Annotated in this window: 48 protein-coding genes and 1 tRNA gene (2 of these 49 running past the window's edge); 15 read left to right on the top strand and 34 right to left on the bottom strand. The window is 38.8% G+C overall.

Translation table 11 applies throughout. The features are described 5' to 3' along the window. The 5 genes from KRODI_RS05545 to KRODI_RS05565 form a co-directional block, all read left to right on the top strand. On the top strand, positions 1-2,625 hold the 3' portion of the coding sequence (locus tag KRODI_RS05545) for a UvrD-helicase domain-containing protein (RefSeq protein WP_013750601.1). Its footprint begins 516 nt before the window's first position; 2,625 of the gene's 3,141 nt are visible here — the last part of the coding sequence; its start codon lies off the left edge, out of view; the stop codon is at positions 2,623-2,625. Positions 2,626-2,648: 23 nt separating this feature from the next. Continuing rightward, positions 2,649-3,842 carry a glycine C-acetyltransferase gene (gene kbl, locus KRODI_RS05550; protein ID WP_013750602.1) on the top strand — a complete coding sequence of 398 codons (1,194 nt, stop codon included), beginning with the start codon at positions 2,649-2,651 and terminating at the stop codon, positions 3,840-3,842. A gap of 118 nt (positions 3,843-3,960) precedes the next feature. Continuing rightward, a complete protein-coding gene (locus KRODI_RS05555) occupies positions 3,961-5,376 on the top strand; it encodes an OmpA family protein (protein WP_013750603.1) in 1,416 nt (471 codons plus the stop codon). A gap of 63 nt (positions 5,377-5,439) precedes the next feature. Then, a complete protein-coding gene (locus KRODI_RS05560) occupies positions 5,440-8,136 on the top strand; it encodes a PD-(D/E)XK nuclease family protein (RefSeq protein ID WP_013750604.1) in 2,697 nt (898 codons plus the stop codon). A 283-nt stretch (positions 8,137-8,419) separates the two neighbouring features. Next, positions 8,420-9,643 (top strand): site-specific integrase, encoded by a 1,224-nt coding sequence (locus tag KRODI_RS05565; protein ID WP_013750605.1) that lies wholly within the window; start codon positions 8,420-8,422, stop codon positions 9,641-9,643. Between the two features lie 163 nt (positions 9,644-9,806). On the opposite strand, the gene KRODI_RS05570 is transcribed toward KRODI_RS05565, so the two are convergent. The 6 genes from KRODI_RS05570 to KRODI_RS05595 form a co-directional block, all read right to left on the bottom strand. Beyond that, positions 9,807-10,124 carry a DUF6730 family protein gene (locus tag KRODI_RS05570; RefSeq protein WP_013750606.1) on the bottom strand — a complete coding sequence of 106 codons (318 nt, stop codon included), beginning with the start codon at positions 10,122-10,124 and terminating at the stop codon, positions 9,807-9,809. Then, positions 10,121-10,990 carry a relaxase/mobilization nuclease domain-containing protein gene (locus tag KRODI_RS05575; RefSeq protein WP_013750607.1) on the bottom strand — a complete coding sequence of 290 codons (870 nt, stop codon included), beginning with the start codon at positions 10,988-10,990 and terminating at the stop codon, positions 10,121-10,123. Before KRODI_RS05575 ends, KRODI_RS05570 begins: the two co-directional genes overlap by 4 nt. Next, positions 10,987-11,283 carry a mobilization protein MbpA gene (gene mbpA / locus KRODI_RS05580; RefSeq protein ID WP_013750608.1) on the bottom strand — a complete coding sequence of 99 codons (297 nt, stop codon included), beginning with the start codon at positions 11,281-11,283 and terminating at the stop codon, positions 10,987-10,989. The genes KRODI_RS05575 and mbpA overlap by 4 nt, the downstream gene beginning before the upstream one ends. Positions 11,284-11,363: 80 nt before the next feature. Continuing rightward, positions 11,364-12,221 carry a toprim domain-containing protein gene (locus tag KRODI_RS05585; RefSeq protein ID WP_013750609.1) on the bottom strand — a complete coding sequence of 286 codons (858 nt, stop codon included), beginning with the start codon at positions 12,219-12,221 and terminating at the stop codon, positions 11,364-11,366. A gap of 240 nt (positions 12,222-12,461) precedes the next feature. Next, positions 12,462-13,646: a VapE domain-containing protein gene (locus KRODI_RS05590; RefSeq protein ID WP_013750610.1), complete on the bottom strand. Its 1,185-nt coding sequence runs from the start codon at positions 13,644-13,646 to the stop codon at positions 12,462-12,464. Positions 13,647-13,657: 11 nt separating this feature from the next. Continuing rightward, positions 13,658-13,906, bottom strand: coding sequence for a helix-turn-helix domain-containing protein (locus tag KRODI_RS05595; protein ID WP_013750611.1), 249 nt, complete (start codon positions 13,904-13,906; stop codon positions 13,658-13,660). A gap of 182 nt (positions 13,907-14,088) precedes the next feature. Between KRODI_RS05595 and KRODI_RS05600 the strand changes: the two genes are divergently transcribed. Beyond that, positions 14,089-14,292, top strand: coding sequence for a hypothetical protein (locus KRODI_RS05600; RefSeq protein ID WP_013750612.1), 204 nt, complete (start codon positions 14,089-14,091; stop codon positions 14,290-14,292). 195 nt (positions 14,293-14,487) lie between these two features. On the opposite strand, the gene KRODI_RS05605 is transcribed toward KRODI_RS05600, so the two are convergent. From KRODI_RS05605 to KRODI_RS05710, 22 genes are all read right to left on the bottom strand, one after another. After that, positions 14,488-16,452 (bottom strand): heavy metal translocating P-type ATPase, encoded by a 1,965-nt coding sequence (locus KRODI_RS05605; RefSeq protein WP_041295630.1) that lies wholly within the window; start codon positions 16,450-16,452, stop codon positions 14,488-14,490. 11 nt (positions 16,453-16,463) lie between these two features. Next, on the bottom strand, positions 16,464-16,670 hold the full coding sequence (locus KRODI_RS15720) for a GDCCVxC domain-containing (seleno)protein (protein WP_013750614.1): 207 nt from the start codon (positions 16,668-16,670) through the stop codon (positions 16,464-16,466). Then, positions 16,654-17,262, bottom strand: a complete 609-nt coding sequence (gene merTP, locus KRODI_RS05610) for a mercuric transport protein MerTP (protein WP_013750615.1) — start codon at positions 17,260-17,262, stop codon at positions 16,654-16,656. The genes KRODI_RS15720 and merTP overlap by 17 nt, the downstream gene beginning before the upstream one ends. Positions 17,263-17,321: 59 nt before the next feature. Further along, positions 17,322-17,735: a Fur family transcriptional regulator gene (locus KRODI_RS05615; RefSeq protein ID WP_013750616.1), complete on the bottom strand. Its 414-nt coding sequence runs from the start codon at positions 17,733-17,735 to the stop codon at positions 17,322-17,324. Continuing rightward, the gene (locus tag KRODI_RS05620; protein WP_013750617.1) at positions 17,728-18,369 is read right to left on the bottom strand and encodes a cation diffusion facilitator family transporter; all 642 of its coding nucleotides are present in this window, start codon (positions 18,367-18,369) and stop codon (positions 17,728-17,730) included. The genes KRODI_RS05615 and KRODI_RS05620 overlap by 8 nt, the downstream gene beginning before the upstream one ends. A 5-nt stretch (positions 18,370-18,374) precedes the next feature. After that, positions 18,375-19,601, bottom strand: coding sequence for an efflux RND transporter periplasmic adaptor subunit (locus tag KRODI_RS05625; protein WP_013750618.1), 1,227 nt, complete (start codon positions 19,599-19,601; stop codon positions 18,375-18,377). A gap of 5 nt (positions 19,602-19,606) precedes the next feature. Continuing rightward, positions 19,607-24,052, bottom strand: a complete 4,446-nt coding sequence (locus KRODI_RS05630) for a CusA/CzcA family heavy metal efflux RND transporter (protein ID WP_013750619.1) — start codon at positions 24,050-24,052, stop codon at positions 19,607-19,609. A 568-nt stretch (positions 24,053-24,620) separates the two neighbouring features. Then, a complete protein-coding gene (locus KRODI_RS05640; RefSeq protein ID WP_013750621.1) occupies positions 24,621-26,351 on the bottom strand; it encodes an efflux RND transporter periplasmic adaptor subunit in 1,731 nt (576 codons plus the stop codon). Positions 26,352-26,355: 4 nt separating this feature from the next. After that, positions 26,356-26,847, bottom strand: coding sequence for a DUF305 domain-containing protein (locus KRODI_RS05645; RefSeq protein ID WP_013750622.1), 492 nt, complete (start codon positions 26,845-26,847; stop codon positions 26,356-26,358). 24 nt (positions 26,848-26,871) lie between these two features. Then, complete coding sequence (locus tag KRODI_RS05650) at positions 26,872-27,579, bottom strand: PepSY domain-containing protein (protein ID WP_013750623.1); 708 nt, start codon at positions 27,577-27,579, stop codon at positions 26,872-26,874. Position 27,580: 1 nt separating this feature from the next. Next, positions 27,581-28,165, bottom strand: a complete 585-nt coding sequence (locus tag KRODI_RS05655) for a DUF2911 domain-containing protein (protein ID WP_013750624.1) — start codon at positions 28,163-28,165, stop codon at positions 27,581-27,583. A gap of 19 nt (positions 28,166-28,184) precedes the next feature. Further along, positions 28,185-30,911 (bottom strand): heavy metal translocating P-type ATPase, encoded by a 2,727-nt coding sequence (locus KRODI_RS05660; protein WP_013750625.1) that lies wholly within the window; start codon positions 30,909-30,911, stop codon positions 28,185-28,187. Beyond that, complete coding sequence (locus tag KRODI_RS05665; protein WP_013750626.1) at positions 30,908-31,447, bottom strand: ion channel; 540 nt, start codon at positions 31,445-31,447, stop codon at positions 30,908-30,910. Before KRODI_RS05665 ends, KRODI_RS05660 begins: the two co-directional genes overlap by 4 nt. An 82-nt stretch (positions 31,448-31,529) precedes the next feature. After that, positions 31,530-31,979, bottom strand: a complete 450-nt coding sequence (locus tag KRODI_RS05670; protein ID WP_013750627.1) for a heme-binding domain-containing protein — start codon at positions 31,977-31,979, stop codon at positions 31,530-31,532. Further along, positions 31,980-32,570, bottom strand: coding sequence for a DUF3347 domain-containing protein (locus KRODI_RS05675; RefSeq protein ID WP_013750628.1), 591 nt, complete (start codon positions 32,568-32,570; stop codon positions 31,980-31,982). A gap of 25 nt (positions 32,571-32,595) precedes the next feature. Continuing rightward, positions 32,596-34,968, bottom strand: a complete 2,373-nt coding sequence (locus KRODI_RS05680) for a multicopper oxidase domain-containing protein (RefSeq protein WP_041295818.1) — start codon at positions 34,966-34,968, stop codon at positions 32,596-32,598. 74 nt (positions 34,969-35,042) lie between these two features. Further along, positions 35,043-35,609, bottom strand: a complete 567-nt coding sequence (locus KRODI_RS05685) for a helix-turn-helix domain-containing protein (RefSeq protein ID WP_013750630.1) — start codon at positions 35,607-35,609, stop codon at positions 35,043-35,045. Positions 35,610-35,611: 2 nt separating this feature from the next. Continuing rightward, positions 35,612-36,829 carry a TolC family protein gene (locus tag KRODI_RS05690; RefSeq protein WP_013750631.1) on the bottom strand — a complete coding sequence of 406 codons (1,218 nt, stop codon included), beginning with the start codon at positions 36,827-36,829 and terminating at the stop codon, positions 35,612-35,614. Next, positions 36,826-40,578, bottom strand: a complete 3,753-nt coding sequence (locus tag KRODI_RS05695) for an efflux RND transporter permease subunit (protein WP_013750632.1) — start codon at positions 40,576-40,578, stop codon at positions 36,826-36,828. Before KRODI_RS05695 ends, KRODI_RS05690 begins: the two co-directional genes overlap by 4 nt. A 108-nt stretch (positions 40,579-40,686) precedes the next feature. Next, a complete protein-coding gene (locus KRODI_RS05700) occupies positions 40,687-41,106 on the bottom strand; it encodes an HYC_CC_PP family protein (protein WP_013750633.1) in 420 nt (139 codons plus the stop codon). 262 nt (positions 41,107-41,368) lie between these two features. After that, positions 41,369-41,445 (bottom strand) — tRNA-Ala (locus KRODI_RS05705). A gap of 13 nt (positions 41,446-41,458) precedes the next feature. After that, entirely contained in the window at positions 41,459-42,250 is a 792-nt protein-coding gene (locus KRODI_RS05710; protein ID WP_041295633.1) for a universal stress protein, read from the bottom strand. A gap of 48 nt (positions 42,251-42,298) precedes the next feature. Between KRODI_RS05710 and KRODI_RS05715 the strand changes: the two genes are divergently transcribed. Continuing rightward, a complete protein-coding gene (locus tag KRODI_RS05715) occupies positions 42,299-42,799 on the top strand; it encodes a GNAT family N-acetyltransferase (RefSeq protein WP_013750635.1) in 501 nt (166 codons plus the stop codon). A 69-nt stretch (positions 42,800-42,868) separates the two neighbouring features. Beyond that, positions 42,869-44,215: an MATE family efflux transporter gene (locus KRODI_RS05720; RefSeq protein WP_013750636.1), complete on the top strand. Its 1,347-nt coding sequence runs from the start codon at positions 42,869-42,871 to the stop codon at positions 44,213-44,215. Positions 44,216-44,221: 6 nt separating this feature from the next. Here KRODI_RS05720 and KRODI_RS05725 read toward each other — a convergent pair whose 3' ends face one another. Continuing rightward, on the bottom strand, positions 44,222-46,126 hold the full coding sequence (locus tag KRODI_RS05725) for a cation:proton antiporter (protein ID WP_013750637.1): 1,905 nt from the start codon (positions 46,124-46,126) through the stop codon (positions 44,222-44,224). A gap of 219 nt (positions 46,127-46,345) precedes the next feature. On the opposite strand from KRODI_RS05725, the gene KRODI_RS05730 reads away from it, so the two are divergent. The 3 genes from KRODI_RS05730 (at position 46,346) to KRODI_RS05740 (ending at position 50,804) form a co-directional block, all read left to right on the top strand. Then, a complete protein-coding gene (locus KRODI_RS05730) occupies positions 46,346-47,206 on the top strand; it encodes an MBL fold metallo-hydrolase (RefSeq protein WP_013750638.1) in 861 nt (286 codons plus the stop codon). Between the two features lie 4 nt (positions 47,207-47,210). After that, positions 47,211-48,884 (top strand): S8 family peptidase, encoded by a 1,674-nt coding sequence (locus KRODI_RS05735; protein WP_041295820.1) that lies wholly within the window; start codon positions 47,211-47,213, stop codon positions 48,882-48,884. Between the two features lie 72 nt (positions 48,885-48,956). Continuing rightward, on the top strand, positions 48,957-50,804 hold the full coding sequence (locus tag KRODI_RS05740; protein WP_013750640.1) for a M1 family metallopeptidase: 1,848 nt from the start codon (positions 48,957-48,959) through the stop codon (positions 50,802-50,804). A 54-nt stretch (positions 50,805-50,858) separates the two neighbouring features. Here KRODI_RS05740 and KRODI_RS05745 read toward each other — a convergent pair whose 3' ends face one another. Both KRODI_RS05745 and KRODI_RS05750 read right to left on the bottom strand, forming a co-directional pair. Next, a complete protein-coding gene (locus KRODI_RS05745; protein ID WP_013750641.1) occupies positions 50,859-52,130 on the bottom strand; it encodes a Y-family DNA polymerase in 1,272 nt (423 codons plus the stop codon). Beyond that, entirely contained in the window at positions 52,127-52,486 is a 360-nt protein-coding gene (locus KRODI_RS05750; protein WP_013750642.1) for a S24 family peptidase, read from the bottom strand. The genes KRODI_RS05745 and KRODI_RS05750 overlap by 4 nt, the downstream gene beginning before the upstream one ends. A gap of 124 nt (positions 52,487-52,610) precedes the next feature. Between KRODI_RS05750 and rnpA the strand changes: the two genes are divergently transcribed. The 4 genes from rnpA (at position 52,611) to KRODI_RS05770 (ending at position 56,351) form a co-directional block, all read left to right on the top strand. Further along, entirely contained in the window at positions 52,611-52,994 is a 384-nt protein-coding gene (gene rnpA / locus KRODI_RS05755) for a ribonuclease P protein component (protein WP_013750643.1), read from the top strand. Continuing rightward, entirely contained in the window at positions 52,969-53,790 is an 822-nt protein-coding gene (locus KRODI_RS05760; protein ID WP_013750644.1) for a DUF4349 domain-containing protein, read from the top strand. The genes rnpA and KRODI_RS05760 overlap by 26 nt, the downstream gene beginning before the upstream one ends. 64 nt (positions 53,791-53,854) lie before the next feature. After that, on the top strand, positions 53,855-55,480 hold the full coding sequence (locus KRODI_RS05765) for a S41 family peptidase (protein WP_013750645.1): 1,626 nt from the start codon (positions 53,855-53,857) through the stop codon (positions 55,478-55,480). 16 nt (positions 55,481-55,496) lie between these two features. Beyond that, positions 55,497-56,351 (top strand): OmpA family protein, encoded by an 855-nt coding sequence (locus KRODI_RS05770; protein WP_041295635.1) that lies wholly within the window; start codon positions 55,497-55,499, stop codon positions 56,349-56,351. A gap of 3 nt (positions 56,352-56,354) precedes the next feature. Here the strand turns inward: KRODI_RS05770 and KRODI_RS05775 are convergent, their stop codons facing one another. The 3 genes from KRODI_RS05775 to rpiB form a co-directional block, all read right to left on the bottom strand. Further along, a complete protein-coding gene (locus tag KRODI_RS05775; protein ID WP_013750647.1) occupies positions 56,355-56,876 on the bottom strand; it encodes a GNAT family N-acetyltransferase in 522 nt (173 codons plus the stop codon). A gap of 80 nt (positions 56,877-56,956) precedes the next feature. Then, on the bottom strand, positions 56,957-57,412 hold the full coding sequence (locus KRODI_RS05780; protein WP_013750648.1) for a GNAT family N-acetyltransferase: 456 nt from the start codon (positions 57,410-57,412) through the stop codon (positions 56,957-56,959). A 29-nt stretch (positions 57,413-57,441) separates the two neighbouring features. Next, positions 57,442-57,671, bottom strand: partial view of a ribose 5-phosphate isomerase B gene (gene rpiB / locus KRODI_RS05785; protein ID WP_013750649.1) — the 3' portion only. The gene runs 202 nt beyond the window's last position; only the last 230 of its 432 coding nucleotides appear in the window; its start codon lies beyond the right edge, outside the window; the stop codon is at positions 57,442-57,444.

Here is a 57,671-nt window from a genome sequence, read left to right on the forward strand (position 1 = left end):
TTGGAAAAAGCAGATGATGATAAGAGCTGGGACGTTGCTCGAGATTTACTCGAAATAGCAAATTTATTACACAATGAAAACGATCTTAAGGCGCTAGAGCTTATAAAAGACAAGTCTCTTACAGATTTTGACACATTAACGAGCTATTTGCAAGCTCAGATTAAGTCACTTTCCTCTGCACAAAAACAGCTAGGAGAGGATCTTATAGCATTGATTCATGAACTCGGATTAGATCAAAAAAGCTTTGCAAGTGGATATTTTTATAAATTCATGCTCCAAGTTGCAAACGGGGTACAGGGACTTCCATATACAGGATCAGCTTATAAAGATAATATTACGTCTTACACCTTTTATACAAAGACTCAAAAAGACCATATCAAAGCTACCATAGATGGTCATCGGGATCATTTTATAGCAACGTTTTTGAAGCTTAAGGAGCTTGCTTCTAAGCAGAATATGTTAGAATCTTTTAGATCTAAGATTATCCCACTTTCTGTATTACACTTGATTAAAAAAGAGCTAGAGCTTATCAAAGAAGATGAAAATGTGTTACTCATCTCAGATTTTAATGCGCTTATAGCGCAGTCGCTCAAAGATCAGCCTGCAGCTTTTTTATATGAAAGACTTGGTGAGCGGTACACAAATTATTTTATAGATGAGTTTCAAGATACATCGGTAATGCAATGGGACAATTTAATCCCGCTTATAGATAACACCATAAGTAGCCAGGCAGAAGATACTGTGGCAAATTCTTTGTTACTTGTAGGAGATCCCAAACAAGCAATCTATAGGTGGAGGGGTGGAGAAGCAGAGCAATTTATAGCGTTGAGTAATCAAATAAACCCCTTTTCAACCCCAGCAACTATAGACCGCCTAGAGACTAACTATAGAAGTAGCGCCGAAATTATAGACTTTAATAATCAGTTTTTTACACATCTCTCGAATCATTTTAACAACGAGTTATATCGCGAAATTTATTATAAAGACAACTCACAACAAACTAATAGCAACACAGGCGGCTTTGTCTCTCTTGAGTTTTTAGAATATGATAATAAAGAAGAAGCAAATGAAATATATCCTGCGCGCATTATTGAAATTATAAATGAAGCTACTAGCCAAGGCTACTTACATAGTGACATTTGTATACTTACGAGAAATAATATAGATGGCTCATTAATAGCAACTGCCTTACAAGAGGCAAATGTAGAAGTTGTGTCTTCTGAGAGCTTGCTAATCTCAAACTCTAGCACAGTACAATTTATTCATGCATTTGCAACAATGCTCTCCTACCCTAGTCAAATAGAAAATAGATTGCCTGTACTTTACTTTTTGACGACTTACTTTAATGTGGAAGACACGCACTCATTTTATAGTATTAATACCTCATGTACATTTTTAGAATTCATTGAGCATTTACAGCGATTTGATGTTTTTGTGCACATTGACTACATGCAAACGCTACCTCTCTATGAATATCTGGAATCGATAATAAGATCTTTTAACCTCACAGCAATTTCTGATGCTTACGTAGTGGCTTATCTTGATCTTGCTTATAGTTACTCACAAAGTAAAAGCGGTGGCATCCTTGGTTTTATCGACTATTGGGAAGAAAAAAAGGAGAAATCTAGTATTGTTGCTCCAGAACAGGACAGTGCGGTACAGACTATGACCATCCATAAGTCTAAAGGATTAGAATTTCCTATTGTTATCTACCCATATGCAAGTTCAGATTTATATAGAGTACGAGGAGAACACCAATGGTATCCCATAGATGATCTAGCTTTTGGAGGATTTAAAACGTTGATGGTTCCCCATAATAGTGCTCTTAAAGATTTCGGTGAAGCTGGTAAAATGCTATATGAGACTAGAAATAATGAGCAGCAATTTGACACCATTAATGTCTTGTACGTTGCACTCACAAGAGCCGCAGAACGATTATATGTGTTGTCACGCTTTCGCGAAAGCAAAGAAAAAGTAAATACCTACAGTGATTTGTTTATAGATTATCTTAAAACAAATAATTTATGGAATGAAGATCAACATACCTATACTTTTGGTAAAGAAACACCTGCAAAGAAAGAAGACAACAAGACAGATTACAACTCATTTGTTCCTTCCTTCATCTCTACCTCAAAAGAAGAATTGGGCATTCAGATCATCACTCAGGCTACTTTTTTATGGGATGAACAAAAACAAAATGCTATTACCTATGGTAATCTCATCCATGAGCTAATGGCTCAGATTAATAGTTACACAGACGTCCAGCATGTACTAGAAAATGCCGTAAAGCAAGGTATTGTCCCAGAAGAAGGATATGAAACCATCAATAATGTTCTTCGCAGTATTACGAGCAATCAACGACTAGCAGATTATTATCAAGATCAAAATACGGTTTACAACGAGCGAATGATTTTATCTAGTGATGGTTCATTTTATATACCAGATAGAGTGGTTGTATTGCCTAATGGTGATACCACAATTATAGATTACAAAACAGGAATGCACAATCCATCACACAGTAAACAGATTTCTATGTATGCAAAGCTATATGAAGAAATGGGTTTTAAAGTAGCTAATAAATTTCTAGTATATATAGATGCCACTGTAGATGTAATATCTGTTTAATACCTTTGTAAAAAATCAAACACATGTACGGTAATATTCAACAATATTTACAAAAAGAACTTGCTGAAATCAAAGAAGCAGGGCTATATAAAAAAGAACGTATCATCACATCTGCACAAGATGCTGTGATTACTATTTCTACAGGAGAAAAGGTTATTAACTTTTGTGCAAATAATTACTTAGGACTTTCTTCACATCCAGAGGTAATACAAGCGGCTAAAGACACTATGGATACGCATGGCTTTGGTATGAGTTCTGTGCGCTTTATTTGTGGTACTCAAGATATACATAAAGAACTAGAACAGCGCATTGCTAAATTCTATGGTACAGAAGATACCATTTTATACGCCGCCGCTTTTGATGCAAATGGTGGGGTTTTTGAACCACTACTAGGCGCAGAAGATGCTATAATCTCTGACTCTCTTAACCACGCGTCTATTATTGACGGTGTGAGGCTCTGTAAAGCTGCAAGATATCGTTATGCAAATAATGATATGGCAGACCTAGAAGAGCAACTTAAAAAAGCAAATGAAAACGGTGCTCGTCATAAAATTATTGTGACAGATGGTGTATTCTCAATGGACGGACTGGTTGCTCCATTAGATCAAATTTGTGATCTGGCAGATAAATATGATGCACTAGTAATGATAGATGAGTGTCACGCAACTGGGTTTATAGGTGATCGTGGTATAGGAACTCTTGAAGAAAAAGGTGTTTTAGGGAGAGTAGATATCATCACCGGAACATTAGGAAAAGCACTCGGAGGTGCAATGGGTGGATATACTACGGCAAAGAAAGAGGTAATCGAGATACTGCGCCAGCGTAGCCGTCCTTATTTATTCTCAAACTCTCTAGCCCCTGCTATCGTAGGCGCTTCTATCAAAGTGTTTGACATGCTAGAAAAAGACACCTCTCTGAGAGATAAGCTTGCTCATAATACTGCATATTTCAAAAAAGGAATGCAAGACGCTGGATTTGATATAATAGATGGTGAGTCGGCTATTGTGCCTGTTATGCTTTATGATGCGCAGCTATCTCAAAATATGGCAGATGCATTATTAGAAGAAGGAATTTATGTAATAGGTTTTTTCTTCCCTGTTGTTCCTAAAGGTAAAGCTAGAATAAGAGTACAACTAAGTGCTGCACATACTATTGAACATTTAGATACTGCTATCAACGCATTTACTAAGGTTGGGAAAGCTTTAAAAGTGGTTTAATCTAGCCTTAGCCCTTGTAAATAAGGGGCATTAGGAAAATTTTAGTACATTTACCTTTGTTGATTAATTTTAACAACTTACTTTTGACATCAATTAACACTTAATTTAATACTAAACAATGAAACATCTTAGCAGATTTTTAGTTGCAGCGCTTATGATTCTAGCTGTAGGATCATCAGTAAATGCACAAGACGCAAACAACCCTTGGGGCTTCTCTATTGGAGTTAACGCCATCGATACGTATCCAGTAGGAGATGCACTTGATGGAGTTCCTGGTGCAGGAGAAACAAGAGGAAACCTTTTTGAAGAATTTTATAATGTAGAAGATCACTGGAGCATTCTTCCATCGGTTTCATACATTAATGTATCTCGTTACTTAGGAGATGGATTCGTATTTGGCGTTTCTGGTTCTATTAACAGAATTGAAAAACTAGGTGATTCAAGACCTAGAAATGAATTACAGTATTACGGTGCAGATGGAGATTTTTCTTATAGTTTAAGAGATCTTATCAACGGTGAAGGTGGATGGTTTGATCCTAGTATTTCAGTTGGTGCTGGTTATACTTGGGTTGAAAGTACGCTTGATGGAGATCTTGATGGTTTCGGTACAGCAAATGCTGCAGCGGGTGTAAAAATCTGGTTAGGAGAAAACATCAACGTTGGTGTTCAATCTAAATATAAGCATGCTTTTGAAGACGAAGGAATTAAGCACTTCCAACATGTTGCAGCTATAGGTATTGTTTTCGGAGGAAAAGATACTGACGGTGATGGTATATATGATAAAGAAGACGCTTGTCCTGAAGTTGCAGGTTTGCCTGAATTTAACGGTTGTCCTGATTCTGACGGAGATGGTATCGAAGATTCTAAAGATGCTTGTCCTACTGTTGCTGGTCTAGCTGAGTTTGATGGTTGTCCTGATACTGACGGAGACGGAATCCCTGATCCTAAGGATGCATGTCCAACTGTTGCTGGAGTAGCTGCTTTAGGTGGTTGTCCTGATGCTGATGGTGACGGAATCAAAGATGCTGATGATGCTTGTCCTAATGAAGCTGGACCACGTTCAAACAACGGGTGTCCTTTTGAAGATAAAGATGGTGACGGTGTTCTTGACAAAGATGACGAATGTCCAGATGTTGCAGGAACTGTAGCAAATAATGGATGTCCTGAAGTATCTGTTGAAGTTCTTAACGAACTAAACTTAGAAACTAAAAAGGTACTTTTTGATTACAATAAAGCATCTATAAGAACTGAATCTTATGCAACTCTTGATAAAGTAGCATCAGTAATGATGGAATACCCAACAACTCGTTTCCTTATTGAAGGTCACACTGATGATAGAGGTCGTGATGCTTATAACTTAGATCTTTCTGATCAAAGAGCAGCTTCAGTAAGAAGTTACTTAACAGGAAAAGGAATCCCAGCTGCTCGTTTAGAGTCTAAAGGATTTGGTGAGGCTAGACCAGTTGCTTCAAATAAAACTGCTGCAGGACGTCAAGAAAACAGACGTGTTGAGCTTTCTATTCTTGAGCAATAGAAAATAAGATTTTTATAATCTTAAAAATGCCTCGCAATTGCGAGGCATTTTTTATTTTAGACTATGCAAACTTTTATTGACGTAGTACTTGATAAAGAACAAGGTTCTGAAAACGAGAATATCATTTATATCCTTCCTAGCCGACGTGCTGGTAATACATTAACAAAAAAAATAGCTTCTCGAGCTATCACTACTTCATTTGCTCCCAAAGTTTTTTCAATAGAAGAATTTATTAGTCATGTTACCGGTTTAAAATCTGCAAGTAATATTGACCTAATATTTATCCTATTTGAAAGCTATAAAGAAGTCGTATCTAAGGAAAAGCTTGCCGATTTCCAGACGTTCTGTGGATGGGCCCAATCCATTTTAAGTGACTTTAACGAGATTGACAGATTTCTCTTAAATCAGTCAGATGTGTTTAATCATCTAAAGGATATTAAAGAACTCTCAGATCACTGGTCTTCCTCAAAGAATGAATTAGTACTCAACTATATAGATTTTTGGAATAGCTTATTTGACATCTATACGGTCTTTTGTTCAAAATCATTAGATAAAGGTGCGGTACATCAAGGTTATGTCTACAGACAAGCTGTAGAGACTATAGAGCACTATATACATTCGTCACCTAATGTTAGACATGTGTTTATAGGATTCAACGCTCTAAATACTGCTGAACAACAACTCATCCAAGCTTTACTCTCAGAGGGCAACGCAGAAATATACTGGGATACCGAAAAATCATTTTTAAATAACCCCTTTCATGAGACTAACTCGTTTGTAAAAAACTATAAATCAAAATGGTCATACTATAGCTCAAATCCATTTAACTGGACCTTTGACAATTACAGCTCTCATAAAAATATCGCTACATACGCATGTTCTCAAGATATTTTACAAGCTAAAACATTAGGAACCATTCTTTCTAAAATCTCAAGTCAAGAACTATCTAACACTGCGATTGTATTAGGAGAGGAATCTCTTTTATTACCCGTTCTTAATGCCTTGCCTCGCACTATACAAAAGGTGAATATTACTATGGGGTTACCTTTGAGCAAGACACCCACAGCTTCCTTTTTTGACCAGCTTATTACCTTAAAAAAGAATCCTCATAAAAATGGTTATTATTTTAAGGATGTTTTAAATATTCTTCGCAATCCATTATCTGTTTCGCTGTTAGGGTCACAGACAGAGTATTTAGAGCATGAAATTATAACTAATAATCTTATATTCATTAGTGTTCCTCGGCTTGCTGAGCTTAGCGGTGATAGCGCAAATACTGTTTTCAATTTGCTATTTAAAACTTGGAATGAAAACCCTAAAGATGCTGTGATAAATTGTATACGTATCATAGAAGCACTGAGGGAGTTATTTGATACTGGTAACAACACACTACAGCTTGAATACATTTATGGTTTTTACGTAGCATTTAATAAGCTCAAGCAGCTTATGGATGCGCAGGATCATATTAAAGATATACCAACGTTCATTCACTTTTATAGAGAAATATTATCGTCAGAAACTATTGATTTGAGAGGTGATCCTGAGCAAGGTCTTCAGATTATGGGAGTATTAGAGTCAAGGGTTCTTGATTATAAACATGTCATTATAACCTCTGTAAATGAGGGAATATTACCTTCTGGTAAAAGTCAGAACTCATACATCCCTTATGACTTAAAAAAGCTCTATAATTTACCTACCTACTCAGAGAAGGATGCGGTTTATGCATATCACTTCTATCATTTATTACACAGAGCATGCACTGTAGATTTATTATATACAACACATAGTACTGGTTTAGGTAGCAGTGAAAAAAGTCGATTTATAAGACAAATAGAAGAGGAAGGTATACACAATATAAAGAAACACGTCGTTACTCCATCTACAATTAAGATTGAAGAGCGATTGCCTCACATTCCTAAGGACACAGCTATTATTGATTCTCTTAAGAACCTATTTAAAAAAGGTATTTCACCCTCTGCGCTCACGACGTACTTGAGAGATCCTATCGTGTTTTATGAACGATATGTTCTCGGCATCAATTCGAGCAATGAAGTAGAAGAAACTGTGGCAGCAAATACCATGGGTACCATAGTTCATAATACACTTGAAGAATTATATAAACCCCACGTAGAACAACAATTAACTGTTACCATCATTGAAGAATTACTTACAATGATAGAAGTTGAAGTTCGCAACCAATTTAAACTAGTATATGGTCTCAATCATATCACTGAGGGTAAAAATAAGATTGTCTATGCGATAGTAACTCGTTATGTTGAGAATTACCTCAAAAGAGAAAAAGGACTCCTTAAAAAGGGTGATATAGTAATTATTAAGTCTGTAGAAGATGATTTAAGAAACATACAACTTACAGAGGATATATTTTTAAGAGGAAAAGTAGACTTAGTAGAACAACGCAATGGCAATGTTAATATCGTAGATTATAAAACTGGAAAAGTAGCACAGAAGGATTTAAACCTCTCTGCCTTTAATGATTTACTATTGCCAGAAGGGAAGTTTGAAAAAGCTTTTCAAGTATTGATGTATGCTTACATGCTTAGCAAGAAAAAACCACTCGATTTCCCAGTAAGCGTTGGTATCATATCTTTCAAAAATTTACAATCAGGATATCTTCCATTTCGATATAATAAAAATGAGCAGGTCACAGAGGATACACTTTTGGAGTTTGAAGTAGTTTTAAAATCCCTTATAGCAGAGATACTCAATCCAGAAATTCCATTTGCACAAAGAGAGTTGTAGGGCATTTATGCTTTCGCAAAAGCGTAAAAACCAACAATATTGCAAATAAAAAAGGCATTTACAGAAACCCTGTAAATGCCTTTATATCTTGGTGGAGAATACCAGATTCGAACTGGTCACCTCTTGCCTGCCAGGCACACGATAACCATCTCAATTAGTTTCAAAACATAACATAATTTACTGAATATCAGTATTTTAATTAATTTTGTGCACAATTGATATCTTTTAATATCAGATATATGCGTGCAAATTGCGTGCAAATTTTTATTACCTTTAGTTTGTAATGAATACAAACATAAAAATATCATTGGATACGAGGAGGCAGAAAAAAGATTCCTCCTACCCAATTATTTTAAGATTGACTCACTTTCGAAAAACAACCTCAATAAGCTTGGGTCATTCCGTCCAGAAAGAGTTTTGGGATGATAAAAATGAGAAAATCAAGCGTGCATTCAAGGGGACAAATTCAGTTAGTAAATTAAATAATCAGTTTTTAAAAGAAAAGGCTCGGGCAGTAGACATCATCGACGCTTTGAATGAAAAAGAAGAACTTGATCATTTATCAATTGTTCAACTCAAAAGCAAGATTGTAAAAATTACGTCTTATGAGTCTTTTTTCGTATACGGAAAAATGCTCGTGGACGAAATGAAAGCAGCAGACCGTTTTGGAAATGCCAACACCTATTATGCTGTTATAAAGGTGCTTGAAAAATTTACTAATGGCAACGATCTCAAATTCAACGAGATCAATTATGACTTTTTAAACAAATTTGAAAGATGGCATTATTCAAGAGGAAATTCAGTGAATAGTCTTTCAACATATATGAGAACAATAAAAGCCATTATAAATGTAGCAATCAGATCTGATGTCCTATCTAAAGATGCTTATCCTTTCACAAACTATAAAATTAGAACAGCTCCAACCGAAAAAAGAGCTCTTGATATCAATAGTTTAAAATCCATAATGCTCCTGGATCTTGAGGAATCTGACAATCTCTTTCATTACCGCAATTATTTTTTAGCCTCATATATGCTCTATGGTATTTCGTATATGGATCTGGCATTCTTAACAACTGAAAATATTATTGATAATCGCATTAAATTTCAAAGAAAAAAAACAGCTAAGCCTTATGATATAGGTATAACTGAACAATTAGGGAAAATACTTTCATTCTATTTAAAAGATAAGAGTAGCACGGATTTTATTTTTCCAATCATAAAAAGAGATACATTCGAACTTCAGTATAAAGATGTGTTGTGGGCTCGAAAGAGATATAATAAAGGTTTGAAGCAAATTGCAATAAAATGCAAAATTAATCAACGCCTATCCTCATACGTATCTCGTCATAGTTTTGCAACTCAAGCAATGCTACAGGACGTACCATTACAAGCTATATCAGCGATGCTAGGACACAATCGGTTATCAACTACTCAAATTTATCTAAAAACCTTACCCAATGAAATATTAGACAATTACAACAGAAATCTAGTTGATATACAACTTTAAGAAAAAAGGAAGTTTTACTATTGAATTTTATGATTCTCCTTTAATCAAATTGATAGCCCCCAAATCTACCAAAACTTACCTGCGCGTGGTTCCTGTGCTGTTTTTATAGTGTTCGGGTTGATAAGCGTGAAGTAAAAACAGCATAGGGCGCACTTATGGGTGTTCAATGAAACAGCAATAGGTAGCCTATTAAAAATGCCATTGAAAGAAAAAGAAGTAGCGTCAAAACAATCAACCAGTTAGGATATAGTTTTGCCGACTTTATTCTATTATGCATATTCTCTAATTGAGTTTGTTGCTCATTTGATCTTTCGATTACAATTTTCAAATGTTCACTTAATAATTTCTCGATGGCAGAGCTATCTGCCTTGACACGAACATCCTTCAGGTTTTCAGAAACTTTCTCAAGCCTGTCTATTTGTTCCTTAAAGGTTTCTAGTTCCTCAACAAGTAATTGTGATATGGTTTCCAGTCGTGTCATATTCCCATTCCTATTTGAATTGATTTTTTGATTGCTTTTGTGATCAGCTTCTTCCCTATTGCCGTAATAAGATTTGTTGACAGTGGAAGTGAAACTCCTTTAAGTAGAATACTATTAGTACTTTTATTGATTACATTTTTATAAGTATTACTGTCTATAGCCGAAAGCAATTTACCTCCTGACATCGAGCGATGAACTTCACTCGCTTTAAAGCTTTGACCTTTATATTCAAAACGAAATCCTTGTAACTGTTTTGATTTGTTGATGCTAGGAATCACTTTGACCTTTAGTTTGTTCATTGCTTTGATATACTGATCCAAGTTTTTAGGCTTTACCTTTTCTAAAGTATCGTTATGGATATTTCGAATCTGCTGTCGAATCTTTTTTGATTCCAAAGCTTTGGTCATTTGCACCTCTTTTACTGTGGTCAGCCCGAGTTTCTTTGCAGTCCGTTCTGCAGCGAGCTGGCTTCTTTTGCCTATAAAGCTATCGTTGTACGCCTTTCCATTAAGGTCAATCCTATTAACATAGAGGTGGATATGTTTGTGTGCCTTGTCCAAATGAACAAATGCAATGGCCTGCCGATCTCCAAGTTTCATCTGCTTCATAAAATTAGCTGTGATTTCCTTGAGAGAATGCCTGTCCAATTTTTGGCCATCTTCTATTGTGGGGCTGATTATAAAACTGAGCGTGTTGCGCTTACAATTGCAATTGAGGGCTTGAACACTTTTGAACTCCGCAGTGACTTCTGTAGGATCTTCTGAGGTGAGCAGATGTGAGTATATCGTCTCCGCACCTTTTTCTTTATCCTTGCCGTAAGCAATGGAAGCCCTAGTGCTCGATATGGAGGTTGCCTTTGCAATCATCCCGTAATCTTTTTAAGGTGAAGTCTAATTTCATTGGCCAGGTTCACTACTTCGTCAGAGAGCTTTGGATTATTCTTTTTGTACATATTCCCAATTCGCTTAAAGTTGTTATGATATTGCACCATCATCTTATAGATGGATATATGCTCTTCGCTCATACGCTCGGTGAGTTGCTTTTCCATCAGGGTATCTCTACAAAAAGCGCTCAAAGTGGTTCCCGCCTGCTTCGCTTTTACTGCAAGCAATCGCTTCTCGTAGACGGTACATCTAAATTTTATAACGGCTCTTTTCATTCCTTAAAAACTTTGCGACCTTCGGGAGCAAAGCAAGATTTGTGGCCACAGGCACACATCTTGCTTTGCTTCGCGCTGTGTCATTTTACCCTGTTCACGATCCAATCATTGAGGTCATGATAATCAGTGTATAAATCAGATCTGTCTATTGTATTTGTATGCCTGTTCAATAATTTTGAGGTTGCCTTTCTGCCAGCTTCATCCCTGTCTAGATAGAGTGCTACATTTTCAAATTCCCTTATGATCGGAAATGCTTTCTCCAAAAAGGAAATGGAATTAAGAACCAATATTGACGCCTCCTTTAAATAGTTCAGTTCCTCTTTGACCAGTGAAAGCAGGTCGAACATTCCCTCAACCACGGCCAGATTTTTACTTCCTTTTTTCAAGATTAGGGTTATATCCTTTGGGGACGAACCGTTCTTACAGTATGCATTTCTCAGCTCCCATCCCTCTGACCGGTTTTTCAGACCGATGGAATAATAGGATCGGCCAGACCATACATAATGAACCTCTCTGCAATATCTTTTTGCGATATTTATTGGGATTTTCCGCTCACTCAAATACGTTATCAAATTTGAATTTTCAATCTCTTTGACCTCTGTAATTTTTAGCTTTCGCGAAAGCGTACTACTCAACTTTAGAATGGGCGCTGTTGTTTGAAAATCTAAGTGTTTCAAAAAATAAAGTGCAGTTCCTACTGAACACTCTTTAATCTTACAAACCAAATCGATACAATTCCCGCCAATGCCTTCTCCGTGATCGTACCACCTGTTGAGCGAAAGAGAAACTTTGAAGGATGCTTCTGTTTCTGACCGAAATGGACTCAGGTACCAGGCTTCCCTTTCCGACTGGCGTTTTGGAAAGTGTCCTAGAACAGCCAACATCTCTACAATAGAGATATCGCGGGCTTCCTTACAGGATAGTTTTATAGTTTTCATCTGTGAATAGTTTAAAATTGCTAAAACATCTTACCATCTTACCCAGCCTTTTGTTTACAGGGGTTGATGGTTCTTAGGACTGTTTTTTCATCTTACCCATCTTACCACAGTTGTGTGGTAGGTTAGGTAGGTTTGTGGTAAGATGGTTATTGAACATCCTACCACAAATGGTGTTACTGGTTATAGGACTTTAGAAAATTTGTGGTAGCATGGTAAGAGGATTTGCTCTTTTTTCTTTCATCAGCCTATTTCATAGGGCGAGTCCTTAAAGTTCCGTTTGGCCAGATAGCCATAGATTCTTCGCTTGGGATGTTTGACCCTCTGGTATCCAAACCCCGAAAGCGCACGGCCCAAGTTGACCTGGCTGATCCTAATGTTGAGACAGTTCAAACTCACCATAATATCCGTGGCGGTTACAAAATCCTTCTCTTGATCTGACTTCAAATAGTATTTGGCGATGAGTTCCTGTTCGGTGGTCATTTTAGTATACCGCTGGTTGCGCTCTTCGTTCTCATTTACATCTTGGACGGTAAGTTCTGGGTTGAAACTTTTGTCGCTATACGCTAGATGGTACGCTTGTGTCCAAACGTTTTTGATATCTAGGTCCTTTTTATAGTCAAAGTTGATGGGTTGCATCAGCTCAAAACAGAGCCATCTCACGGAACCCGTTTCGTCATTGAGAAAAGAGGACATATTGGTCGATCCCATAAACGAGCAGATTCTGGGCAGGATGGTGTTCTTTCTGTCATATGGTAATCTTTCGTTGATAAACGTTTTTGAGAAAAAGGCCTTTAGCGCATTCACATCGTTCTTTGAGAGTACCGCAAGCTCATCAAGGTTATAGAGAAAATTCCGGCACAACTGGATACGTGCATCCTTATCGCTATTGATATCCTCGGCCATATACTCTGACAGCTCTGGCGGGCACAGGAAACGGCACCAAGTAGATTTACCGGAACTCTGCCCGCTATGGCTTATGATAAGTGCCTGCTTATTAAAGTAACCGGGTTCCAGGGCACACTTTATGGCACGCACCAACCATTTCTTAAAATGATAAACAAACGCTTTATTGTCATACACCGGCACGTAGGATGCTAGTTTACCGATGTGGTCAAACCCATCCCAGGCACTTAGGGATTCAAAGTACTCTCTAATCGGATTATATTTAGGGATGAGTTCAGACTTGATGAGGATTTCCAGCTTTGAGGTGCTGATGTCGATCCCAGCTTTGGTGAGCTCGATAATAAGTGAATTGAGATTGATATACTGCCATTGTTTCTTTCCTCGCATCGAAATCTGGAAATCGTGGGAAATCTCATTATAGTAGATGTCATATTTTTCCAGAAGGTACTCTATGGTATAATCATAGATGGTCTTTTTCTTAGGGTCTGTAACTGTGTAGAGCTGTGAATGGATCGCTTTCATAACCTTTGCAATTAGCCGTCCGTATGATGAAGTTTCTGCTCATTGCGCAGTAACCATCTGTCTATCTTTCTACGTTCGAAGTAGATCATTTTCCCGTTGGGTTTGGAGTGTGGGATCTTGCCCGAGGCGGTCAGTTTGTAGAGGTAGCTTCTGGATATTCCGGTATAATCACAGGTTTCCTCAAGGGTAAGTACTTCCTTGCTTCCTATCAATAATTTTTCGAGACGGTCCAGCCGTTCGAGTATCAAAAAATTGTCCATTTGATTTGTTTTTTAGATTACAAAATGGACAAAAGCGCTTTTGTCTTTCCCTTAGTGGGAAGTGTGCAGTAAAGGTAAAAGAACGGACCTATGGAGCAGTAAAAAAAGGCAATAGTTATTCACAGATAACTTCAAATCAGTTAGTTGTATCAAAGAGTAATAAAATCATTCAAAATTAATGAGTGAAAATTTCAATTAATTTTATTTGGGATGATTTGATAGAATTTGAAAATGTGGTAGAAATATTACTAACAGGAGAAAATTGGGTTATCAACACTTCAAAAAGCTTAAAAGGGGAAAAATCAGGGATAATAAACGCAGGTTTTAGTATGATTTTTTTTAGCGAACGCTATCTCAAAGTTCCTTCTAGGTTAAATATGCTATAGTCTCTAGTCAGCCATTTCTATTTTCACCATCCTTTTAACTTTGAGATTGTGTTCAAGATTTTGTGAGTGAAGCTCTTTTCTTGGAATGGAGCTTTTTCTGCGGAATGAAAGGGGAAGGGCTGGAGCGGAATCAATCACATAATAGAAAGCCCCCTAAAATTAAGAGGCTTGAAATACTATTTTAAAAGAAAGACATTAATCCCACTTCATTTTCTGTAATCGCACAGCATTGAGAATAGCGAGCAGTGCTACACCTACATCTGCAAAGACTGCTTCCCACATTGTGGCGAGACCACCAGCGCCTAATATTAATACAATAACTTTCACGCCAAAGGCAAGTATGATATTTTGCCAAACAACCCGACGTGTAGAACGGCCTATTTTTATCGCTCTTGAGATTTTACTGGGTTGATCTGTTTGTATAATAACATCTGCGGTTTCAATAGCCACATCGCTACCAAGACCGCCCATCGCGATTCCTACATCACTAGCCGCAAGTACAGGCGCATCATTAATACCATCACCTATAAAAGCCACCTTAGTATCTGGTTGCTGTTTTAATTTTTCCACCTCATTGAGTTTGTCTTCTGGAAGCATTCCACCTTTTGCCCAGTCGATGCCTAATTCTTTTGCTACTTCTTGAGTGATAGAATCCTTATCTCCAGAAAGCATAATAATCTTATCGATTCCTGCTGCCCTTATTTCTTTGATCGCTTGATGCGCATCGTCTTTCAATTCATCGGCGATTGTTACATAACCTGCAAATGCGCCATCTATACCTACCATCACTATAGACTCAACAATGTTGTCTGTTTCTGCTGGAACTTCTATCTGATGTGCTGTCATCAATGCTTTGTTCCCAACTAAGACTGTTTTTCCATTTACGCTACCTTTCAAACCTTTACCTGCAATTTCAGAAACGTCTGTAGCATTATAATCTGCTCCTTCAGCCTTATATTCCATAATGGCTATTGCTATTGGATGCGTGGATTGCTCTTCCATTGCCATTAGGTATTTCATAAATTCTGCTTTCGCGAAAGCGGAACCAGTAACAATTTCTTTAATCTTAAATACTGCTTTAGTGACCGTTCCCGTCTTATCCATCACTACGGTATTAACTTGAGTCATTGCATCGAGAAAGGACGCACCCTTAAAAAGAATACCATTACGTGAAGCAGCTCCCAAACCACCGAAATAACCTAGCGGTATCGAGATAACCAAAGCACAAGGACACGAAATCACGAGGAATATCAATGCACGATATAACCAATCTCTAAACACATAATCATCTACAAAAAAGTAAGGAAGAAACGTCAGGCCGATGGCAAGGAATACAACGATAGGCGTATAAATCCGAGCAAATTTTCTAATGAACAATTCCGTTTTTGATTTTCTAGCAGTTGCGTTTTGCACCATATCGAGAATACGTGCAATGGAACTGTCCTTAAATTCTTTTGTTGTTTCAACTTCAATAACTCCATCGAGATTAATACTTCCAGCAAAAACACTATCGCCTTTAGCAATAGTATCAGGTTTGCTTTCGCCTGTCAAGGCAGCAGTATTAAAAGAACCCTTTTCAGAAAGCAGAATACCATCTAGTGGGACTTTTTCGCCTACACGTACCTGTATCTTTTCGCCAATTTCAACTGTCTCGGGATTTACTGAAACATAATCGCCATCACGATAAACTAATGCCTCATTTGGTCTTACATCGAGTAGGGCTTTTATATTTCCTTTTGCACGGTTAACAGCCGCATTCTGGAAGAGTTCGCCCACAGCATAAAACAGCATTACGGCTACCCCTTCTGGATATTCTCCAATCGCAAATGCACCCAAGGTGGCAATGGACATTAAGAAAAATTCTGTAAAGACGTCTCCACGCATAATACTTTTCCAACCTTCTTTAATAACTGGAAAACCTACAGGTAAATAAGCAATGGTGTACCAAACAATCCGTACCCAACCTTTAAAGGCTGGAATGGCATCAAAATAATCAACAGCTATGCCTAGAATAAGCATTACAAAGCTTACTATCGCAGGGATGTACGTTTTAAATGCACTTCCATCTCCGTGATCGTGATTGTGACCATCATCGTGAGAATGTTCGCCTTGATGTTCTTTTGGGTCTATGTCACGTAAGTTTACTTTTTTCTTTTTCATCTTATTTTGTGTTAGCAACAACTTTTGTTTTGTTGAATTGGTGGACAAGGAACGGTTCCGTATGAGCAATACACGCAGCAATCTCCTTCCTTTGGTTTGAGAACTATTTTACAATCCTTACATTCATAAAAGAACTGACAGGCATTTGTTGGCATATTTTCTTCTTTTTTATAACCACAGGCTGGGCAAGTGATTTCCGATTTAAATATGGTTTGCATCAATTTTATTTTTATCAGTTACTTTATAACCTGTAGCATTAATTGCTTTCTCAATTTCCGTTTCGTTCGTTTTAGTTTTATCATACTTAATAATTGCGTTAGCATTTTCGTATGATGTTTTTGAATTTACAATTCCGTTGAGTTTATTTACTTCGTGGTTTACGTGTGCTTCACAACTGGCACAGGTCATACCGCTTATTTTATACTCTGTTGTTTTGATATTTGAGTTATTAACTATTATGATTTGTTTTTCGGTTTTTGGATATAACATACTTGAGTAGTATGGGAAAGCCAACATCACAATTGCAAATGCCGTTACAATACCTAAAAAGGTTTTTGAATACATAAATTTTGGTTTTTCATCCGTTTCACATTCGCAGTCTATTTCTTTTTCTGGTCTCAATTTTTGATACCAAGCAAACAGAAGAACTAATATTGTTAGCCCTATTAAGTAAGGTCTAAATGGTTCTATCCAAGAAAAAGTTGAAGCTACACCACTTGTTCCTGCAATTAATGCCAGAACAGGTGTGATACAACACAATGAAGCTGTGATTGCTGTTAGGATACTTGTAACCGCTAGTTTATTTTTCATTTTAGTTAATTCGTTAAGTACAAAAATGCAAAAAATAGTTGCGCAACTGTTGTGCAATGTCAACTACTGCACTTTTCACAAACACCTGTCACAACAAGATTTACATCTTCGGCTACGTAGCCATCTGGAAGGTTGATGTGTGGTATTTTATGTTCTGTCAAGCAAACAGTTTCATCACAATTACTGCAATGAAAATGCAAGTGTAAATCTTGATCTATCTCGCAATTGCAACCTGGCTCACAAAGTGCGTACTTAGTGATACCGGTACCATCTTCTATTTGGTGTACAATACCGTTCTCTTCAAAAGTTTTTAATGTTCTAAAGATGGTAGATCGTTCCGCTTTCGCGAAAGCGGTCTCTATATCAAGCAAAGCCAGTGCAATCTTTCGTTGAGCCAGATATTTGTAGATCAAAATGCGCATTGCGGTAGGACGCACCTTATGATCGCTCAATGTTTTTTCTATTTCAGTCATTTTTCGCGATGTTATAATTGATGTTTCTGGCTTTGTTGTAGGCTTCCCAGCCTTCTTTTGCCGCATAGGGCACGATAAGCAATGCTGCCACAGGGTCTGCCCACCACCAGCCTAACCAATTGACCAATAGTAAACCTATAAGTACGACCACGGTCTGGTACAAGCAAATAAAGGTATCCTTGGCATCGGCCAGTAAGGCAGGACTGTCCAGTTTCTTTCCATATTTTCTTTTGAAATAGATCAGGATAGGATTTACAACCAGGGAAACCAATAATATGATCAGTCCCATCGTACTCCAGTTTGCAGTTTCTTGATTTATAAGTTTTGTAATGGAGTCATACGAAATGAAAACACAGATGAGCGTAAATGAAATTGCAATTACATTAAGAGTAACTTTTTGTCTTCGTTTTACTTTTTCTTCATCAATACCTTTAATCTCGCCGTGTAGTCGCCAGCCTAATGTTCCCGCACTTACGACTTCAATTGTGCTGTCTAATCCCCAACCAATCAATGCCGAACTATTGGCCGTAAATCCTGCTATAAGCGAGACCACTACTTCAATAGCATCATAAATAACGTTCCAAATCTGTAGTGTTCTGGCTTGTTTAAGATTATTTTTTCTTGTCTTATCCATAGTAATTAATGTTCGTGTTCAGTTTCTCCCTTTTTCATTTCTCCCATCAGGTAATAGGCATTGTTGAATGCAAAACGTGTGTTAGGATCTGGGGTTTCAAAAAAGCGTATGGCTATCCAGTCGCCATCTTTCTCGCCTGTTGTAACCTCTACTGGTTTAAAACTCCAAGCATCGCCTTCTTTTTGCGCTGTAAATACATAATTCTTTCCAGCTTCTGTAACTATGGCACTTTCAGGTAGTGCAGTAGTCTGTTGGTAATCAACTTCAATTTTACCTTTTATATACATACCAGGGATAAGACCACCTCCTTTATTCTCAATTTCAGCGTGAACGTGAACCGCTTTTGGATCTTGCTCAAAAGTTTGACTAACCGAATAAATTTCGGCTTCCAGCTCTTTTCCTGGCCTCGATTGAATACTGAAACGTACTTTTTGGCCTTTCTTCACTTTGTCCACATCTTTTTCAAAAACCATTAAATCTGCGTGCACGTGGTCTGTATCTACTATTTGCATTAAGTTGGTCTGTGGCTCCACATATTGCCCAGTCTTTATAAATACTTTTTCTACGACACCTGCTATGGGACTGCGCAATGCCACACTCTGATAGATTGTACCATTGCGCACACCACTCGTATTGATGTTGTACTGTCGCAACTGCGCTTCAAGCCCTTTTACCATTGCGGTAGATGACTGATAGTCTGCCGTTGCTTTTTGGAAATTCATTCCTGATGCTACACCAGCTTCATAAAGTCTTTTTTGACGTTCATATTCCTGTTTCAGAAATTTACTATTGCTGTAAGCGTTCAAATAATCTGATTGAATCTGGATGATGCTGGGATGTGATAAATAAGCCACCGCTTGATTCTTTTTGACTTCGTCTCCTTCTATAACCTCTATGGATGCCACATTTGCTCCTGCAAGCGCGGTAATATTTGCTTCGTTTTGCGGTGGTACTTCCAGCGTACCGTTTGCTTCTACATAACCACTCATATTGCGTTGCGCGAGCGTGTCAATTTCCATTTGTAAGGCATCAAACTGCTGTGCCGTGAGCATTACTTCTTGAGCTTCGCCTTCGTTAAGGTTTTCTTGACCGGTCTCACCCTCAGAATTGTTTTCTTCTGTATCAGAATGGGTGGCTTCATCGTGGCCATCTTCAGATTTTGTGTCGCCACAGCTGAGTAATGTCAATGCAAAAAACATTACGGTAATCGGTATATATTTTATCGTTTTCATCTTTTTTAGTTTTGGAAATATTGTAAATCAAACAGGGCTTCTAAATATTTATCAAGTGCATCGAGCGCGTCCATTTCGGTCTGTATGGCATCACGTATTATTTGCGTGAATGCTGCATAATCCAGCGCTCCTTCTTTGTATGCCAGCAATGCACCTTTGCGCTGGTCTATGGCAAGTGGCAAAGCTTCGGTTTTATAGAAAAACCAGGTATCCCGCCATCGTGCATAATTTTGTTGTGCCTGTATGAATTGCGATTGTAGCTCACGCTGTTTAAAGGCTGCATTGGTTTCTGCAATCTGTGCATCGAGTTTAGCAGCCTTTGCACGACTACGGACAGGTCCAGAAAACAGTGGTATGGAAATCCCAGCTTGATAGGTATAAAAACCACTATCGCCATTGACACGTTGCAGGCCACCTTGCAGATTAAACTGGGGCAGTAAATTTGCCCTTGCTGCGTCATAGCTTGCTTGTGCTTCGTCTATACGCTTTCGCGAAAGCGATAACTCAGGATGATCATTCAATGTATTATCAGACTCTAAAATTGAAATTTCACTAGCTCCCAATTCATCAGAAACGCCGTACATCGCATCTGGTGTCAACCAAAGGTTGAGCTTTTGCAAGGCGATGAAATAGTCTGTTTCTGCCTGCTGAAACTTATTGTTAATTTGTAGTGCTTGATTGCGCGCAGCAGCATATTCCAGTCTTGAAATGGCTTCCACTTCATAATTGAGTTCTACAGATTGTGCAAACTGATCATAAATGCTGTCCAGTTCTCGGTACAAAACAAACTTCTTCTTTGCCTGAAAAGCTTCTGACCAGGCCTTTTTGACTTCCCGTTCTATCTGGATTTCCGAAAGGTCAAGAGCTGTTTCGGCTAACTGGATGCGTTGTTGTTGCAAACGTTTTTTAGCACCTATTCCCAGTAGATCAATATTTTGTTGACCGATACCTATCAAGGTATAAATACCCTGACCATCTGCCACTTCTTCGCCACCCGTAAAGATCTGTATACTACCGAAGTCGTAGGCATTGCCTGAGAGTGCATTCTGTCTTTCGATTTCGAGTTGGCTTGCTTTGAGTACAGGATAATTTTCTTTGGCAATTTCTACAGCTCGTGATAATGTGATGGGCGTGATGCTGTCCTTAGCAATGAGATCTTGCACAGGTGCTTGTGATTGTTGCGCTCTCCCTTCGACTGCGCTCTGGGCAGGCGCGAAAGCGGTGCCACCTAACATAAAACCAACTATCAAAATCGTAGTCAAGCCTTGCGGATTAAACGAACCAATCTTATTCTGCTCTTTGCGCTCGCGTCTCTTTTCTATAAAGGTATATAGTACGGGAAGCACGACCAACGTGAGCAGCGTAGCTGTAAGCATTCCACCGATAACTACCGTAGCGAGCGGCTGTTGGACTTCTGCACCGGCCGATGTGGAAAATGCCATTGGTAAAAAGCCGAAAATATCAGTGGTGGCCGTGAGCATAATGGGACGAATACGTTCTTTAGTCCCTTGAAATATTCTATCCTTTATACTTATCACACCTTCTTCTTTTAAGGAATTAAATCGGTTTATAAGTACCAGTCCGTTAAGAACTGCAACACCAAATAGCACAATAAAGCCGACACCTGCCGAAATACTAAATGGCATATCCCGCAACCATAGGGCAAACACACCACCGATGGCCGCCAAGGGAATCGCTATGTAAATCATTAGCGATTGTGAAAAGGATTTTAAGGCAAAGTACAGCAGTATAAATATTAAAAACAGGGCGATGGGCACAACGATTATCAAACGATCCTTTGCGCTTTGTAGATTTTCAAACTCGCCACCATAGGTAATATAATAGCCTGATGGCAAGTCCAGTTCTTCATCTAATTTTTGCTGAATATCTTTTACTACAGACTCCACATCCCTGCCTCGGGCATTTACACCTACATACGTTCTTCTATACGTATTGTCACGTGAGATTTGCATAGGTCCAGGGACATATTCAATCTCGGCTATTTCGATAATGGGCACCTGACTACCATCCTTAAGATCAATATACATATTGCGCAGGTCATCAATACTTTTTCTATGACTTTCATCAAATCGTACAACAAGATCAAATCGCTTTTCGCCTTCAAAGATGACTCCAGCGGTTCCTCCAGCAAAAGCGGTACTTACGTAATCATTTACTTTTTGAATATTCAGTCCGTATTGCGCCATTTTATCACGCCTATATTTTACGGTCATCTGTGGTAATCCAGCAGTACGTTCTGCACTTACATCGCCAGCGCCAGGAACGGTTTGTATAATAGCCGCCATTTCCTGAACTTTTTCTGATAAAACCTCTAAATCCTCGCCATACAGCTTTACAGCAATATCCTCTCTTACGCCTTCTAACAGCTCGTTAAATCTCAATTCAACCGGTTGGGTAAAAACTAAATTCACACCCACCAGTTCATCATCCAGTTTATCTCTTATAGCATCTATTAAACCTTCTTTAGTAGAAACTGTTGTCCACTCGTCCATATCCTTATTAAGGATAATGTACATATCTGCAATATCCATAGGCATAGGATCTGTAGGAATATCTGCAACACCTATACGAGCAGTTACCGTCTTGATTTCAGGGAAACTTTCTAATAGGATGGTTTCTATTTTCTTGGAAACTTCAATAGATTCTGTTAGCGAACTTCCTGGTCTTATAAGTGCCTGCATTGCTAAATCTCCTTCATCAAGCTGTGGTACAAATTCTCCTCCCATATTAGAAAATATGAATCCAGCGATAACAAGTAGTACGGTAGCAGCTGATAAAACGATAAACTTCAGTTTAAGAGCACCTTTTAATAAAGGCATATATGCACTATGAATAGCACCTATGATTTTATCACTTATCTTTTCGAGCCTGCGCTCAAATTTGCCAAACCAATTTTTGGTGTTTTGTACTGGTTTCATAAAAAGTGCTGCCATCATAGGAACGTACGTAAGACATAGAATGATGGCACCTATCATTGCAAACCCAAAGGTGTATGCCATAGGTTTAAACATTTTACCTTCTACACCAGTAAGAAAAAGTATAGGTGTAAAAACAATGAGAATAATAATCTGTCCAAAGAACGCAGAACCCATCATCGTGCTTCCGGCATCATAGGCAACTTTATCCATCACTCCTTGATTGAATTTTAGCTTACCAGACCTAATCCGTTTTTGGATCTCATACACCGTTCCTTCAATAATAATTACAGCACCATCTATGATGATTCCAAAATCTATTGCTCCCAGACTCATCAAGTTTGCCCATACATTAAACTGCTTCATAAGAATAAAGGCAAAAAGTAAGGACAATGGTATCGTAGTAGCAGTTATGATTCCACCTCTTAAACTACCCAACAATAGGACAAGTGCAAAAATCACAATCAATGCACCTTCCAGAAGATTGGTTTTAACTGTATCGGTGGTTCTTGCAATAAGCTCACTACGATCAATTATTGGGGCGATAGTCAGACCATCTGGTAGAGATTTTTCAATTTCTGCCATACGATCCTTTACATTTTGAATGACTGCATTAGGATTAGAGCCCTTGAGCATCATTATCATACCGCCCACAGCTTCTTTACCGTCTTGTGTAAAAGCACCATAGCGTACTTGACTCCCAAAATGGACGCGCGTTGCCACGTCCCCAATAGTAATAGGAATGTTGCCCTCATTAATAATGGAAATATCCTTAATGTCTTCCAAAGAGCGAATTAGACCTTCACCTCTTATAAAATTTGACATTTTATTTTTCTCTATATAAGCGCCACCAGTATTTACGTTGTTCTGTGAGAGAGCCTCATACACTTGTGAAATGCTGATACCCATACTGTTTAACTTCTCTGGATCGACAGCAACTTCGTACTGCTTAATGCTACCACCATATGAGTTAACTTCTACCACACCTTCCAGTAAAGTAAGTTGTCGTTTGATAACCCAGTCCTGGATGGTACGCAGTTCCATAGGCGAATATCTGTTTTCAAATCCTTTCCCTGGTTGAATTGTGTATTCATAAATTTGGCCTAATCCTGTGGAAATGGGACCCATAGATGGACTTCCAAATTTTTCAGGTATAGATTCTCCAAGTTCGTTGAGTTTTTCCCCTACCAGTTGTCTAGGAAGATAGGTTCCCATATCGTCTTCAAAAACGATGGTTACTACAGAGAGCCCAAATCTTGAAATGGATCTAATTTCAGTAACACCAGGTAAATTACCCATAGATAGCTCTACGGGATAGGTTACGAACTGTTCGATATCTTCCGTTCCCAGATTAGGCGATTGCGTGATGACCTGCACCTGATTATTTGTAATATCTGGTACAGACCCAAGGTTTACTGTTGCCATTGACCAAATACCAACTCCTATAAGAGTCAACGTGAAAAGACCAATGATAAATTTGTTATTGATTGAAAAATCAATGATTCTATTAATCATAGATTAATGTATTAATTCAGTTAAAAAAATGAGTTTACGCTTTCGCGAAAGCAAAAACATAGTTGAGTATTCCTATTAGGAAAACTTCAAAAAAGGATATAGTTGTCCTATTAAAACTGAATTATGCCCGTGGTGGCTGGAAAAGAGATTCCAGATATCTGGAATTAAATTGATAAGAATAATGTGAATATGTCGCTCTTTCTTTAAAAAGAAGAGGCTTTAAGGCTAACGCGTTAGAAGGCGTTAAAAAAACTGTAGGATGACAGCATTGATGGTGTGAATGTACTGGTACACTATCATCGTGCGAGCCGTCGTGATGGTCTTTATTATCTGCTTGATCACTGAAAATTACCTCTACTACATATTCATAAAAGGTATCTCCACCATACTCTTTATGCATTTGATAATGTGATATAAAATGTGAGAATTTCTCTATTTGTTCACATATTTCCATATTGGCCGTTATTCCTTGAAAAAGGAATAACATTGACATTGATATAGAATAAAATGCTTTCATTAATTATACAAAGATAAAAGAATAATGATGCAATTGAGTTGCAAAGGGATTTTACAACGAATCAATCACACTACCACAGGTCAACATCGCATCGCCGTAGTATGGGTTTTTTATTTTTTCTTCGGTGCTTAACCATACCGCGCCTTTATTGTTATTTGCCATTGGGCATTTTTGGACATAGTAATTTGTTGTGTTTTCTATGTTCATAGCAATAGGCACAACGTTCTCATTAAGTATCACAAAATGTGCTCGCTGGTTTTCCAGATTTTCATTGGTGGCAATAGCATCCAGCATCTCGATACTTTTCGTAAGATGTTGCTTTTCCATTTTGCCTAATTCCGTTATAGATATTTCCTTTAATTTTTTTGATGTCGCTTTCGCGAAAGCGGAAACCTGACCAGCATCGCTTGCCACAAAGGCATCTTTCATTTTAAGATATGATGGTATCGCTTTGTTGAAATCAGAGCTAAACGCATTACTGAAACTCATTTCCATATCGTCCATCATAGCTGATTCGTCCTGCATCATTTGCTGATTCATCATCGATTTCTTACCCTGCAATTGCGCAGCTGCATCTACTGTAAACGTTCCATTAGTTACTATTTCATCGCCATTATTCAGTCCAGCCGATACTTGGTAATTTTCGCCAAAGCGATTGCTCAAGGTTACTTCACGCATTTCAAAAACAGGTTCGTTAGGATTGGTTTTTAAATATACCAATGAACGCTCACCCGTCCATAGTACGGCACTTGCTGGTACAGAAAGGGTTTTTTCCATAGTTTGGGTTGCACCTTTTACCTTACCTGTCACAAACATTCCTGGCTTAAATAGGTCGTTTCGATTTTTTAAGGTTGCACGCACCGTTACTGTACGTGTGGCATTGTTAAGCATAGGGTCGATGAAAGAGATAGTTCCTTCAAATTCCTTATTGAGATAGGCATTGGTCGTAATGTTGATTTTTTGTCCAATCTTAAATTGTGCAATCTGATTTTCATAACTATCAAATTCTGCCCAAACAGAATTAAGATTGCTCAATTTCACAATAGGCTGTCCTTGGTTTACATAATCGCCCTGCGCTGACATTACTTCTGAAACAGTTCCCGAAACGGTTGCATAAATCGGGAAGTTCTCACGTACGCTGCCACTTTCTTCAATTGCATTGATTTGTTTTTCTGAAAGTTTCCAGTTTTTGAGTTTATTGCGCACAGCTTTGTATAACGCTGGTTGCGATTCTTTTAGCGATGCTGCGGTAATTAATTCCTGCTGTGCCGCGACAAGGTCTGGCGCGTAAATGGTTGCCAGTAACTGACCACGCTTTACTTGCTGACCTTCATAGTTGACATTAAGTCGTTCTATCCTACCTTTAAAATAACTGGCTTGCACGGTATTATTTTCTTCGTTTGCAGCTATTTTTCCCGAAAGGGATATCATCCCATCATCATCGCTTGTTTGTGAATTCCCCACGATAGTAGTCTGAATATTTGCCAGCGCCATTGCGTTTTCGGTCATTTTAATCTCGTTTGCCGCAAGACCTTCAGCACCAGCTTCCGCAGGGATTAAGTCCATTCCACATATAGGGCAATCGCCAGCTTCGGGTTGCATTATCTGTGGATGCATTGAGCACGTCCACATCTGGTCTGCACTCTCGCCAGAGTGGTCGTGTTGATCAGACATTTCAGACATATCCTTATTTGAATCACTTGACCCATTTCCAAAAATGAGCCAGCCTGCGCCCAAACCTATGATTACAGCTATTGCTATATATAAAATGTTCTTATTCATAATCTTATTTTTCGTTTTCTAGACGTTCAATCATTGCTTTCATCTCTGCAATTTCCTTACGTTGTGCCTTAATAATATCTTCTGCCAGTTTTTTTACTTCTGGGTCTTCAATATCTGCTCGTTCACTTGTTAAAATAGCAATGGAATGGTGTGGTATCATTGCTTTCATCCAAAGTACATCGCCCACAGTGGATTTTTGGTCGCGTACTAGTCCTAATGCTCCCAAAAACAATATAACACTACCTGCGAGAATTGCAATATTCTTTTTCTTGTCTTTATACATATTCAGCATAAATAACAACATAATAACAGCCATAGTAGCTATTCCTAGACACACCATATAAAATCGTGTAAGACTGAACCACACGTGGTCAAACTCGTAGGTATTTAAATACATTGTGATGTACATTGCTATAAATGATGACCCTAGCATAAGGAAGAATTTAGTGTATTGGCTCATTCCTTTGTTCTTGTTTTCGTGTTCGTTTGAATTCATAATTTTTGGTTTTTTTGTTATTAATTATTTAATCTTCTTTTTTAGTTTTCTGATTGATGGGGAACTGATATAACACAAAACGAAACCACTCAATACGGTTATCAATCCCAAAAGTGAAAATGCCCTTAACAACAACGTGTTGAAATTATCCCTTCCCTGATAATCCATTGTATGGGTCATCCAAAGAAAATCAAACCAGCGCCAATCCCTGTGTCTCACCGTTTGAAAAGCGCCATTTTCAACCGCCACATAGGCTTTTAAATTTTGTGGTGTCTCATATGAGATTTCATAAGCTGGAAGTGGGCGACCGCGATATTCGTGATGTGGCCCAACAGAATCGACTAATTGAATTTGTGCCATATCCAAATTGCCCAACATATACCTATTTGCAACTTGTTGTGCCTCTTCTTTAGAAATTCCATTTTTCCTTTGTCCCGTTCTTGCATTATAAAGCTGTGCTTCATTAATCCAATAATAAGGCTCATTTGCTATTTCCAGTAGTTCCAAGGATTGTACGGGTTCTTTTGCAGCAAGTTGGGATGTGCCGAGCAAATCATTAAAAGAGGTCTGCACAGGTGCCGATTTCTTAAAATGGTCACCGTGTATCTCGTCAATGTCCGTCCAGCTGAAATACATCCCGCTAATCGTCCACATCAGAAACTGAATACCTAAAAAGATACCCAAATAGCGGTGCGTTTTTCTAATCCATTTCGCTGTTTTTCTGTTCACCATTTTACTTTATTTCAAAAGGAAATTCAATCGTGACTTTTTCCCAACTCATTGAGATTGTCCCTGAAGTCTCTGTTGTTTTGTTTACTTTATACTCTAAATGTTCCTTGATGTCTTCGGAAATTTTAGGTGTCACTTTAAATCGTAATACATCTTCATTTTCAGTATAATCGTCCTTACCGTGTTGGTTCCAATTCCTGTTGAAAATTACAGTCCATTCTTCTTGATTCGGAATTACAAAAAATCCATATTTCCCAGCTTTCAATTCTTTACCGTCAATTTCTAAATCCTTATTTGTTTCCAACCAAGTAGCCATATGGGCACCAGCCTGCCAGACTTGGTCATAAGCCAACAGTCCACCGAAAATAATTCTATCCCTTACACCTGGCGACGAATAATCTATATGAATATGTGCATCGCCTATCATCGCCATTGCCGATGTATGTGGACTTAGTGTTTTTTTGTTCTCAGACTTAGGTTCACTTTGGGTATGATTGTGTTCTGTCTCTATTCCGGAATTGTTCTTTCCTTCGTTTTTACATCCGCTGACAGCAACTACCAATAGGATTATCAAAATTTTATATTTCATAAGTATTCATTTAGTTAGATTATATGTTTTTACTTTTTAAACGTAATGAGTTGGCAATTACCGATACAGAACTAAAGCTCATTGCCAAAGCCGCAATCATTGGGGATAACAGTATTCCGAAAAATGGATACAGCAGTCCTGCCGCAATCGGTATTCCTAATGTGTTATAAATAAGTGCAAAGAAGAGGTTTTGCTTAATATTGCGCATTACTACGTGACTAAGATTACGTGCCTTTACAATGCCGTGTAAATCGCCTTTAACCAAGGTAATGGCAGCACTCTCGATAGCAACATCCGTTCCCGTGCCCATTGCGATACCTACATCACTTTTAGCCAATGCAGGTGCGTCATTAATACCATCACCTGCCATTGCAACTACTTTACCTTGCTCTTGTAATTTCTCGACTTCCTGCAACTTATTTTCTGGTAGCATACTTGCTTGAAAATCTGCAAGGTTCAATTCATCTGCAACAGCTTTTGCCGTATCGTGATTATCGCCCGTAAGCATTATGACTGCAATTCCCTTATTCTGCAAATCCTTTATAGCTTTTGCGCTCGTTTCCTTGATTTTATCGCCTATGACCACGTAACCAGAAACTTTACCATCAATGGCGAGATAGGAAACCGTCTTACCTTGCTTTTGATAAGATTTCGCTTCGTTTTCCATCACTTCGGTAAGCGTGGCATTCGCCTGTTCCATCATTTTGGCATTTCCTAAAGCCACTTCTTTTCCGTTTACTTTCCCTTCAACACCTTTTCCAGTAACCGAATTGAAATTATCAGCTTTTAAAAATTCTGCGTTTTGTTCTTTTCCATATTTTACTGTTGCTTCCGCCAAAGGATGTTCACTTTGGCTGTTAAGGGATACAATGTATTGTAGCACTTCGCTTTCGCGAAAGCTTTCATCAAAAGAACCCACTTTTTCAACCGTAGGTTTTCCTTCGGTAATAGTTCCAGTTTTATCAACGATTAACGTGTCAACCTTGTCCATTTTTTCGAGTGCTTCGGCATTTTTGATGAGCACCCCATTTTGTGCGCCTTTGCCGACACCTACCATTACTGACATTGGTGTAGCAAGTCCCAAAGCACACGGACAGGCGATAATCAATACGGCGATTGCATTGACCAAGGCATAAACATAGGCTGGTTCTGGTCCCCAAATTGCCCAAACACCGAATGTTACGGCAGCGATTATGACAACGACAGGCACGAAATATCCCGAAACGGTATCTGCTAATTTCTGAATTGGCGCACGGCTACGACTGGCATCATTGACCATCTGTATAATTTGGGATAACAATGTGTCAGAACCAACTTTTTCAGCTTTCATCAAAAAGGATTGGTTACCATTGATTGTTCCGCTACTTACTTTATCATCTATTGATTTGTTTACGGGAATAGGTTCGCCCGTAATCATCGATTCATCGATGGAAGTTTCACCTTCGGTTATTACACCATCCACAGGAATCTTATCGCCCGGCTTTACACGCAGAATATCATTTAATTCAATTTTATCGATGGCTACTTCCTGTTCTTCACCATTTACGACCTTTACAGCCTTATTAGGTGCTAATTTTAAAAGTTCCTTGACCGCTGAATTTGTCTTACTATGCGCACGAGCTTCAAGCATTTGACCAAGTAGCACCAAAGTTAGAATCACCGTAGCCGCCTCAAAATAGACGTGAACCGTACCCGCTTCGGTCTTGAATTGGTTAGGGAAAAAATCGGGAACGAGCATCCCGAACACACTAAATAACCAAGCTACACCTGCACCAATGCCGATGAGCGTAAACATATTAAGGTTCCACGTTATGATACTGCGATAGGCACGTTCAAAGAACATCCAAGTGGCATAGAAAACCACAGGTATTGAAAGAGCAAATTGAATCCAATTCCAATATTTCAGTTCCAAAATATCGTAGAGTGGATTTTTGGGCAGCATTTCGGACATTGCGATGATAAAAATGGGCAATGTGAATGCGACCGCTATCCAGAACTTTTTTAGCAGTTTTTTATAGGTTTTTTCTTCTGCGGACAAGTCGGGTTCCATAGGGACCAAATCCATTCCGCAAATGGGACAGCTTCCCGGTTCGTCTTTTACGATTTCGGGATGCATCGGGCAGGTATATTGCGTGTCGGAAGTAACCGTTAGGTTAACTTCTTCAACCAAATCCATTCCGCAAACAGGACAGTCGCCTGGTTGGTCATAGGTTTTATCGCCCTCGCAATGCATCGGACAATAGAACGTTCCCGTTCCTTTGCCTTTGGGTTGTGGTTTTTGTTTTTCGACTTCGGTAGTGTGACGTTGTCCAGCTTTATAAATAGTGTAGGTATCTCCATCGTTTTTTAAAACCTCCTGAAAAGTTTCATACGGAATGATACTTTTCATATCTATGAAGGCTTCAGCTTTTTCTAAATCGACGGTAACATCTAAGACACCGTCAACTTGTGATAAAGTCTTTTCTACGTGTGCTCTGCAACCATTACACGTCATACCATTTATGGGATAAGTGCGCGTTTTGATTCCATCAGGTTTGATTGGATGTATATGATATTTAGCCTTTCTCTCTTGGACCGCATTTTCAAATTCTTCAATTTCAATGTGTTGCTCCATCTCAATGGTAGCCGTTTGATTTTCAAAATCAATAGCTACGTCTGTAACTCCTACAACATCTGATAACGCACTTTTTACCGTTCTCAGACAACCTTTACAAGACATTCCTTGTATTTGATATGTGTGTTTCATTCTTGATTTATTTTAATCTGATTAACATTTGCGATTCCAAAGACAAGCACAAAGAATCGCAATCCCACTTCCAAAATCACTGTCGATTTAGCCACTATAGAAACTGGAACTATATCTCCGTATCCAACAGATGAAAATGTTATAATACTCAAGTAGAAATACTCAAAGAACACCGTCCAGATAGAACTATTTATATCATAGTTGCTCTTAAAATTATTGTCATCTATGAGGTGTAATGCTGCGAAGTCGCTTGCAAAAGAAAAGATGATTAAACCTATTAATAAGGTAAATAGAACAAGTACGTGACTAAGTAAATGGCTTTGACTTATAATTTTTACAAGTTGGCTGAAAGAAAGATGCACAATGAAGAATATTTTTACAACAGTAAGCATAAATACCATCCATACATTCCAATTATACTCAATGTTAGAAATAAGACCTATATCTACAAATGCAACTACCAGAATTACAGCTATTGTAAGTCCAGCTTTGCGAAAAAGCTGCTTGTAAAATGAGTCTATTTTTTCTAGTTCCATTTTTATAATTACTGTATTTGTGCCTGATACGAGAAAGGTTCTAACCAACCATCAATGAAAATTACTTTTCCCGTATCAGGACTTAATCTTCTCTTAAGCTATCCATATAGCCTATAATTTCTTTTACTGCGGTACTGTCCATTCGCGCATCACCGTGAATGAGCTCGTAACTATCCATCGGCATTTCGCCGCTTTCTATTTGTTTTATAATAGAACGCAACTTGCTGTTTTTCCTTCGGCTGGAATAGGTGTCCCATTCATTAAAATTAAGTTCATCCTTTCCTTCCTGTATGTGGTCCTCCAGATACCAAGCGGCAGGCTGTATCTTGCTGTACCACGGATAATCTGTATTGTTGCTATGGCAATCATAGCAGGAAACCTGCAACCGATTTTTAATCGTTGCAGGTACTTGATTTACTATAATAAAATCACTTTGTGGTATGGTATCGCTCTCGTTCAGGGTTACTGGAAAGAACTGAATCACTACCAACGCCACAAGGGCAATCCACGCTATGATTTTTAGGATTCTCAATTAATTGATTTCTCGTTGAACCTTTCCACATCTCAACATTTGGCTTCCGTAATAAGGATTCAACACGTTTTCTTCTTTGCTCAACCACGCAGTTCCACCATCATACATAGGGCAAAATTGCTCGTAAAGTTTCGATTGTGTACCTGTGATTGCCACCATATCGGTTAGATCCTTACTTAATATCTTAAAATGCTCACGCTGGTGCTTGATGTCACTTTCTGAAATATGCTCTGCGTGTTCTGTAGCATCTTCGATAATGTCATTTAATTCTGATTTTTCATCATCAGAATAGTTAGATGCGTCAAAGGACTTGAGAGATTGAGCCAAAGTGCTTCCTAATTCTTTTGCCTTTTCATTGTCATCGCCTACAAGCGCATCTTTTAAGTTGAAATAATTATTCAGGATTGCTTCTGCTTTTGCATCCTTATTGTCACTCATCGCCATATCGTCCTTGTCATCCATAGATTCTTGGTGCATCTCATTGCTCATAGGCGCAGCAGCCTCTTCTTTGTTTGCGTCTTTACAGGAAACTGTTAAAATCATTGTGGCAGCCAGTGCCATTGTACTCATTGTTCTTTTTACTGTTTTCATTTTCTTTGTTTTAGATTATTACTTTTTAAAATCGGGCTAAAAGGCCGCCACCCCAGCCATATCGGTTATTGTAATTTGCCTGTAACGAAAAGTTTCGGGATAGGATATATGAGGCTCCCACAAGCCATTGCGTTTCCCCCTGATAGGATGTGTCTCCAATATCGTTCACCCAACCAAAGTCAGCTCGGTATTCGTATTCGCCTTCCAGAAAAATTCTCGGAAAAATCAAGAATTCCCTGTCCAGACGAATTCTTGGCCTTAGTTGGTGGTCCATACTGACATCCACATTAAAACGGTACGGGGTAAAGTATTTTACACCCACCAAACCTACTGTATTGAAGGTATCATAAGAATCTGGTGTAGAAGTTTCTGTATTTACCCCAACATAAAGGCGCACCCAATCATTCAAGTATCTGTTATAATTTACTTCGGCTTCAAGATTTTTGTCATAATCAAACTCTGCCCTTAAACCAAAGCCATTTCGGATATTGCTTGACATCAAAAAGAGTTCATTAAAATTTGAGCCCAAGCGTGCCATTCCCCACGAATAATAATGGTCTGTTTCATTGATAAGTTTCTGCATTGGATAATCTCTCAATCTTTCGTCCCTTGGCGTATCGTAACTAAACACACGGGCCATACCACCCATCATATGATATAATACGTGGCAATGAAAGAACCAATCGCCATATTCTTCGTTATAGAATTCTATGACCACCTTCTGCATTGGTGGTACATTGACGGTATGTTTTAATGGGGAACGTTCGCCATTTTCATTGATGACCCTAAAGTAATGTCCGTGCAAGTGCATTGGATGGTGCATCATCGTGAGGTTATTAAGTGTAATTCTGGTTACTTCACCTCCTTTTATATTAATTTTGTCGGTTTCTGATAATGGCACGCCGTTCATACTCCAAACATAGCGTTGCATATTGCCGGTTAGGTTCAACAGGATGTCGTTTACTGGCAAATCATCTTTATAAGTAGTATTCTCTTTTGCTTTTAAAAAATCATAATTAAAATAGGTTTTACGAGTTTCGTAATCAAATGAGGAAGAATCCTTCTGCATCTTTGACATATCGTGCTGCATATGGTCTTTCATTTTATCTGAATCTCCTTTGTGATTCATTGCCATTGTATCCATTTTCATTCCCATTGCATCATCCATCTTCATATCCATCTGGTCATTCATTTTACCATCTTTCATCGACATCTTATCGTTCATCCCCATTTTCATCTCGCCGTCCTTCATATTCATCTTCATTCCATACTTCTGCATTAAAACTTCAGGTGTATTCTTTTTTTTGTTTCCTACCATTGCAGGTGCACCCATTTTCATATCCATTTTGGCCATTTGCTTCATCATCGCTACCTTATCAGGTCTATCAATTCTTTTGGCTGGATAGAGAGTGCCATTTCCTAATTGTATAGAAGTATGACCAGAGCCATCTTGAGCCGTAGCGGTAACCTCTAAAGTACCTTCGGGAATAGTAATGATAACATCATACGTCTCAGCTATACCAAAGAGAAATCTGCTTTTAGAAACGGGCTGCACATCAACACCGTCACTTGCAACTAACAATGGATTACCACCACCGAAATCTACCCAGTAGTAAGTAGAAGCCGAGGCATTGATAAAGCGAAGACGTACTTTTTCTCCTGGTTTAAATTCTGGATATTCGGCAAGTGATTTACCATTGCTCAAGAATGCGGGATAATAAATGTCTGCTATATCAGCACCTTCCATTCTATCGCGCCAGAACTTAAATTGTGCTCCCAAGGCACCTTCTTTGATGACTCTACTTAATGGAACTGCTGTTCCTTTTTTAACTTGATACCACTCATTCCCCCTTTTAAGGTTTCGCAATACATTCATTGGGTCCTCGTTGGTCCAATCAGATAGAACAACTACCAAATCTTTGTCATAATCCAATGTTTTTTCTTTAGGTTGAATGACTATTGAACCATAAACACCACTTTGCTCCTGTAGCATCGTATGGGAATGGTACCAATAGGTTCCTGATTGATTAATAGGAATTCTATATTGAAATGTTGTACCGGGCTTTATTGGCGGTGTTGTTAAATACGGTACGCCATCATAAAAGTTGGGAAGTATCAACCCGTGCCAGTGTACTGAGGTTTCTTCATCCATTTTATTGGTTACATTAATGATGGCAAGGGCGCCTTCGTTAAATTCCAAAACCGGTCCAGGAATACTACCATTGATAGTCATTCCTTTAGCGGTTACACCAGCGAGAGTCATTTCGTTTTCTTCAATAGTAAGGTTATACTCCTTAACAGGTCTTCCTTCTTCTTCTCTATCTTGTCCATTAGTTCCCACTTGAGCAAATACAGTAGAAGAAAACAGCAGTAATGTGATAATTCTTAGCTTTTTCATAGTTTTCTCATAGTTTTTGTTTAACAAAGATATTATTGGCATTCAGTTTGTTGTGTTATAATTCTGGTTCATATCTATATAATCTTGTCTAAAGGATTTCTAAAATTTTTATGCCCATCCTTATAATCGCTAAGGCTCATTCCTGTCTCACTTTTAAACTGTTTGCTTAGATGATTGACATTGCTGTAATCGAGCAATTGGCTTATTTCTGTGAAATTATAATCGGGTGTTTGGATAAGTTCCTTGACCTTTTCTATCTTCAGTTTGATAAAATATTTTTCAATAGTGATGCCCTCGGTAATGGAAAACACCTTGCTGATTTTTGAATAGTCCTTTTGCAATTTATCCGCAAGAAAATCTGATAGCTTCCCATCAATATCAAGCGGCATTACATTCAACAACTTTATCAATTCAATTTTTACTTGCTCGGTCAATTTATCCTCGGTAGAAGCGATGAGTGCAAATCCATTTCTTTTTAAAATTTCGGTAAGTATGCTCAATTGTTCTTTTTCATTCATATCTAATCGAAGCCTACCCAACTCAATATCCAACAGACTAATGTTAGCCTTAAACAGTTCATCTTTTAAGACCTTGATGCAACGGTCGCACACCATATTTTTTATATAAAAATCTTTTACCATTGCTATTGAATTAAATAATTGATTATGGATTGTTGCACGTAATACATCTGAACCGATTCTATCTGATTCATCTGAAATTTCAATTGCAGTTCCTGTATATCGAGCACATCGTTAAAATCTATGGTTCCCGTTTCATAATTCTTGATAAGAATTTGCTCAGCATCTTTGGCTTGCTTCAAATTCTTAGCTTGGGTATTAAATTTAATTCGGGCTTGGTTGCGTTGAGATTGCGCTTTCGCGAAAGCGGATTCCAATACATTCAATCGCTGTTCCCGTTGGGTTACTATTTCTTGCTGTCGTAGTTCATTTTGTTTTGAAATGGATTTGTAGCGGTTGTTGAAAATGGGTATGGAAACGGACAGCATAGGCATCAACACATCTTTCCCATTATCACTAAAGTTGACATCGCTACGCTCGGTAACAGGCAAGTAATCGACACCAAAACCAATCATAGGCAAACTCTCACGCTGGTTGAGCAGTTCAGATTGTGCCACAGACTCATAGAGCTTGTCGTATTTGAGCAGTTCCGGATTTAGCGTCAGCGCTTCATTGTCATAAAAAGGGTCTTCCTGCGGAATTTCCATTTCTGGAACTACGTCAACAGTCATCATTGATTCGCGGTTGAGCAAATTGTTGAAAGCCGTTTGTTCTGCCGTAAATTCTTCTTCCAGCACTTCTTTTTGTTGCTGTAACTCGTTCTGCCGTATCTGAAGTCGTAATACATCTACTGCACTCGCTTTGCCCACTTCTACGGATGTGAGTGCAAGTCGCTCATAGGTTTCCAGTAGTTTTATGTTTTCATCCAGTACGGCTTGCTTGGCACGTATGGAATACAAACGGTAATAGGATTGTGCGACCGAAAGTGCAAGTTTGCGTTTTGCAATCGTGATTTCCACATATTCGGCATCTGCCATTGCGGTTGCATAATTTTCACGAGCTGTAATAGTACCGAACCACGGCAACATCTGTTTTACGCCTATTCGTGCTCGTTGCGCACCCACTCTGGTTTCAGGCTCGCTCACAAAGTAGCCGGCACTTACTTCGGTATTGGGAATCCAGTTGGCTTCGTTTACCTTTTCTTCGGCGATGTTGTAGCGCAATTCAAAGGCTTGAATTTCTGGATTGTTGGCTTCGGCTTCCTGAATGTAGGATTGTAATTGTTGCGCTTTCGCGAAAGCGGAAACAAACAAAAACACCAGTATATATTTTAATTTCTTCATCTGTTTGCTCTTTTAAGTTGGTATTCCTTTTTCCAGCTGTATAAGACTGGCAGTAAGAAATAGGACGTAACATCGATTATCATTCCGCCAAAAATGGGAATCGCCATCGGTATCATTATATCGCTTCCCTTTCCTGTGGATGTGAGTACTGGTAGTAGTGCCAAAACTGTGGTTACGGTTGTCATCAAACACGGACGTATGCGTTTTCCAGCCGCTTCCAAAGTGGCGAGCCTTATGCCTTTTTGAGAATCTGGCTCATTGCTTTTGAAGGATTGGTCTAAATAGGTGGCCATTACCACACCATCATCTGTGGCGATACCAAAAAGGGCAATAAAACCTACCCAAACAGCCACACTTAAATTGATGGTTTTCATATTGAACAAGTCCCGTAGATTCTCGCCAAAAAAGCTGAAATTGAAAAACCAATCTTGCCCATACAACCAAATCATTATGAAACCACCTGCAAAGGCTACGGCAATGGCGGTAAATACCATAAGCGATGTGGAAACTGACCTGAATTGGAAATACAAAATCAAGAAAATAACCAGCAAACAAAGTGGTACGACAACCGATAAGGTTTTTTCTGCCCGTAACTGATTTTCATACGTTCCCGTAAAACGATAGCTCACACCTTGTGGCACGACCAGCAAACCGTTGTCTATGTTTTCTTGGATTAAGGCTTGGGCATTTTCTACCACATCTACTTCTGCAAAGCCATCGAGTTTATCAAACAGCACATAGCCGATTAGAAAAGTGTCTTCACTTTTAATGACTTGTGGTCCTTGTTCGTATCGAATTTCAACCAATTCACCCAACGGTACAGGACTTCCTTTCTCAACGGGAACATAAATCTTACGCAAGTCGTCTGGATTTGCTCGTAATTCTCTTGGATAACGAACCCGAACGGCATAACGCTCACGACCTTCCACAGTTTGTGTGAGTGGCATACCACCAACTGCCACTTGAAGAATTTCCTGCACATCCATTATAGAAATACCATAGCGTGCCAGTTGGTCTCGCTTAATATCTATGAGCAAGTACGGTTTACCCACGATTCGGTCTGCAAAGACGGCTTGTTCTTTAACGCCTTCGGCTTGTTTTAGGATGTCTTCCAGTTGTAGTCCAAAGTTTTCAATGGACTTTAAATCGGGACCTTTTACCTTGATGCCCATTGGTGCTCGCATTCCCGTTTGTAACATTACTAATCGGGTTTCGATGGGTTGTAACTTGGGTGCCGATGTCACGCCTGGTAATTTGGTCACTCGTACAATTTCGTTCCAAATATCATCTGGACTTTCGATGTCTGGTCGCCAGTTGCGATAGTATTCGCCATCTTCATCTTCAATCAAATCATTGCGTGTGGCAGTAGTCTTGAGCGAAGCTTTTTCATAGTTCACATCTTCATCTATCTCATTATTAGGGTTGATGATGAATTTATTGTTCTTCAGTACAAACAATCCATCGTCATTGACCTTATAGCGTTGTCGCTTGCCAGAGCTATTTCGCATATATTCAGATTTATACTGAATGACGTTTTCGTACATCGAGAGTGGTGCTGGGTCAAGCGCGCTTTCTGTTCTTCCAGCTTTTCCTACTACAGTTTCAATTTCAGGGATGCTTGCCACCGCCATATCGAGCTGTTGCAACACACGTTTGTTTTCTTCAACACCTGCGTGTGGCAAGGATGTAGGCATTAGCAGAAATGAACCTTCGTTAAGTGCTGGCATAAACTCTTTGCCCGTATTTCGCATTATGAGAATACCGAGCGTGAGCACCGTAGCCGGAACGATTAAGAATAGATATCGGTTCTGAAGTGCCCATCGCAGAATACGCCCGTAGTATATCCTGAAAATTGAGAATACACCGAGCAGTCCAAAACAGATAATGGAAACAAATATCAGGTTCATCACTATGCTTCGGTCAAAGCCCAATGGTCGCCAGTAGGTCGCGAGCAAAAACACGATGGCAACCGATGAAATGATAATGTCGATTAGGTTTTTACGCTTTCGCGAAAGCGTACCACGCACCTTTAAAAATGATGTGATGGCAAAGGCGATAAGAATTAGTCCTAACCAAAAGCCGTAAACGATGGCGAGAATCCCCAATAAAACAAGTGTGCCGTTGATGGCATATTGGGTGCGTTCCCGTACACTCGTTTTGCGAAATAGGAATGCCGCGATGGGTGGAATAATAAACAGCGCAATGATGAGCGATGCTGTGAGTGCCATTGTTTTAGTAAAGGCAAGCGGACGGAACAGTTTTCCTTCGGCACCAATCATAGTGAATACGGGCAGGAAACTGATAATGGTAGTTAGTACAGCTGTTAGTATAGCACCAGAAATTTCGGCAGTTGCGTTGTAGATAATTTCGTTTGTGCTGTATTCCTTACCGTTTTCATTAAGGCGTAACTTTTCATCTTCCAAATGCCGAATCATATTTTCGGCAAGTATCACGCCCACGTCCACCATTGTACCGATGGCAATGGCGATACCTGAAAGCGCAACGATATTTGCATCTACATTAAAGAGCTTCATCGTGATAAAAACCATCAAAACGGCCACGGGCAACAATCCTGAAATAAGGATGGATGCACGTAGATTGAACACCATTATGATAATGACCAGAATGGTTATGAGAATTTCCAGCGTGAGTGCTTCGTTGAGCGTGTCCAGCGTTTCTTGAATGAGTTCTGTACGGTCGTAAAATGGTACGATGGTAACTTGCGAAGTGCGACCATCTGCCAAGGTTTTTGTAGGAAGTCCAGAACTTATTTCGGCAATTTGTGCCTTCACATTATTGATAACTTCCAGCGGATTTGCCCCATAGCGAGCGACTACAACACCACCTACGACTTCGGCACCTTCCTTATCGAGAATGCCACGTCTTGTTGCTGGTCCTAAATGAACATTAGCCACATCTTTGATACGGATGGAAGTGAAATTTTCAGAATCTACAACCGCACTTTCAATGTCTGCGATAGACTTTACGTAACCTAATCCGCGCACGAGATATTCTGCTTGATTGATTTCGAGCGTTTGTGCGCCTATATCTTGATTGCTCTGCTTTACGGCTTTGACCACATCGCCCATACTCACATTATATTGGCGCATTTTTTCTGGGTCGATATCCACTTGATATTCCTGAACATATCCACCAATGGAAGCCACTTCAGAAACACCACTTGCAGACGATAATCCGTACTTCACATAATAATCTTGTATGCTACGCAATTCCTGTAAATCCCAACCACCAGTTACGTTGTCATCTTTATCACGACCTTCCAACGTGTACCAAAATATCTGTCCCAAACCTGTGGCATCTGGACCTAATGATGGGTTGACACCATCGGGTAAAAGGTTTGCTGGTAGTGAGTTCAGCTTTTCAAGTATGCGACTGCGTGACCAATAGAACTCAATGTCTTCTTCAAAAATGATATAGATGCTCGAAAATCCGAACATAGACGAACTACGGATGGTTTTCACGCCTGGAATACCCAGAAGGGAAGTGGTAAGTGGATATGTAATTTGGTCTTCGATATCCTGTGGCGAGCGACCTTGCCACTTGGTAAAAACAATCTGTTGGTTTTCGCCAATATCAGGTATGGCATCCACGGCAACTGGGTCTGTTGGCAAAAAGCCAGTTTCCCAATTAAAAGGCGCATTGACCACGCCCCAACCCACAAATAGGGCGAGCAGTAGAACGGCAACAAGTTTGTTTTCTATGAGAAATTTAATGCTCTTATTCAGCATAGCATTTGATTATTAGATAATTGGAATTGCGTGTTGCATAAAATGGCAAACACGAGTTTTAGCCCACGACAGCGTAGCTGTTGGGCTTCATTCTAAAAATCTAACAAATCAAATTAAGAAAGTCTGGTGCAGCACTTGCACATCCCGTTTGACAAAGGGTCGCGGGTAATCTTCAAAAGGAACTTCCTCAGATTCGGTTCCTTCAAAAAGGTTTATATAAGAATAGGTAAAAACAGCGATGAACGTTTGCTGCTCAAATGAAAGGGTATCAAAAAATATTTTAAGGTCGTCCTTGCCTTCCTTGACTATTTGTTCATCAGAACAACAGGATTTTTCAGTCATTTTAGGATTCTCACAACTTTTTACGGGTTGCGCTTTTTCCATTCCACAACCTTCAGCCTTTGAGAATAAACTGAAATCGACCAAGTTTTCCCCACAATAGTGCATATCCACGGTGAATGACGTCGTGGTTACGAGCACCACGCAAGCCATAAAGATTGCCATTGATTTGTGAAGAAATAGTTTCATTTATTGTAAAGCTAGGTATAATTTTTAATTATTTCAATTGTTTAACGGAAGGTTATGTTTTACTATAGAGATTATAGGGATCTAAACATTGCTTATATTCTTCGAAGTAATCTAGAAAAGATATAAAAAGCAGTGAAGATCTTGTTTTACACCAAAATGGATCAAATATTAATTAATATTCTTAAAAGCCCATTTTGCGTGCAAATTGCGTGCAAATGAAAAAAGCTTCAAGAGTTGAAAACCCTTGAAGCCCTTTGAGTACTGGTGGAGAATACCGGATTCGAACCGGTCGCCTCTTGCCTGCCAGGCAAGCGCTCTAGCCAAATGAGCTAATCCCCCATCATAATCTATATTATTGTACTCTTAAAATAAGAAGAGGTTTTGTGGTAAAAAACTCTTTCTTTAGTACAACATTTTTCTCCCATAGTTTCTTAAAGAAACCACGCTTTCTACGCACAACACATAACATATCTGGCTCTACAGACTGGAAGTGTTCTAGCACTCCTTGATAAGTAGTTGCATTTGTTGTGGTTTTATAAGACGCGCTCATTTTTTTAAGATCCTGAGATACTTCTTTCATAGCTTCGTCAGACTCTGGAGTTTCCACGTGCAGTAAGTGAAGTTCTGTCCCAAAATGTTTCTGAAGCTTTCTCAATGGGTCTAAATGACGCTTTTTATCAAAATTTCCATTTTTAAAAGCCATTAAGATATTTGCAGGTTCTTTAAATTTCTCTTGTTCCGGAACAACTAAAACAGCAATATCAGTTCCTTTTACAAGCTTCCCTGTCATGTTACCCAGATACACCTCATCACGCACAGAGTTACTACGTGGTGACAACACCATAAGATCTACAGGAACGTGCCTATTGAAGCGCTCTACGCCTTCTATCACACCTCCTTTTATAGGGTGAGCAACTACAGATACTCCTTTATGATCTACTCCATTTACAACCTTCTCAAGCCTACTTTCTGACTCTTCTTTAATAACGGTATTTAGCTTTGAAGCACTACCTGCTTTAGAAAACTCTTGAAAGACTGATATCGCATACACATTTGCATCAATCTCTTGTGCAAGATCTATTGCATATTGAAGCGTATTAAAAGCGCTATCTGAAGAACCTATGGGAACGAGAATATTTTTCATACTGTAACTTGTATTTTTACCTATTAACACAAAAATACTTTTTAATCTGTGATTGTACCTGCAAAAAAATCAGAAATCCCTGAAATCCTTTCACTTACTCGTGCCTGTGCACAAGAAATGATCTCAAGGAATATTTTTCAGTGGAATGAGCATTACCCCACCGCCACTGCTTTTGAGCAAGATATTGCTCGTGATGAGCTCTTTCTTCTCAAAGAGAATAATCGCATTATAGGTACCATAGTCTTATCAACATTAATGGATGATGAGTATCTTGATATTAACTGGCTCACGCCTTCAAAAAATAATTTGTACATCCATAGGCTTGCCGTACATCCAGACCATCAAGGAGAAGGAAATGCTCGTAAACTAATGGATTTTGCATACGCTTTCGCGAAAGCGCACTCGGCGCCTTCCATACGTCTCGATACTTTTTCTCAAAATAAACGTAATCAAAAGTTCTATGAAGCTCGAGGTTATAAGAAACTAGGGAGTATCTATTTTCCGAAACAAAGTGAGCACCCATTTTACTGCTACGAAAGAGTTCTCTAGAGGTGGATTATCATTTTATTAGTCTGTAGTTTTACATTTTATTGATCTTTCTATTTAAAAAACTATCCTATCAATACCTTCACAAGCAATATAGATATTTCATTCAAGCGCATACAACAGCTTGCCATTCCTGCACTTATTGCTGGTATTGCAGAGCCTATACTGTCTAGTACAGATGCCGCCGTAGTGGGTAATATGGCAGAAAATAGCGTTGAGTCTCTTGCTGCAGTAGGCATTGTCGGTTCTTTTTTATCTATGCTTATATGGATTTTAGGTCAAACCCGTAGTGCGATATCTACCATTATATCTCAAAATCTAGGTGCAGGTAAACTAGAGGATATTAAGGTTCTCCCCGCACAAGCCATTTACTTTAATATCATCTTGAGCATCGTTGTACTTGCCAGCACCTATTTCTTTGTAGCCGAAATTTTTACACTACTCAATGCAAAAGGTTTAGTACTCTCTCTAAGTATAGATTACTATAATATTAGAGTCTGGGGCTTCCCGCTCACTTTATTTACGTTTGCTGTTTTTGGGATTTTTAGAGGATTACAAAATACTTTTTGGCCTATGATTGTTGCCATCATTGGTGCTTCTTTAAATATAGCTCTAGACATTGTACTAGTGTATGGTGTAGAAGGAATAATCGAACCTCTAGGCGTAAAAGGAGCTGCGTGGGCTAGTTTAATTGCGCAGGCTGTTATGGCTATTATGGCGCTCATACTTTTACTAGTAAAAACAGAGGTTTCTCTCAAGCTTAAACTACCCTTACATCCAGAAATAAAAAGATTAATCTCCATGAGCCTTAATTTATTTGTAAGATCTTTTTCTCTCAATGTAGCCTTAGTTTTGGCCGTGAGAGAAGCAACCGCGATAAGTGATGAAACTGTAGCGGCACATACTATCGCTGCAAATATCTGGCTATTTACAGCATTTTTTATCGATGGTTATGGTGCTGCGGGTAACCTACTAAGTGGCCGTTTACTTGGCGCAAAGGACTATTCAAATTTGTGGCAATTAACTAAAAAAGTCGTTCGCTATAATCTCGTTGTTTCGGCTGTGTTAATTCTTGTTTGTACCATTTTATACAAACCGCTAGGTCTTCTTTTTAGCAATGAGGAAACGGTACTCTCTGTATTTTACGGAGTGTTTTTTATGGTGATTATTATGCAGCCTATTAATGCTGTAGCATTCACACTAGATGCAATTTTCAAAGGTCTTGGTGAAATGGCATGGCTACGCAACACCCTACTGCTAGCGACCTTTGTTGGTTTTGTACCTGTGCTTTATTTGAGCAAATACTTAGGATGGGGTGTGATAGGTATCTGGCTCGCCTTTATTGTATGGATGCTTTTTAGAGCAGGAATGCTAGTCTTCTTTTACAAGAAAAAGTACTATAATCGATTATTAGAATAAACCTGATTATTCCCCTATAGGTACAATCACCTCATCATCTGAGTTTGATACTGGCTCTCCTGCCTCAGCAATTTTCGCAAGGGTTTCTTCTTCTATAGGTTTTCCTAAGTAAATTAAGTGGCTTCCCTCAAAAGATTTGACATCTACATCTTGCATAAATGAGCTTATAATTTCAAGAGTATTGTTTTTCTTTTTTACAAATAGCGGAATCATATTTTTATCTTCTGCTACAAGTTTTCCTATAGCCATGTACTCCTCTTTTGAGGATACGGCGACCTCATTGATTGTAGGATACTGTCTCGTAACATCTGTCATATTAAAAAAGTCATCTGTTGCAGAGAATAATCCTTCTTTAGGTAGTTGTGCGATGTTATCCATCTCTCTCTTAGAGATAAGACGGTAAGCTCCATTTTCTCCAAACTGCTTTCTAAAACGGTTAATCGCATACTTATTAATATCGCTGTTTCCTGTTAATGACATTAAATATCCTATGTCACTAAGCTCAACGTCATCTGTAAGATCATCTGCATAAACATTTGCTTCTAGCGCCATGAGCCCAGCTTCTTTTGCTGTACGTATATGATTAGAATTACTATCAAGAAGAACTACGTGACGACCATTTTTTTGAAGATATTTGGCTATTAATCGTGGCATTTCTGATGCTCCTACAATAAGAATACCCTCAGATTTAGTAAGAAATACGCCCACCATCTTTGCAAATAATCGTGCAGTAGTTGCATTCAATAATACGGTACCCAGTACAATCATAAATACCAATGGTGTGATGTACTCTGCTCCTGGTTCTCCTTTTATTAACAACTTAGACCCAAAAAGTGAAGCAATACCTGCTGCTACAATTCCTCGTGGTCCTACCCATGAAATAAACAGCTTGGCATTCGTCTGTAAGTCTGATCCCCAAGTACTCAAAAAGACGCCTATAGGTCGTATCACAAATACCACTACAAGGAATAACGCTAGTGTCTCCCAGCGATATAATAACTCAAGATCTACAAGATTCATATTTGCCGATAGCAAAATAAACAGTACAGAGATAAGTAAGACACTCAATGACTCTTTAAAGTATAGTAGTTCCTTAATATTAGGAAGGTTTATATTTCCTAGCACCATCCCCATCACTACTACTGCAAGTAGTCCAGACTCGTGAGCAAACTGGTCTGACATTACAAACACACCTAGTACTGCGGCTAGTGTAAATACATTCATTAAATAATGTGGTACAAGCTTCTTTTTGATAATAAAAGCCAGCGCATGAGCAAACGTAAACCCAAACGTACTTCCAAAAAGTACAATTTTACCAAACTCCACTAAGGCCGTCTTAGTAAAAGCTGCCCCTTCTCCTACAGAGATAAACTCATACATTAATACTGCCACAAGTGCTCCTATAGGATCTATAAGAATCCCTTCCCATTTAAGTACTGTAGAGATATCTCGCTTTACCGGCACGTTTCTTAAAATAGGCGATATCACGGTAGGACCTGTTACAATGATAAGTCCTGAGAATAATAAAGAGATCTGAAGACTAAGTCCAAATATCCAGTAGGCAGCAAATCCTGCTCCTAAAAATGTTACAAGGCTTCCTATGGAAATAAGCTTTGTAATTACTGGGCCTACATTCTTAATTTCATCACGTTTGAGAGTTAGTCCGCCTTCAAAAAGGATAATAGATATAGCAAGCGATACAAACCAATACAAACTCTCTCCTGGAAAAAGTCCTTCTTCCCCATTCCATATAGGTTCTATCCATTTTGTACCATCTTCAGAGATTAAAGTAGATACAGGTCCTACAAAGAGACCTATGAGTAATAATGGTAAAATTGCTGGTAATTTTAAACGCCATGCGGCCCATTGTGCAATGATTCCTAAAATAATGATTCCAGCGAGTTCTAACATGGTAATTCTGTTTTGATGCGATATTAGTGTTTTTCCGTTTTTGGCGGTCGTTGTGAAGTTACAATTCTTTGTTAAAAACTAGGGGTGCCAACCGTTTAAAAAGCGCCTTTTTGGTATTTTGCAGAGATTTTGTTTTTGGGAATAGTACTCTTTTTTTACATTTTTCACGCTTTCGCGAAAGCGTAACTGTAGTAATCCCACTTAGATGCAACCTTATTTATGAAAATATATCCCATTGAAGCCGGAAATTTTAAGTTAGATGGTGGTGCCATGTTTGGCGTTGTTCCAAAGACTATCTGGAGCCGAACAAACCCTGCAGATGCTAATAATCTTATAGATATCGCCGCTAGATGTATGCTTATAGAGGATGGCAACAGACTTATCCTCATTGATAATGGAATGGGTGATAAGCAATCTGAAAAGTTTTTTGGCTATTACCATCAGTGGGGAGACCACTCTATAGATGCATCACTTGCTCAATATGGTTTTCACCGTGATGACATTACAGACGTATTTATGACGCACCTACATTTTGATCACGTAGGTGGAGCCATCCAGTGGAATAAAGACCGAACAGGTTATGAACCTGCATTTAAAAATGCGAAATTCTGGACCAATGAAAATCACTGGCAATGGGCTGTTGAGCCAAACAATCGAGAGAAAGCTAGTTTCTTAAAGGAAAACCTCATCCCTATGCAAGAAAGTGGACAGCTTCACTTTATAGAACGAGGAGAACAGGCTTTTCAAAAAAATAGCGAACTCAACTTTGGTATTCTCTTTGCAGATGGTCATACAGAAAAACAAATGCTACCACATATTGAGTATCAAGGTAAGACCATTGTTTTCATGGCAGATCTGCTCCCTACTTTAGGGCATTTACCTATTCCTTATGTGACAGGTTATGATACAAGACCGCTACTTTCTATAAGCGAGAAAGAACAATTCTTAAATATCGCTGCAGATAATAATTACTATCTATGGCTAGAGCACGATGCTCACAATGAAATTATTACCGTACAGCACACCGAGAAAGGCGTGCGTGCAAATGAAATTTATACCTTTAAAGACTTATTTAACTAATATGATGAATTTACAACACACAAAATCTCTTGTGATTGCAGCAATGGCTGCCACTTTTTTAGCCTCTTGTGAGACTCCATCTGCACTGGTAACTGTACCCGTAGAAAATGTAGATAGCAACCCTCTCAAAGTTTCTGCACTTACAGAAAGTGAGAAACAAGCATGGAGCTCAAGAGATCTTAGAACTGATACCATCCCAGGCATGAGCGTAGATCGCACGTATGCCGAAATTCTTCCTGGTAAGTCTGGACAGCAAGTAATTGTTGCTGTGATAGATTCTGGTATTGACATTAACCATGAAGATCTTAAAGGTCGCATCTGGACGAATCCAAAAGAGATTGCTGGTAACGGTAAGGATGATGATAACAATGGATATATAGATGACATACATGGCTGGAATTTTCTAGGTGATGTAGGTGCAGAGCAACTTGAATTTGTACGTATCATCAAACGTTTTGAAAGTGAGTTTGCTGGTAAAACACTAGCAACTATTCCTGCGTCTCAAAAAGATATCTTCTTACAATACCAAAAAGCAAAAGCTGAGTATGACGAGAAAGTTGCAGGTGCACAGCGTCAAAAAACACAATACGAGCAAATTGCTAGCCAGCTTAAATCTTCACATCCTGCGATAGTAAAAGCATTAGGAAAAGAAGATTACACGCAAGCAGATCTTGCAACTATTAAAAACCCTTCTGCCGAGATGCAGAACCACATTGGGTTTATTACTCAAATGTTTCAGTACACAGAGAGTATTCCTGACTTTATGAAAAACATAGATGAAGGTGTTGAATACTTTACTGGTCAGCTAGAAGCAAACTATAATAAAACAGCCGATTTTAGAAAAGTGCTAGGCGACAATCCTTACGATATTACAGACACAAAATACGGTAATAATAATGTATATGGACCTGAGCCAGACGGTGCAAAGCACGGTACGCACGTAGCAGGAATCATTGCTGCAACACGTAACAACGGTAAAGGAATGAATGGTGTTGCAAATAGCAACATTAAGATTATGGCAGTACGCGCTGTGCCAGATGGAGATGAGTATGATAAAGATATCGCACTTGCGATACGCTACGCTGTAGATAATGGTGCAAAGGTGATTAATACCTCTTTTGGAAAATACTACGCACAGAATCCTGAGTGGGTATATGATGCAATAAAGTATGCTGCCAAAAATGATGTGCTTATCGTAAATGCTGCAGGTAATGAAGGGTTATCTCTTGATGATCCAGCAAACCGTGTGTATCCTAATGATCAATTAGATAACGTAACAGAAATGGCAGATACTTTCTTAACGATAGGCGCTCTAGCACCTAAGTATGGAAGCCAGTTACTTGCAAACTTCTCAAACTATGGGAAATCTAATGTAGATGTATTTGCTCCTGGAGTAGATATTTACTCTACTACACCAGAAGACACATATGAGTATCTAGGCGGTACGTCTATGGCTGCGCCTAACACAGCTGGAGTTGCTGCAATGTTACGTAGCTACTACCCTAAGCTTTCTGCAAACGAGGTTAAAAACATTATCATGAAGAGTGGTCTTACTACTAATACTTCGGTAATTCTAGGTGGAGATACAGAAAAGCAAGCACGCTTTAATGAAGTATCAAAATCTGGCGAAATGGTAAATATGTACAACGCCTTTAAACTAGCAGAACTACAAAAATAATTTTAGTAATTTCTCAAAATCCCAACCTCCTCAATAACGGAGTTTGGGATTTTAACTTTAAATCAATCTATAATGAAAAACGCTTACAAATTACTGGTGATAGTATCGTTGTTCGCTTTCGCGAAAGCGTATGCACAAAACAACACCTCTTACTGGCAACAGCACGTCGATTACGAAATGGAAATCGACATGAATGTAAAAAACTATCAATATGATGGTACACAAAAGCTAGAGTACACAAACAACTCTCCTGAGACACTAGACCGTGTTTTTTATCACTTATATTTTAACGCGTTCCAACCAGGAAGCGAGATGGACGTGCGCTCACGCAATATTGCAGATCCAGATGGTCGTGTAAAAGATCGTATCAGTAAGCTAGCTCCAGATGAGATTGGGTTTATCAAAGTAAATAGCCTTACCCAAGATGGTAAGAAGTTAACTTACGAAGTAGCGGGAACGGTACTTGAAGTACAACTTGCAACTCCTATTGCACCAGGAGCAACTACTACTTTTGAGATGGAATTTAAAGGTCAAGTACCTGTACAGATACGCCGTAGTGGTCGTAACAACAAGGAAGGCGTTGCACTATCTATGACACAGTGGTACCCAAAAATGGCCGAATATGATTTTGAAGGATGGCACGCAGATCCTTATATCGCCCGTGAGTTTCACGGAGTATGGGGAGATTTTGATGTAAAAATCAATATTGATGAGAACTATACAGTAGGTGGTACAGGATATTTGCAAGATCCAGAAGATATGGGTCATGGGTATGCAGGAACTTCTATGAAGCCAGGTAAAAATGCAAAGCGTGGTAAATTACAATGGCACTTTAAAGCACCTAACGTACATGACTTTACTTGGGCTGCAGATCCTGATTATGTGCACGACATGATCATGGGAGAAAATGATACAGAACTTCACTTTTTCTATAAAAATAAAGAGTCTATCAAAGAAAATTGGAAAAAACTCCAGCCTATGACGGCAGACTTACTTGCCTTTTATAATAAGCACGTAGGTACCTATCCATACAAGCAGTACTCTGTGATACAAGGTGGTGATGGTGGTATGGAGTATGCGATGAGCACACTTATTACTGGTGAGCGCAAGTTTGGAAGCCTATTTGGCGTGACTGCACATGAGATGGCGCACACTTGGTTCCAGTTCTTACTAGCAAGTAACGAAGCAAAGCACGAGTGGATGGATGAAGGATTTACATCATATATCTCTTCTCTTGCCGAAAATGAACTTACAGGAGGTGATAATCCTAATCCGCTTTCTGGGTCGTACAGAGGCTACTATTACCTCGTTAAAAGCGGTAAAGAACAACCACAAACAACGCACGCAGATCGTTATAACGAGAACATGCCTTACAGCATCGCTGCATACAGCAAAGGAGCAGTATTTCTTGCACAGTTAGGATACGTTATTGGTGAAGACAATCTTAAGAAAACGCTTAGAAAATACTTTGATGATTTTTCTTTCAAGCACCCTACACCTAACGACATTAAACGTACTGCAGAAAAAGTTTCTGGAATGGAGCTAGACTGGTACTTAATGGACTGGGCACAGACTACAAACACTATTGATTATGGTATCACAAGTGTAGAAGCAGATGGTAATAAAACTAAGGTTACGCTTACGCGAAAAGGACTCATGCCGATGCCTATAGATTTTTATGTAGATATGGCAGATGGTTCTCAAAAATCATACTACATGCCACTACGTATGATGCGCGCCGAAAAGCCAAACCCAACACCAAACATCACTCGTGAACAACTAGCAGACTGGCCTTGGACAAACCCTACATATACATTCACCATTGATGCACCACTAAGTGAGGTAAAAATGATGAAGATAGATCCTACATCAATGATGGCAGATATTGATCAAACAGATAACGTTTGGGAGAAAGAGTAAGGAACTCTTTTAAGAATATAATATTATAAACCAACCCATTGCGGGTTGGTTTTTTTATTCCCCTATCTCCAGCAAACTATCCCATTGCGTGGTATATCTTGGGCTACGCTCTTCTTTGATGAGTTCCCATTCCTTGTTACTTTTTGTGGTTCCGGATAATCCCGCAGAAACGGTAGACTTCCCGTAGCGGTTATTAATAGCATCAAAGGCTTTTATGAGACGTTTATCTCCTGTTGCTTCGGGCATAAACAGGTTTCCTTGAACTTGCTCCTCTGGGATGAGATTTAAAAGGTCTACTCCTACTTTTTTATACTTAAATCCTGGCTTGTAGATTCGCTTCAATGCTTTTTTTGCTTCTACAATAAGCAAGAAAGTATCATTTGTAGGTACAGATAAAGTGACAATGGTCTTATCTGCATGTTGCACGTCATTTGTGCTGTGGTAGTTTGTAGTAAGATATATGCGCAGCTGTGTACAACAACATTTCTGGAACCGTAGCACCTCGCTTACTTCACTTATGTAGTAAGCACAAGCCTCCTCAATTTGAGGAAGATTATCCAATTTTTTTCCAAAGGACTTTGCGGTACCTATTGCTTTTTTCTTTCGCGGAAGCGTATCAAAAGGAATACATGATTCTCCATTGAGTTCGCGCCAGAGCCGCTCCCCTATTACCGTCATTTCTTTGCGTACCCACGCTAGCGGCAATTGTGTAAAATCATAAGCTGTGAAAACACCTACATTTGCCAGGCGTTCTACATGCTTTTTACCAAGTCCCCAGACATCTTTTGTTTCGGCCCATTTGAGGCATTCTATACGGCGTTCTTCGGTGTCCATGACAAAGACGTAATTAAAGCGTGCTATCTTCTTTGAGATTCTATTGGCAAGTTTTGCAAGGACTTTAGTAGGTGCAATTCCCACGCCTACTGGCACTCCTGTGCTTCGCACAACGGTATCTTTTATTTGGTGCCCATACGTTTCAAGGTTAACATGGGTAATACCAGATAGGTCTACAAATGACTCGTCTATACTATACACCTCAACGGCTGGTGAGAAGTCCCTGAGCACATTCATCACGCGATCAGACATATCGCCGTACAGCGTATAATTAGATGAAAATAGAGTCACATCATTTTGCGCAAGCAGTCCCTTGATTTTAAATAGCGGATCGCGATAAGGAATGTGTGTGAGCGCTTTTGCTTCTTTATTTTTTGCGATAATACAACCATCATTATTGCTCAGTACAGCCACTGGTCTTCCTCGCAAATCTGGACGAAATACTTGCTCGCACGAGGCGTAGAAGCTATTACAATCTACCATCGCAATCATAGCGCCTTGTGAATTATGTAGCTTATCATTCCCCAGAGTTCTACCGTTTTATTGGTGTTGATTCTCTGTACATCAAAACCGTCTGGAGTTACTACCAAAGCAAGTTTGCCCTGACTAGGATTCAAAGCTCTGTCTATAATTAAAACGTCTTGGTCTAGAATATTGTACTCCTTCCATGTATCCCCTTTGACGCGTACAAAGAATGTCGCATCTCGAGAAGAACTGAGCTCTTTATTGAGATCAATCATAGGCTCGCGATAGTGCGTTGCAGGACTGGGAAAACCAGTTTGCACAGACCGATTACCTGCATAATCTTCTTTGGCTCTTTTTACTTTATGAGGTTGTAGTTCGTTCACGCTACAAATTTATGGATATATTCCTATTAAACGTATTTTATCCATAATTTTATGTGCTTTTTTGCTTTCGCGAAAGCGTAATACTACCACACAACCTATTTCAATTCTACTATCTTTGCCAGCAATGCCACATACCTACCCAAAAGCCGAAAAATTAAAGTCTAAAAAACTGATAGACACCCTTTTTATTGAGGGAAGGTCTGTCAAGTCTTTTCCGCTTAGGATGGTTTATATAGAGACCCCACTATCTACTGATGCTTACATGGTACAAGCTGGAGTCTCTGTATCCAAACGTAATTTTAAGTTGGCTGTTTCTCGTAATCGCATAAAACGTTTAATGCGAGAGTCATATCGTTTACATAAAGACCTTATAGATACAAAAGGCACGACATTTGCGATGCTTATTTTATATACAGGCCAAGAGGAAGTCCCGCAAGCAGTTCTTCATAAGGCAATGGTCAAACTTATAAAACGTTTTAACGATGCGACAGCTCCTACTACTTCTTAGTTTTTTACTTATTCTTTCATGTGAGAATGCTAATAAAGGTACTTCTAGCACCAGCGAACCAGGACTAGCTTACGAGGCTTATGACGATATGGAGCTTGATGAAATAGTACTTGAAGAAACTGCTCCAGATACTCAAGCCACTGCACAAAAAATTATCAAAACAGGAAATCTACGTTTTGAAACTCCGAATATGGCGGCCACCCATGCACATATTCTCAATATTATTAAAAAGACTGAAGGATATATACAGAATGATAATTCTGGTAAAGAAAGTTACGGCGGTGTTTTTCAAAATCTTACCGTACGTGTTCCTACTCGTAACTTCCAGATGGCACTTGACGAGATTTCAAAAGGTGTCGTATATTTTGATGAGAAGACCATCTCTCAAAAAGACGTTACCGAAGAATTTGTAGACCTCAACGCCCGCCTTAAGGCAAAGCGAGCGCTAGAAGATCGTTACATTAACTTACTATCTAAGGCAAAAAATGTCAAAGAAATGCTAGAGATAGAAGGCGAACTTGCAGAAATAAGAGAAGAAATAGAAGCAAAACAAGGAAGACTTAAATACCTACAAAGCCAAGTCTCACTAAGCACTCTACACATCCATTTTTATAAGAACGAGGTGGCGACTAAGGTCACAAACTCCTATGGCTCAAAAATGATGAATGCCCTTAAAAGTGGCTGGAACGGTGTTTCGGTATTCTTTTTAGGTTTGTTGCATCTTTGGCCATTTCTTATCTTGTTAAGTGTAAGCACGTTTTTTGTGCGTCGCTGGATAAAAAAGAAAAGTAAATAATATACGTACACTTTCGCGAAAGCGTTATACTCACAACTACGGTCTACTACAGATATAAAAGATTATGAAAAAGAAAATATTCATCCCCATCATTGCGGTTGCGATTGGTATAGGAACGGTAAGTTTTAAAAGTGACTTTTTTGAAATTGCAAAGCAAATCGAAATTTTTACAGAGCTTTTTAAGGAGCTTAACATGAATTATGTAGATGAGACTAACCCTGCAGAATTGATGGATAGTGCGATAGAAGGGATGCTTGCAGATCTTGATCCTTATACTAAATACTGGACTGAGCAAGAGGTTGAGGACGCCAAAATTAATCGCTCTGGAGATTACTCTGGAATAGGAGCAACGGTAAGAAATGTAGCTAATAAAATGACCATTGTTGAGCCTCGCAAAGGATATCCAGCAGATAAAGCAGGATTAAAAGCGGGTGACAATATCCTTAAAATAGGAGATATCACCGTTGCAGATATGGACGGAGATGCTGGAGATTTATTAAAAGGAGCTCCTAACAGTGAAGTAATAATCACTTATGAACGTCAAGGAAAAACGAATACCACTACGATAAAACGCTCTTCTGTAGAGATTGATGCGGTTCCGTTTTCAAAATTAATTGATGGAGATACTGGGTATATCGTACTTACTACTTTTAGTAAAAAAGCATCAAGCCAAGTGAAGGATGCACTCGTAAGTTTAAAGACGGATGGGGCAAAAAAAATCATTCTAGATCTACGTGGTAATGGTGGTGGGTTACTAAGTGAAGCTATCAATATCTGTAATCTCTTTTTACCTAAGGGCTCACTTATTACTACGACAAAGTCTGTTGTAAAAAAGTATAATAAAACCTATGTAACCCAGCAAGAACCAGTGGATATTGAAATACCACTAGTGGTGCTCGTAAACGGTAGATCTGCCTCTGCATCTGAGATTGTATCAGGCGGTTTACAAGATTATGATAGGGCAGTGGTAGTGGGTGCTAGAACCTTTGGGAAAGGCCTTGTACAGCGTCCTAAGCCACTTACGTATGGAACTTCTGTAAAGATTACAATATCTCGCTATTACACGCCTTCTGGACGTTGTATACAAGCATTAGACTACTGGAATCGTGATAATGATGGTAATGCCGTGCGTACGAATTCTGAAGATTATAACGAGTTTAAAACTAAGAACGGCCGTAAGGTTTTTGATGGTGGTGGTGTACTACCAGACATTCAAGTATCATCTGCAAAGCTTAGTCCCGTAACTACGGCGCTACTCAAGGATAACGCCATTTTTGAATATGCTACAGATTATTATTACAAGCATCAGTACAGCGATATGAGCGAATTCTCATGGTCTCAAGCAGATTTTAATGATTTTAAAAACTTCTTGACACGTACAGGTTTCAACTATGAGACCGAGACTGAAAAAGCATTTGCAAAAGCGCTTCTTCAAGCAGAGAAGGATGATCTTAAAAAAGAAGTACAAGCTGCATACTCACAACTAGACAATGCTATTGCACAAGCTAAAGAGAAAGCAATAGATGAGCGTCAAGAGGAGATTCAAAATTTACTGATTGATGAGATTGTAAAACGATATTTCTATCGTGATGGACTGTATGAATACCAGCTTATTAACAATACAGAAATTAAAGAAGCGACTACTGTACTTAATGATAGTAAGCGCTATAGTAAGATTTTAAATTATTAAGTTCCTTGCGTTACATATTGCATGTTACCTCTGTGTACTTTCTGCAAGTGCGCAAGTAGATCGCACTCATGAAACCTTTTTTGATACCGATAAATCGGCGCTTATTAAAACGGAGTTAGCGTCTTTGAATCGCTTTATCGCATCGCTGCCTAAGGATAAAATAGAAGATATATCTATTTATGGCTATTGTGATGATCGTGGCACAGATGCCTATAATAAACGTCTCTCGCAAGATCGCGCAAATACCATTAAGGACATTTTTATGTTGCAAGGTGTTGCAGACACAATTATCAAAAATTCTGATGGAAAGGGAGAGCTTTTACTCACCAGATTAGATGATGCGGGAAGCGAGATACAACGTAAACTTAATCGAAAAGTAGAGATTATCGTTTCTCTAAAACAAGCCCGCAAGACTACTCCAGAAGAAGTAGAAGTGGCTGAAGAAATCACGACCAAAATAGATCGCTATAAAAACTACGAGGAAGATACGATAGCTAAAGGAGATCGTATTTTACTTAAGAATATTCTTTTTAAAACCAACTATAGCTACATACACGGGAAGTCATACAATGATCTAAAAAAGCTAGCCAAATACTTAAAAGAACATCCAGAAATCATATTTAAGATTCAAGGTCATGTGTGTTGTGTAGATCATGGTCGCGATGGTATCAATCTTAAAACAGGCAAGCGCAATCTCTCTGAAGCAAGAGCAAAGTTCATTTATGATTATCTAGCAGATCAAGGAGTTGCAAAAAAACGCATGCGTTATCAAGGTTTTGGAAGCAGATTTCCACTAGGTGGTGATCCCTCTGAGGATAAGCGCGTGGAAATTTATGTGACTTATATCAAAAAAGTGAAGGCTAAGAAGTAGTTGTTACAATCTTGTATTTTCAAGCTCATAATACATCAGTTCTTCGCTTTCTAGCTGTATGTTTTTTGTAAAGCTAAGTCCTACTTTTTCTAGTAATTTTCGGGAGGCGATGTTACTTTCCATGGTGATGGCTCCTAAATTTGGTATCTTAAATGTATTGAAGGCGGCGTTTTTTAAGCAAGTTGCAGCCTCATATGCATAGCCGTTTCCTTCAAATTTTCCTAAAAAAGAAAAACCTATATCTACACCATCTAGACCTTCTCTATCATAGAGACCACAGCAGCCTAATTTTTCGTTATCAGCCTTTCTAATCACCGTATAATTGCCATAACTAAGACGTTCGTACTGTGGAAGCACTTTTGTTTTGATATACGTTTGAGCCTCTATAAGATTGTGTACATTTCTATCGCCTATAAACTCAAGCCATTTAGGCATATTGAGTAATTCAAGAAATAATGGAGCATCATCTACTGTAGTAGGTATGAGTAATAATCGCTCTGTTTCAAAAAATTTGAGAGTCATCATTATAGCTTTTTATTAAACGTCTTAGCTTTCGCGAAAGCGTAACTCAACCATATAATTATCTCAATAATTATAAGTTATTTTTATGTTCTGATCATCACAATGTGAGGAATCCCATCTTCTAGATATTCTGCTCCTTGTTCTTTAAAACCTAAGTTGTTGTAAAAGCTTTTTAAGTACTTCTGTGCAGATATTTTTATAATGCGCTCATCGTAGTATTTATGCACGGCTTCTATAGATGCGTTCATAAGATCATAGCCGTACTTGAACTTACGCTGGTTTTCTTTTACAATAACACGACCTATACTAGCTTGTTCAAAGTAAGCACCCGGTTTGAAAATACGCGTGTAAGCAATGAGCTCATCATTTTTATAACCTAAAACATGAACGGCCTTATCATCCTTACCATCTATATCTTGATATACACAGTCTTGTTCTACAACAAAAACTTCAGATCTGAGCTGTAGTATGTCATATAACTCGTCTCTACTTATAAACTCGTACTTCTTTATAATAAAACTAATGCCAGCTTCTTCCATATGTATATCGCGCAGCGAATTTTTTTAAGTTATTTACAAGCTATCTTATCTACGCGTCGTTGGTGGCGTCCGCCTTCAAAATCTGTTACGAGAAAAGCTTTAACCATGTCTAGTGCTTGATTTTCTGAGGTATATCTGGCAGGAATTGCTATTACATTTGCGTTGTTATGCTCACGTGCAAGCACTGCAATTTCCTTAATCCAGCATAGTGCTGCTCTTACACCTTGATGTTTATTAACAGTCATGGCAATACCGTTAC

It is taken from the genome of Dokdonia sp. 4H-3-7-5 (genome assembly GCF_000212355.1).
Lineage (GTDB): Bacteria > Bacteroidota > Bacteroidia > Flavobacteriales > Flavobacteriaceae > Dokdonia.

Bases quoted from the DNA above. Each gene is read 5' to 3' on its own strand.
- kbl (WP_013750602.1), top strand. From the start codon at position 2,649: ATGTACGGTAATATTCAACAATATTTACAAAAAGAACTTGCTGAAATC.
- KRODI_RS05555 (WP_013750603.1), top strand. From the start codon at position 3,961: ATGAAACATCTTAGCAGATTTTTAGTTGCAGCGCTTATGATTCTAGCT.
- KRODI_RS05560 (WP_013750604.1), top strand. From the start codon at position 5,440: ATGCAAACTTTTATTGACGTAGTACTTGATAAAGAACAAGGTTCTGAA.
- KRODI_RS05565 (WP_013750605.1), top strand. From the start codon at position 8,420: ATGAATACAAACATAAAAATATCATTGGATACGAGGAGGCAGAAAAAA.
- KRODI_RS05570 (WP_013750606.1), bottom strand. From the start codon at position 10,124: ATGACACGACTGGAAACCATATCACAATTACTTGTTGAGGAACTAGAA.
- KRODI_RS05575 (WP_013750607.1), bottom strand. From the start codon at position 10,990: ATGATTGCAAAGGCAACCTCCATATCGAGCACTAGGGCTTCCATTGCT.
- mbpA (WP_013750608.1), bottom strand. From the start codon at position 11,283: ATGAAAAGAGCCGTTATAAAATTTAGATGTACCGTCTACGAGAAGCGA.
- KRODI_RS05585 (WP_013750609.1), bottom strand. From the start codon at position 12,221: ATGAAAACTATAAAACTATCCTGTAAGGAAGCCCGCGATATCTCTATT.
- KRODI_RS05590 (WP_013750610.1), bottom strand. From the start codon at position 13,646: ATGAAAGCGATCCATTCACAGCTCTACACAGTTACAGACCCTAAGAAA.
- KRODI_RS05595 (WP_013750611.1), bottom strand. From the start codon at position 13,906: ATGGACAATTTTTTGATACTCGAACGGCTGGACCGTCTCGAAAAATTA.
- KRODI_RS05605 (WP_041295630.1), bottom strand. From the start codon at position 16,452: ATGAAAAAGAAAAAAGTAAACTTACGTGACATAGACCCAAAAGAACAT.
- KRODI_RS15720 (WP_013750614.1), bottom strand. From the start codon at position 16,670: ATGCAAACCATATTTAAATCGGAAATCACTTGCCCAGCCTGTGGTTAT.
- merTP (WP_013750615.1), bottom strand. From the start codon at position 17,262: ATGAAAAATAAACTAGCGGTTACAAGTATCCTAACAGCAATCACAGCT.
- KRODI_RS05615 (WP_013750616.1), bottom strand. From the start codon at position 17,735: ATGACTGAAATAGAAAAAACATTGAGCGATCATAAGGTGCGTCCTACC.
- KRODI_RS05620 (WP_013750617.1), bottom strand. From the start codon at position 18,369: ATGGATAAGACAAGAAAAAATAATCTTAAACAAGCCAGAACACTACAG.
- KRODI_RS05625 (WP_013750618.1), bottom strand. From the start codon at position 19,601: ATGAAAACGATAAAATATATACCGATTACCGTAATGTTTTTTGCATTG.
- KRODI_RS05630 (WP_013750619.1), bottom strand. From the start codon at position 24,052: ATGATTAATAGAATCATTGATTTTTCAATCAATAACAAATTTATCATT.
- KRODI_RS05640 (WP_013750621.1), bottom strand. From the start codon at position 26,351: ATGAATAAGAACATTTTATATATAGCAATAGCTGTAATCATAGGTTTG.
- KRODI_RS05645 (WP_013750622.1), bottom strand. From the start codon at position 26,847: ATGAATTCAAACGAACACGAAAACAAGAACAAAGGAATGAGCCAATAC.
- KRODI_RS05650 (WP_013750623.1), bottom strand. From the start codon at position 27,579: ATGGTGAACAGAAAAACAGCGAAATGGATTAGAAAAACGCACCGCTAT.
- KRODI_RS05655 (WP_013750624.1), bottom strand. From the start codon at position 28,165: ATGAAATATAAAATTTTGATAATCCTATTGGTAGTTGCTGTCAGCGGA.
- KRODI_RS05660 (WP_013750625.1), bottom strand. From the start codon at position 30,911: ATGAAACACACATATCAAATACAAGGAATGTCTTGTAAAGGTTGTCTG.
- KRODI_RS05665 (WP_013750626.1), bottom strand. From the start codon at position 31,447: ATGGAACTAGAAAAAATAGACTCATTTTACAAGCAGCTTTTTCGCAAA.
- KRODI_RS05675 (WP_013750628.1), bottom strand. From the start codon at position 32,570: ATGAAAACAGTAAAAAGAACAATGAGTACAATGGCACTGGCTGCCACA.
- KRODI_RS05680 (WP_041295818.1), bottom strand. From the start codon at position 34,968: ATGAAAAAGCTAAGAATTATCACATTACTGCTGTTTTCTTCTACTGTA.
- KRODI_RS05685 (WP_013750630.1), bottom strand. From the start codon at position 35,609: ATGGTAAAAGATTTTTATATAAAAAATATGGTGTGCGACCGTTGCATC.
- KRODI_RS05690 (WP_013750631.1), bottom strand. From the start codon at position 36,829: ATGAAGAAATTAAAATATATACTGGTGTTTTTGTTTGTTTCCGCTTTC.
- KRODI_RS05695 (WP_013750632.1), bottom strand. From the start codon at position 40,578: ATGCTGAATAAGAGCATTAAATTTCTCATAGAAAACAAACTTGTTGCC.
- KRODI_RS05700 (WP_013750633.1), bottom strand. From the start codon at position 41,106: ATGAAACTATTTCTTCACAAATCAATGGCAATCTTTATGGCTTGCGTG.
- KRODI_RS05710 (WP_041295633.1), bottom strand. From the start codon at position 42,250: ATGAAAAATATTCTCGTTCCCATAGGTTCTTCAGATAGCGCTTTTAAT.
- KRODI_RS05725 (WP_013750637.1), bottom strand. From the start codon at position 46,126: ATGTTAGAACTCGCTGGAATCATTATTTTAGGAATCATTGCACAATGG.
- KRODI_RS05730 (WP_013750638.1), top strand. From the start codon at position 46,346: ATGAAAATATATCCCATTGAAGCCGGAAATTTTAAGTTAGATGGTGGT.
- KRODI_RS05735 (WP_041295820.1), top strand. From the start codon at position 47,211: ATGAATTTACAACACACAAAATCTCTTGTGATTGCAGCAATGGCTGCC.
- KRODI_RS05740 (WP_013750640.1), top strand. From the start codon at position 48,957: ATGAAAAACGCTTACAAATTACTGGTGATAGTATCGTTGTTCGCTTTC.
- KRODI_RS05745 (WP_013750641.1), bottom strand. From the start codon at position 52,130: ATGATTGCGATGGTAGATTGTAATAGCTTCTACGCCTCGTGCGAGCAA.
- rnpA (WP_013750643.1), top strand. From the start codon at position 52,611: ATGCCACATACCTACCCAAAAGCCGAAAAATTAAAGTCTAAAAAACTG.
- KRODI_RS05760 (WP_013750644.1), top strand. From the start codon at position 52,969: ATGCGACAGCTCCTACTACTTCTTAGTTTTTTACTTATTCTTTCATGT.
- KRODI_RS05765 (WP_013750645.1), top strand. From the start codon at position 53,855: ATGAAAAAGAAAATATTCATCCCCATCATTGCGGTTGCGATTGGTATA.
- KRODI_RS05775 (WP_013750647.1), bottom strand. From the start codon at position 56,876: ATGATGACTCTCAAATTTTTTGAAACAGAGCGATTATTACTCATACCT.
- KRODI_RS05780 (WP_013750648.1), bottom strand. From the start codon at position 57,412: ATGGAAGAAGCTGGCATTAGTTTTATTATAAAGAAGTACGAGTTTATA.